This window comes from Shinella zoogloeoides, assembly GCF_030733845.1.
GTDB classification, from domain to species: Bacteria; Pseudomonadota; Alphaproteobacteria; order Rhizobiales; family Rhizobiaceae; genus Shinella; species Shinella zoogloeoides_C.
On sequence record NZ_CP132311.1, the window covers coordinates 3,504,284 to 3,561,400 of the forward strand.

Sequence of the window (57,117 nt, forward strand, 5' to 3'; positions counted from 1 at the left end):
TGAGCGTTCCGGTCGCGCGGGCGTTTTCGGATCGGATCATGTCAGTCTCCTTCATGCGTTTGTCATGCGGGCCAAACGCGGCGCCATAATGGCATCGGCCCCAGACGCGAGACGTGTCGGTCGAAACGCCGCAGAAGGCGCGGCGTTCCGGGTCATCGTCCCGAAATTTCGTCTTCCGTCGGCACGAGGATCTCGCGCTTTCCGGCGTGGTTGGCGGGGCCGATCAGGCCTTCCTTTTCCATGCGTTCGATCAGCGAGGCGGCGCGGTTGTAGCCGATGCCGAGGCGGCGCTGGATGTAGGAGGTGGATGCCTTGCCGTCACGCAGCACCACGGCCACCGCCTGGTCGTAGGGATCGTCGGAATCGTCGAGATTGGCCGTGCCGGCCGGGCCGCCGCCGCCCTCGCCGTCCTCGTCGTCGTCCTCGGTGATCGCCTCGAGATATTGCGGCGAGCCTTGCGTCTTGAGGTGCGCGACCACGGCCTCGACCTCGCCGTCCGAGACGAACGGCCCGTGCACGCGCTGGATGCGCCCGCCGCCGGCCATGTAGAGCATGTCGCCCATGCCGAGAAGCTGTTCGGCGCCCTGCTCGCCAAGGATCGTGCGGCTGTCGATCTTCGACGTGACCTGGAAGGAGATGCGCGTCGGGAAGTTGGCCTTGATCGTGCCGGTGATGACGTCGACCGAAGGGCGCTGCGTCGCCATGATGACGTGGATGCCCGCCGCGCGCGCCATCTGCGCAAGCCGCTGCACGGCGCCCTCGATGTCCTTGCCGGCGACCATCATCAGGTCGGCCATCTCGTCGATGATCACGACGATATAGGGCATCGGCTGCAGGTCGAATTCTTCCGTCTCATAGATCGCCTCGCCCGTCTGGCGGTCGAAGCCGGTCTGCACGGTGCGGGCGATGGTCTCGCCCTTGGCGAGCGCCTGCTCGACGCGGCTGTTGAAGCCGTCGATATTGCGCACGCCGATCTTCGACATCTTCTTGTAGCGCTCCTCCATCTCGCGCACCGTCCATTTGAGGGCGACGACGGCCTTCTTCGGATCGGTGACGACGGGGGAGAGGAGGTGCGGGATGCCGTCATAGACGGAGAGTTCCAGCATCTTCGGGTCGATCATGATCAGGCGGCACTGCTCCGGCTTCAGGCGGTAGAGCAGCGACAGGATCATGGTGTTGATGGCGACGGACTTGCCCGAGCCAGTGGTGCCGGCGACGAGCAGGTGCGGCATCTTGGCGATGTCGGAAATCACCGGCTCGCCGCCGATCGTCTTGCCGAGCGCCATGGCGAGGCGGGCCTTCGAGGTCTCGAAGTCGCGGCTGGCGATGAGCTCGCGCAGATAGACGGTCTCGCGGCTCTGGTTGGGCAGCTCGATGCCGATGGCGTTGCGGCCGGGCACGACGGCGACGCGGGCGGCGATGGCGCTCATCGAGCGGGCGATGTCATCGGCAAGGCCGATGACGCGGGACGACTTGATGCCGGGCGCCGGCTCCAGCTCGTAGAGCGTGACGACCGGGCCGGGGCGCACATGGATGATCTCGCCCTTGACGCCGAAGTCCTCCAGCACGCCTTCCAGCATGCGGGCATTCTGCTCGAGCGCGTCGGCCGACAGCGTCGTGTCCCGTACCTTGCCCTTCGGCTCGGCGAGAAGATGGATGGGCGGCAACTGGAAACCGTCCGGCCCGACGAAGGAGGTCTGCGCCTCCCGCTCGACGCGCTGGCCGGGCTTCGGCCGTGCGGCCGGGGGCACGACGCGGGCTCCGGCGGCAGGCAGCGGCTGGCGAGCCGGGGCGCGGCGCGGCGCCCAGTCCGCGGCGATGTCGTCCGCGTCGTCATCCGGCAGGATGCCGCTCGGACGGGCCATCGGCTCGCCGTCCATGTCGAAGGGAACGTCGTCGTCGTCGAGCGCGATCGGCGGCACGGAGACCGCGCGGCGGCCCTCCATCGACGGCTCGACGCGCTCGGCCGAGCGCGTGGCGGCGCGGGCGCGCACCGGCTCGTTCAGCGTGCCGAACTCGTCCTCGTTGAAGTCGTAGGGCTGCTCGATGCCGCGCGCCCTGCGGCGCTGGCCGGTGAGGCCGAAGATGCGGCGCACGCGTGCCTGGCCGGTATACCACGCATGGGTCATGGCGCCGGCAAGCACGGTGAGCGGGCCTTCGCGCTCCTCGTCCTCGTCGTCCTCCTCGGCGGCCGCGCGGGCGCGGCTTGCCGCCGGCACCGGCGCATAGTCCTCCTCGTCGTCGATCGCCACGGTGCCGATCAGGCCGGCGGCGAAGACCATCAGCCAGGCGGCCGGCACGGCAAGGATGCAGCCGACGACGGTGGCGAACATGCCGGTCGGGTAGGCGCCGGTGAAGAGCGCCGGAAAGCGCAGGATCATGTCGCCGAAGACGCCGCCGAGCCCCGTCGGCAGCGGCCAGGTGACGGGGCCGGGAATGCAGGCGAGCGCGGCGGAGGCGAGGATCGCGCCGCCGAGCCAGGCGGCCGCGCGCTGCGGTACGCGGTTGAACCGCCGGCCGCTGATCATCGCGATGCCCCAGGCGACCACCGGCAGCAGCGCGATCACGCTGGCAAGGCCGAGGAACTGCATGAAGAGGTCGGCGAAGACGGCGCCGGTATAGCCGAGGATGTTCTTCGGCTCGCCGCCGGAAGCGTAGGAGAGGCTGGGGTCGGAGACATTCCAGGTGGAGAGCGCCGCCACGGCGAGCGCAAGGCTGACGAAGATGCAGAGCCCGGCGAGGATCTGCAGCTGCCGCCAGACGAATGCCGACAGAACGAAGCGGTCGTGACGGTTTTCCAGTCCTGCCGAAATGCTTCTGCTCATGATTACAGCCTACCGTCCACTCAAGGAAAATCGCGACGTCCCGCCCGATTCGCGGAATGTGCCTGACTGTGAACCCTACGAAGGAAGCCTTAATGGCATGTTAACCATGCGGGGGCCGCGCCATAGTTTCTGCGCGGTGGACGAAAAGGGCCCGAACCGAAGTCCGGGCCAAGGGCGGCATGGCGTGCCATGACCGCGACGGGATGCCGGCGACGGCCGGTCCGGCCGCCGCGCGCCGATCAGGAATGATAGGCCGCTTCGCCGTGGGACGAGAGGTCGAGGCCCTCGCGCTCGGCTTCGACGGAGACCCGCAGCCCGACGACGAGGTCGACGACCTTGTAGAGGATCGCCGAGACGACGCCGCACCAGACAATCGTGATGGCGACGGCGGTGAGCTGCGTCATGAACTGCGAGGCGATGGAGAAGTCCTCCCCGCCCGTGCCGCCGAGCGACGGGGCGGTGAGGATGCCGGTGCCGAGCGCGCCGATGAGGCCGCCGACACCATGGACGCCGAAGACGTCGGCCGTGTCGTCATAGCCGAACTTGTTCTTCACGACGGCGACGAAGAAGTAGCAGACCGGCGAGACGATGAGGCCGAGCACGATGGCGCCGAACGGGCCGACCGAGCCGGCGGCCGGGGTGACGGCGACGAGGCCGGCGATCATGCCCGAGGCGGCGCCGAGCAGCGAGGCCTTGCCGCGGGTGAAGGTCTCGACGACCGACCAGGCGAGGATCGCGGCCGCCGTCGCGACGAAGGTGTTGACGGTGGCGAGGACCGCGCCGCCGGACGCTTCGAGGTTGGAGCCGGCATTGAAGCCGAACCAGCCGAACCACAGCATGGCGGCACCGACGAGGGTGAGCGTCATGGAGTGGGGCGCCATCATGTCCTTGCCGAAGCCGGTGCGCTTGCCGACCATGATCGCACCGATGAGGCCGGCGACGCCGGCATTGATGTGCACGACGGTGCCGCCTGCAAAATCGAGCGCGCCCATGTTGAAGATCAGGCCGTTGGCGTCCCACACCATGTGGGCGATCGGGAAATAGACGAAGGTCGCCCAGAGGACCGTGAAGATGAGCACTGCCGAGAATTTGACGCGTTCGGCGAAGGCACCGACGATGAGCGCGGGTGTCAGCGCCGCGAAGGTCATCTGGAACAGCATGAAGATGTATTCCGGGATGACGACGCCGTCGGTGAAAGTCGCGGCCGTGCTATCGACGGTCACGCCGGACAGGAACATCTTGGCGAAGCCGCCGAAATAGGGGCTCGTGGAGCCGCCGAAGGCGAACGAATAGCCGTAGGTGACCCAGACGATCATCATCATGGCGCCGATGACGGTGCACTGCATGAGGACCGACAGCATGTTCTTGGTGCGCACCAGGCCGCCGTAGAAGAGGGCGAGGCCGGGGATCAGCATGAAGAAGACGAGGAGTGTGGCGAGAAACATGAAGGCGGTGTCCGCCTTGTCCGGCACGGGCGCGGCGGCGGCCGCCTCCGTGGCGGCCGGTGCGGTTTCCTGCGCGAAGGCGACGACCGGCGCGAGCAGGGCCGTCGAGGCCGCGGCCAGGCGGGAGAGGCTATTGGTAAGCGTGAATGAAGACATGTTGAAAAGGCTCCCTGATAGGCCGTTTGCTTAGAGCGCTTCGGAATCGGTTTCGCCGGTGCGGATGCGCACGGCATGGTCGATGGCGTAGACGAAGATCTTGCCGTCGCCGATCTGGCCGGTCTTGGCGGCCGCAGCGATCGCCTCGACCGCGGTATCGACGATGTCGCCCGACACGGCGATCTCGATCTTCAGTTTCGGCAGGAAGCTGACGGCATATTCGGTGCCGCGGTAGATTTCCGTATGCCCCTTCTGGCGACCGTAACCCTTCACCTCGGTCACGGTCAGGCCCTGGATGCCGACGGCGGTGAGGGCCTCGCGCACCTCATCGAGTTTGAACGGCTTGATAATGGCCATTACGATTTTCATCTGGTTTCCCATCCTTCGTGCTTGTCCCCAGCCGGGGCCATCTCTCTGGCCGTTGGCAACGTCCTGTTCACAACGACTGAGAGCTACACATTCAAGGGGCGTGCCAGATTCGAACGACTTGTCTAAGGCGTTGAAATCAAACCGACAAAAATGAAAGTCATGCTGCGGCGCAAAAAATCGTCACCGCAGATGAACAAAAATTAGGCGTCAATAGTATTATGAATAAAATTTAGTCAGTTGCCTTTTTCCGAATCAGCCCTTCCTGGGCGACGGAGGCAATGAGCGTTCCCGAACGGGTGAAAATCGCGCCGCGCGTCATGCCGCGCCCGCCGAAGGCGGAGGGGCTGTCCTGGCTGTAGAGCAACCAGTCGTCGAGCACGGGCGGGCGATGGAACCACATGGCATGATCAAGGCTCGCCACTTGCAGCGAGCGGTCGAGCACGGAGGTCCCGTGCGCGAAGAGCGAGGTGTCGAGCAGCGTCATGTCCGAGAGATAGGCAAGCACCGCCGCCTGCAGGTGGCGCTCGGCCGGCACCGGCCCGGTGGTGCGCACCCAGATGTTCTGGTGCGGCTCCAGCTTCTCCGTCGAAAGGTAATGCGTCAGCGAGACGGGACGCAGCTCGATCGGCCGCGGACGCTCCCAATAGGCGCGTATATGCGACGGGGCGGCGGCCATGAACTGTTCCTTCAGCTCCGCCTCCCCGAGCAGCTTTTCCGGCGGCGGCACGTCCGGCATCGGCGACTGGTGGTCGAAGCCGTCCTCGTCGTCCTGGAAAGATACGGTCATGAAGTAGATCGGCTTGCCGTGCTGGATGGCGACGACCCGGCGCGTGGCGAAGGACCCGCCGTCGCGGATGTTCTCCACGTCGTAGAGGATCGGCACGGACGGATCGCCCGGCCGCACGAAATAGGCGTGCAGCGAATGCACGTAGCGGCCCTCCTCCTCCACCGTGCGCGTCGCCGCGACCAGCGCCTGGCCGATCACCTGCCCGCCGAACACCCGCTGCCAGCCGACCTGCGGGCTCTTGCCGCGAAACAGCCGCGTCTCCAGCCGTTCGAGGTCGAGCGTCTCCAGGAGGATGTCCATGGCGGGGTTCTTGGCATTCTGGCGCGACATTTGGACGTGGCTCCCGAGCTGGGCCGAGGTAGGAAAGCGGTTCCTCCTCCTCTATATAGGGGGAAGGAAGACCTCAAGCGGTCAGGAGAATACGATGTCGCAAGCCACCAAGCACGATGGGCCCATGCTGGACGTTCTTGTCGCCGGCGGCGGCTATGTCGGCCTGTCGCTGGCCGTTGCCGTCAAGAAGGCGGCGCCGCATCTCGCCGTCGAGGTGGTGGATGGCGCGCCGGGCCATTGGCAGAAGGACGAGCGCGCCTCGGCGATCGTCGCCGCCGCCCGCAACCTGTTCGACGTGCTCGGCGTCTGGGACGAGATCGCCCCCGAGGCGGAGCCGATCCGCCGCATGGTCATCACCGATTCGCGCACGGCCGATCCCGTCCGCCCCGTCTTCCTCACCTTCGAGGGCGCCGGCTCCGGTGACGACGGCCAGCCCTTCGCCCATATGGTGCCGAACCGCGCCATGACCGGCAGCCTGCTGTGCCAGGCCGAAATCCTCGGCATTCCCGTCCGCTGGTCCACGTCGGCGGACGGCTTTACGACGGGCCAGCATGCGACGGCCGTGCGCCTTTCCGACGGCACGGAGCGCCGGACCCGCCTCCTCGTCGCCTGCGACGGCGTGCGCTCCAGGCTGCGCGACATGGCCGGCATCAAGACCGTGCATTTCGACTACGGCCAGTCCGGCATCGTCACCACCGTGGAGCACGAGCGCCCGCACGAGGGCACGGCGGAAGAGCATTTCCTGCCCGCCGGCCCCTTCGCCACGCTGCCGCTCACCGGCAGCCGCTCCTCGCTGGTCTGGACAGAGCGCAACGAGGACGCCCGCCGCCTCGTCGAGAGCGACGATCTGGTCTTCGAAGAGGAGCTGGAGCGCCGCTTCGGCCACAAGCTGGGAACGCTGAAGGTCGTCGGCGGCCGCCGCGCCTTCCCGCTCGGCCTGACGCTTGCCCGCGCCTTCGTCGCCCCGCGCTTTGCGCTCGCCGGCGATGCAGCGCACGGCATCCACCCGATTTCCGGCCAGGGCCTCAATCTCGGCTTCAAGGATGTGGCGGCGCTCGCCGAGACCATCGTCGAAGCCGACCGCCTCGGCCTCGATATCGGCGCGATGTCGGTGCTGGAGCGCTACGAGACCTGGCGGCGCTTCGACACGGTGCGCATGGGCATCACCACGGACGTGCTGAACCGCCTGTTCTCCAACGACGTGACGCCGCTGCGCGTGCTGCGCGACGTCGGCCTCGGCGTCGTCGACCGCCTGCCGGGCCTCAAATCCTTCTTCATCCGCCAGGCGGAAGGCACGGACGGCGCCGGCCACCCCCGCATGCTGGTGGGACAGCGGATTTGACCAAGGACCGTCATTCGGCCGTGCCCGCCGCTTACGCCCTTGCCCCTTCCATCCACTGTTGTCATCCTCGGCCTTGAACCGAGGATCCGGGCCACAAGCGAGGCCGTGCCGTGAGGGTGGATGGTCGGGTCAAACTCCACCATGACGAACAAGAGGTTGCCGTGTCTTCACAGGCGATCCGCACCTCAATCCTTGATCTCGCGCGCCTCGGAAATCAGCATGATCGGGATACCGTCGCGGATCGGATAGGCGAGCCTCGCCTTTTCCGAAACGAGTTCGCCAGCCTTCGCGTCATAGGTCAGCCGCCCCTTGGTCAGCGGGCAGACGAGAAGCTCGAGCAGCTTGGGATCGACCCGGCTGGTGATGGCGTCCATCGCTTTCGTCCTACTGCAGCATCGTGTCGACGTCGCCATAGCTTCGCGCCAGCACGATCTCGGTGATGGCGATCAGCGTTTCGGCGCGGGTCTTGAGATCGGGCGCCTCCAGCAGCGCCTGCTTTTCCGCCGGCCCGTAGGGCGACATCATGGCCATGGAGTTGACCAGCGTCGTGTTGCTGGCGCGCTCCACGCTCTCCCAGTCCGCCTCCAGCTTGTTGGCGTCGAGATAGGCCTTGAAGGCGGCGAGCAGCGCCTCGCGGTCGACGCTCCGCTCGTCGTCGCTTGCCGTGAGGTCCGCGATGAAGGGAGCGATGCGGAAGTTGCGGTAGGATTTCCCGCTTCTCACTTCTTCCAGCAGCCGGTAGCGGCACACGCCGGTCAGCGAGACGATGTAGCGTCCGTCTCCGGTCTCGGCGAAGGAGGTGATGCGGCCGATGCAGCCGACCTGGCAGAGCGCGGGCGTGTCCGTCGCCGGCTCCTCCGCCCGCTCGTTGCCGAACACCGGCTGCACCATGCCGACCAGCCGGTGCGTGGTGAGCGCATCGTCGATGAGGGAAAGATAACGCGGCTCGAAGATGTTCAGCGGCAGCTGCCCGCTGGGCAGGAGCAGGGCGCCCGTCAGCGGAAACACGGGGATCGCCTCCGGCAGGTCTTCCCGCTTCAGATAACGTGCATTTCCCACATGCATGGCATTGCCTTCCCATTCCGCGGCGCCGCGAAACGTTTCCCGCTCTTCGTCGGCACCTTCCCCGAATGTGGGGTAGGCGCGCGGTTTCTCAAGGGAGGCCGCGGCCCCGCCCGGAAAAAAGCCTCAGGAGAACAGGATCGACGACAGCTTGCGGCGGGCGGCGATCGTCGCCGGATCCTTGGGGCCCCAGACCTCGAAGAACTGCAGCAGCTCGCGGCGCGCGCCGTCGTCCTCAAAGGCGCGGTCGCGCTTCATGATGAGGAGCAGGTGATCGGCCGCCGCCTGGCGGTCGCCCTCGACATTGCGGATCTTCGCGAGCTTCAGCCGCGCGGCATGGTCGTCGGGATCCTGCGCCAGCGTGTGTTCCAGCGCCGCGGGATCGCCGAGCTTGCGCGCCTCTTCGATCTGGTCGAGCTTCTTGACGATAGCCGCGACGGCGGGATCGGCAGCGACCTCCGGCGAGACGCCCGCGAGGAGCTGACGCGCGTTCTCCGGTTGCCCGGCCGCGATCATGCAATCGGCGATGCCGGCCAGCGCCGCCGGGTTTTCCGGATCGGCCTGAAGCAGCGCGCCGTAGAGATCGGCCGCGCCGGCAAGGTCGCCCGCCTCGAACAGGCTTTTCGCCTCGGCAAGCAGCGCCTCCATCTCGGCCTTCTCGTCGGCGCCCGCCGGGCCGGCGATCTTGTCGATGAAGGCACGGATCTGGCTCTCGGGCACCGCGCCCATGAAACCGTCCACCGGCCGGCCGCCGACGAAGGCGACGACGGCAGGAATCGACTGGATGCCGAGCTGGCCGGGAATGGAGGGATGGTCGTCGATGTTCAGCTTGACGAGCTTCACCCGGCCGGCACTCTCGCCCACGACCTTCTCGATGAGCGGCTGGAGCTGCTTGCAGGGGCCGCACCAGGGCGCCCAGAAATCGACGAGGACGGGCTGCTGGCGCGAAGCCTCCAGCACGTCACGCGTGAAATTCGCCGTCGTCGTGTCCTTGATCAGGTCATCCGCCGGTGCCGCGCCGCCATAGCTCGCCGAAACGTTCATCTGCCCGCCATAGGACGATGCATAGGGGTTGTCGCCTGCACTCATGGGTCTCTCCTGTGGCGCAATGCGCCTTCACTGTCGCGTCTGGCCAGAAATCGTATGTCAGGCCGTGACTTTCAAGACAAGCGGCTCATGTCCCGTCGCCTCGATGAAGCGCAGCAGGTCCTTCGAGCCGATCGAGGTCGTCGCGTCGTTGCGCAGCGGATGGCAGTTGATCGTGTCGAACGCCATCAGGTCCGCGTCGACGATGATCTTCACCTTGCCCGCGCTGTCGTTGATGACGCCGAAGGCCGTCACGGCGCCCGGAATGACGCCGAGATATTCCATCAGCTTCTCCGGCCTGCCGAAGGAGACGCGGCTTGCGGCGCCGATCACCGTATGCACCGTCTTCAGGTCGACCGAGGCATGCTCCTCGACGGTCATCAGGAAGTAGTTGTCCTTCTTGTCCTTCACGAAAAGGTTCTTCGTGTGGCCGCCCGGGATCTCGTCGCGCAGCGCCACCGATTCGGCGACGGTGAAGACCGGCGCATGTTCCTTCGTGCTGTGGGCAATGCCGAGTCCATCTAGAAACTGGAAGAGATCCTTGTCCGTCTTCGGCTGCGCATCGCTCATTCTGGTCTTCCTGGCGTCAATTGCATTTCACCGCTGATAGGACGTCGGCCGCCCGCGCGCAACCGCCCCGAAATCCGGCGCTTCGAAAGCCGCCATGATTTTTTCTGCCAAATCCGACATTTCCCTGTTGCATTTGAAAAAGGCTTGGGCCATATACCGCCCGTCGCCGCAACGCAGCGACCTTCGGCCACGCACTACCCCCGGCCGTCGACGATGAGCGGGTGTAGCTCAGGGGTAGAGCACAACCTTGCCAAGGTTGGGGTCGGGCGTTCGAATCGCCTCACCCGCTCCATTCTTCCAAGACGTCGCAAGCCTCGGTTCGCCGGGGCTTTTGTGCGTTTTGGCGCGGTTGAAATCGTGCCCGCTTAAACGGCTCACAGACGCATGCGCCGAATCTTTTGACCACCACGACCGACACCAACGATATCCAAAGGCGGGTCGCTTCTCGGCGCAATTCCCGGGTCGGCGATCAGCGCAAATCAACAGGCCGAGACGTTCTGGCGAGAGGGCAATGCGGGCGGTGTATCCAGCATCAGGCAGGCCGCATTGTCATCAGTGTTCTTTCAGGCGATTGACCCGCGTCTGAAATGTCGCAAGACCGCGGCGGGGTTTCGCGAGCTTCGACGGAGCTTCGAGACCTGGCGTGGAATGCCGCTTTTCGTAGCCCGGATTGAGCGCGGGATCCTCGAACGTATCCGTGCTGTGAATCCGCCGCAAGTTGTCCTTCTCGCGCTCGAAACGCCGCTTGCGCTCGCCGACGAGGTCGGAGCCGCGGGAGGCGGATTCGTGGTGGAAGAGGCAGGCGAACGGCGTCCAGACGATGCGGAATCCGGCCTTGTGGGCCCTGACGCAATAGTCGACGTCGTTATAGGCGACCGCAAAATTCTCCTCGTCCCAAGCACCAACCGCGCGGGCGCAATCGCCGGAGATCAGCATCGCCGCGCCGGTGACGCATGTCATGGAATTGCGCAGGTGCAGGCGGCTCATCGGACCGCCGTAGCTCGCCGGCTTGTTCAGGTACCAATGGCCGGCAAGGCCGCCAAAGCCGACGATGACGCCGGCATGCTGGATCTTCTTGTTGGGATAGAGAAGCTTTGCGCCGACGATGCCTGTCGCGGCGAATTTCAGGCAGGACACCATTTCCTTGAGCCAGCCGGCGTCGGTAATCTCTATGTCGTTGTTGAGCACGAGGAAGTGCTCGCCCGTCGCCCGCTCAATGCCGCGATTGACCGCACGAGCGAAGTTGAACGGCTCCTCATGGATCAGCGCCGAAAAGCCGGCATGGGCTTCTCCGTACTGCCGGTAAAGATCGAGGACGCGGTCGTCGCTGGTGCCGTTGTCGATGACGACGACTTCGAGGTTGGGATAGTCGGTTTCCTCCAGCAGGCCCTTGAGAACCGTACTGACGAGATCGTAGCTGTCCCGGCTGGGTAGAATGACCGAAATCTTCGGCCAGCCGGGCTCTCCCGGATCGGCAAATTCGACCCGGTGCAGCGTATTGGTCAAGGCAGGTTGCACCATGACGGCTTCACCTTCGCGTGCAAAACGCTCAACGAGCGCGTCACGCGCCGCCGTGGTCGCCTTGTCGATAAAGCGGCGCGAATAGGTCTGCCCGGTCCGGCGCCAGCAATAGGCGAGGTAGGGAATGTGTAGGACGCGATGTTCGGGGACGCCCTCCAGATAGCGCAGCAGCAGGTCGTAGTCCTGCGACCCATCGAACCCTGTCCGCAGATAGCCGATCTCGCGCAGCCGGTCGTGCCGGTAGATGGAGAAATGGTTGATATAGTTCACGCCCGCCAGCAAGACAGGATCGTAGGCCGGCTTCAGCATCAGGGCGTCTGGCGCCAGACGCTCGTTGACCACCAGTTCGTCCGTATAGAGGAACGCGGCATCGGGATGATCGACGATCGCCTCGGCAATGACTTTCAGCGCATGGGGCGCGATGACGTCGTCGTGGTCGAGCAGGGTGATCCAGGTGCCCGAGGCTTCCGCCAGACCGGCATTCGTCGCGTTTGCGATGCCGCCATTGACGGCATTGCGGACGATCCTGACATGCTTGCGGTTCGCGGACGACTTGTACCAGCGCAGGGTCTCGGCAGAGGTCGAAGCGTCATCGCTGAGGATCAGTTCCACGCCTTCGATCTCCTGCACCTCGAAGGACTTGACGAGATCGTCGAGATATTGCTTCGGGGCATTGTAGACGGGGACGACAATGCTGAGCCAGGGAGAATCTTCCGATCCGGGGCGAATTGCCGGCAATTCCGCCGCGAGCGCGCGCTGCATGCGGACGAATTTCGATAGCTCGAACTTCTTGCTGCGCAGGCGCAACGGCGGCAACCCGACGCGAAAGCGAGGCAGGCGCCCGATATCCCACAGCTTCGCATCTGCCATATCGCTCTCGCGGCGCGACCGGACCGCCCGTTGTGCACTCTCCTTGTCCGCAAAGGCTTGAACCGAAAAAGTGAACTCGCCGGGACCGCTGGCCGGATCGACCCGTAAGGAGCGGATCAGGCCCGACCGTCCGACATCGGCAACCAGGATGAAGCCGAGACCGGGTTCGTGCGCTATGGCATCCTTTTCCCGGTAGCCGCCACCGCGGTTGACATAGACCTTCGGCTCGATCGCCTCGCCGTCAACCGACTTGAGAAAGGCGACGAGAACGGGATCGCGCAGGGAGCCGAACCGGAGGTCGAAGAACGGATCATCACCACTGCTGCACCAAAGATCGCCGTCCGCCGACGGCAGCGATTCCAGGTCATTGCTGACGACGATTTTCAATGCCATGCCGGCTTACCCTTCCTTCATCTTCATCCGCAGCAACCGCTCGAGGAGAAGACCGGCGCAAAGGGATATCGCGCCATAGCTGATGAGGTAGGTTTTATCGAGCCATTTGTCGCTATAGCCAGGGTAATAGGCAAGGCGCATCCATTCCACAGCATGGAAGACGGGGTTCCAGGACAGGGCGTAAGCGACGGGCTCGGGAAGCGACGCGGTAACGAACAGCGTGCCGGATGCTATATAGACGACGATCATCATCAGCGCGAACACTGTTGCGAATAACGGCACGAACATGACAATCACACCAGCCAGGAACCCAGTGCCGATCGCCAGCAACAGGGTTGCCAGATAGGCGTAAACCGCCTCGAAAGGATCGGCTGGAAGCGGGTTGTCTCCGGCGGCCAATAGAATGACGAACATGAAAAACAGTGTGAGCGCCGCCGCGATGATTTCCAGAAAGGCGCGCGCCATGAGGATATCGACCACCGTGACGACCGGAAAGGACAGCATGGCACGGTTCATCACCAGTGATATGGACATGAAGCGCGCAACATAGCTATAGGCCAGCGTCGGAATCAGGCCGGTCGCGATGAAGATATTCAAACTGTCGCCGTAAGCGGCCTTACGACCGGCGACGGTATAGATTCCGATCAGGATGAGCATGTGCGCCAGAGGCCAGAGAGATACCACGAGAAAGCCGAGGCCGTGGTTGAAAAAACGGCTCCTCATATCCCGGAGGATCACGGCGGTCATGACGTGCTTCTTCTCGACGAGCGCGTCGACGACAGTCATCCGGTAGGCAGGTTTGCCGGCTGTCATGTCAGGATCTCATCCTTTGAATTGTCCGAGGTCATTGGAAGACGGGCCGTCGTGTTCGTCAGAAGCATCCTGACGGCGTTCACAGTCGCACCCCTTGTGCGTCGCCGCAGATCACCGTCCTCGGCGAGCCGACAAATCGTCCCGACCCACGTTCGAATATCGTTCTCGATCAGAATTTCGTCGGGGTCGGCGTCACGTTCATAGGCCGGGCACAGGGAAAAAACAGCGGCGGCGCCCATTCTCGCGACATCGCAACGCTTCGTGCTTGATCTGACGTCATTCACCTTGCTCCGCAGTAGAGGGACGAGCAGTATATCGGTACGCTGGCGCGCAGTTTCAGCAAGATATAAGTTCCAATCCCGCTTCGGGCTGAGCGTGAATCGCCCCGCCGGCAACCCGGCTTCGGTCCACAATCGTGCAGGCCGGCCTTCGGCCACGACCTCGAAATGCAGCTTGCCGCACCGTTCCAGAGCCTCGCGGACGATTGGCACGAGAAACGCATGCTCGCCGTCGTGGCTGCCGGTAGCGTGAAATGCCATGACAAGGCGGTCCTCATCGGCGTGGTCCGGCGCGAGCGGCGTGAACGCTTCCGCCGGTGGGAAGGGCGGCAACACGACCTTGGCGCTCGATCCACTTGCGGAAAGGGCTGAGGCAAGCGCCGGCGTCGAGACCCAGACCTCCGTCAAAATCCGGTTGAGTATGGGCAAGGGCGCAATACCGATAGCCGCAAGGTAGAGCTTGTAGAGACCGCTTCCCTGCTTCGCCGTGACGGTCGCCGCGACATCGTCGTCGATGAGTAGGCTGGCTGCAGCCAGCCGTTTGCGATTGCGGTAAAGCCAGAGCAGTTGCAAAGGCCGGACATAGCGGCAAAGGATGACGGCAAGTCCGTCCGGATCGATATCGTCGAGCCGCGCTGTGAGGCTGCGCACGTCAACCTTCAATGCAGAGCGCGCGAGCCTCTCTTCCAGATAGTAGGTGAACGTTGGATTGCGGTCATTGGTCAGCACGAGCAGCCGCGTCACCTGCCGCCCTGCATCTGCCAACCGGTTGCGCGCAAACGGCTTCGGCAGCAATAAGTAAACCAGATCACGCAATTTCAAAGCCGTATCCTTCTGAGGCTCAATGCGCGAGCCGGCTACGCGCCAGGAAGAGCAGGCTCAGCAGGATCGCCCAGGTGATCAGGCTTGCAAGCAACGTCACGCCGATCCACAGCCCGCGCCGCGGATAGAGCGCTTCGTCCGGAACGCGCGGCGCGAGAAAGCTGTCGAGGTAGAGCAGTTGCTGGCGGCTGATGAAGCGGACCTGCTCCATCGTCCGGACGCTGGAAGCGAACTGCTGCTCGGCGAGGGTTTGCGCCAGTTCGAGCTGCGACAGATCCTGCGACACGTCGGCAAGGTTACGATCCTTGCCGGTTCCGGCGAGCTGGCCGTTGAGCTCGGCGATCTGGCGTTCCTTGCTGCTGATTTCCCGTTGCAGGACACGCATTTGCGGCGAGTTCGCGGAAACGACCGCGATCTGCGCGTCATACTGCTGCTGCAGTTTCAGCCGCTCGGTTTCGATGGTGGTGATGAGCGTGGAGATGATCTGGGAACTGCTGCCAACATCGAGGACGCCCTCGCGATTGCGCGCCGTCGCCACTGTCTCGCGCGCCGCGGCAAGCTGCTGCTTCGCATTGTCGAGATTGGCCTCGGCCGTCGCGATCACGTCCTTCCATATGCGGTCGTTGACCTGGTTGACGACGACCTCTGAAGCCTTCACGATCTCTTGGACCAGCATCGCCGCGTCCTCCGCCGTGAAGGCCCGCACCTTGAGCCCGACGATACCGCTGGAAGGGCTGACGGAGGTGGTCACCATCGATTCCCAATATTCCAGCAGCTCCTCGGAGGTGGCATCTGCGGGCAGGCGCGCCCAGGCATCGGTCGTCTCGCTGCCGAAAATCCGCTTCAGGTCGACGTTGCGCTGGCGCAGCACGTCCAGCATTTCACGGCTCTTGATGAAGTTCAGGACGATCTGCGTGTCCTGGACGATCTTCGCGGCAGGAATGCCTGTCACCTTGGCAAGCTGGTCCTTGCCGAGCGCAGGCGTCGAGGAGCGGACCGTGAAACGCGTTTCGGATTCGTACTGATCGGAGGCGAAGTAGCCGTAATAGGCTATTGAAATCAAGCTCGGCAGGGCGAGCGTGAAAAGAGTCAACAACACGACTGCGGTGGTAAAAAGCCGATCGGTCAAGCGCGGGCGAAGGCCCACCGCCTTGTAAAGACTGCTGCGCGACGACGTGGAAAACCGCAGCTTGCGCGCGGATGAAGCAAGCCGTTCGGAAACCTTGCGGCTAGCCTCGAGGCCAACCAGAGAGCCGCCGCTGCTGTCTTCATGATGCTGTGCCAAAGTTTCCATCCACGCTTTGCAGCTTGAGGCGGCCGGCCGGCGGTCCCGTACCGTTGCCATACTTCCAATGTCACCGGTTCAGTCGATAATAGGCCTCAATGGCCTGCTCCACATCTTCATAGTACATCATGCGGCCATCCACGAGCAAAAAGCCCTTCTCGCAGTAGGCCTTGATCGTATCCATACCGTGAGAAATCATTATAATGTCGGCGCTCTTACGCCTGCTATCGAAGGCATCCTTGCAACGCTGCTGAAAACGGGCATCGCCGACCGCCGTTACCTCGTCGACGAGATAGCACTCGAACTCGACCGCCATGGAAAGGCCGAAAGCGAGGCGCGCGGCCATACCGGAGGAATAGGTGCGCACGGGGGCGTTGATATAGTCCCCGAGTTCGGCGAATTCCTCGACGAAGCGGGATACGCGCCGGACATCCTCCCCGTAGGCTCTCGCAACGAAGTTCAGGTTTTCCTTGCCTGTCATCTCATTGTTGAAGCCGCCGGAGAAGCCGAGCGGCCAGGAGACCCTGACATCCTTTGTGATACGGCCTGAATTCGGGAGGATCGTTCCTGCGATCATGCGCATCGTGGTTGATTTGCCGGCGCCGTTGACCCCGAGGATGCCGTAGGAATAGCCGCGCTGGAACTCGATATTGGCCCGATCGAGGATGATCTTCTTGTGGCTCTTCGTCTTGAAATGCTTCGAGACATTGCTGAAACGGATCATGTCGGGACCTATAGCCGGTGATCCTCGACCGACGCCCAGACAAGCGCCAGCGTGGCCCAGGTGACCAGGAAGCCGAGGAAGATCAAAACCGGTGAGAGCAGGCGCTTCGGATAAAGGGCCTCCTCCGGCAGCGCCGGACGCACGAAGACCGTGAGGTAGAGGGCCTGCCGCACCGCCGCGGCAAAAGCCTGATCGTAGTTGCGCCGTGCCGCCTCGTAGAGTTTTTCGGCGACCAGCCGGTCCGTCTCCACCGCCGAGAAGCCGGTGATCATGCTGGCCAGCGACGCATCGGCGTCACCCGTCAATTGCGCCCCCATCTTGTCGATTTGATCGTCGAGGCTTTGCTGGGTGAGGAGCAGCTGCCGGTAGCGGGGCGAATCCGTCTTGTTCGCCTGGCGCGCCACGAAGAGCTGGCTTTCGATCTCGAGCTTGCTGGCCAGGAGGCCGGTCATCAACACGCCCTTCTGCTTCGCCTGCTCTTCCGGGCTCAGCAGGCCGGATTTCTGCTGGAATTGTTTGAGCTTGGCGAGTGCCTCCTGATAGAGGCGATCGGTTCTTTCGACTTCCTTGCGGAAGCTCGCCATCATGTCTTCCCGGGCGCGGACCGTCAGCTCGTTCACCAGCTTCTCGCTCTCGTCGAGGATGGCCTGGGCGAGCTTGACCGAATCGTCCGGCTGAAAAGTCTGAACCTTCAGCGTGACGATGCCCGACGGGCCATCGATATAGGCCGAGACATGCTTCACCCAATACTTGAGGAAGGCTTCCGCCGAATTGCCCTCATCGAACCTGGCCAGGAAATCCGCGTCTGGATGCTGGAAGATGGCGCGATAGTCGATCTTGCCGTCCAGCCGCTTCAGGATTTCCGACGAATGGATGAAACTCGTGACGACGAACGCGTCCTGGGTGGCGGACTGCATGTTCATGATACCCGCGTCGACTTTCTCTTCCGACCCGTCTTCTGCCATGGAGCGCACAGCAAAACGCGCCTCGGCCGTATACTGGTCCGATGCAATGAAGGCGAAATAGACCAGGGCGGCCACGAACGGAACGATGACCATCAGCAGGAAGGACAGGAACATCCACGGCGGGCCGTCCCCCGCCTTCGTTTGCACGTCCTCGGCAGGCTCATGCTCGATCTCGGATTCGCCGCGCCGCAAGAGATGCCGCTTGCCGGCGTCGTACAGACGCATCCACCCGCCCCGGCGGTTGTCCTCGCGGATTTCACCGTAGAGAATTTCCGCGTCTGCGGGCGTCTCGATGGTTTTCGTCTCGATCGTGTTCGTCATTGTTGCGGCGCACCCCTTGGCGCTGCGCGGGGCGCAAAGGCTTGGCGCACGTAATGATCGAAGATCAGGTCTTCTTCCAGCATCAGTTCGGCGATCGGCATCTCGCGCAACCGCTCAGCAAGCTCTTCGAGAACCGAGTGTCGTGGTATGATCGGAATGTCCATGGGTGGCAGCGACAACAATTCCCCGACAGCTTCCTGGAAATGCGCATGATAGCCGCCGTGGCCGACGACCACGAAGCGCGACAGGGTGCTAATCGCCGGCGCCACGTCCCGCCGCGTTACCCGTTGCTCCGGATAGGTGCAGACGAACTGGCGCGTGATGGGCGATATCAGCACGCTTTTCACCTTGTCAGGCGCCTTTTTTAAGGCACGCTTGATCGCTTTCTCGTCTTCGAGGTTGATCTCAGCAAAATGCTCTGCTGCCGGCGTCAGGATAAGCCGGTCGCGATCCCCGAGAAATGTCACCGGCCCCTTCGCGAGGCGCTTCAGGATGAAGAGCCGGCATGCCATTTCATAGTATGGATCCGGTATGTCGGCGATGACCTTGAAGCCCTTGTCGAGGAAGTCCTCGTAATTGCGCAACAGCAGCCGTCCGCTGATATAGACCGACGTTTCCGCGTTGAGATGGAAGGCCTGCAAGGTCGTCTCGTGCCCGAAACGCTCGACCGCCGAGATCGCATACTGGAATTGCCGACCGCAATAGGCGTCGAATTTCAGCATCGGCACGATGTTCAGTTCCAGGCGAAGGAGCTTGAGCGGCACCGGCTTGTCCACCGGCGGCCGGCGATAGATGAGCAAGCCCGTCTTGGCGTCCTGAATGACCAGCCGGCGTTGTGAGGCTAGGTCCGGCATCCGGCTCTCGTCGATCCGAAAGCCCACCATGCCGGTCGCGTGACGTCTAGATTCCACGACAGCCGGACGCGGCTGCTCGCACGGAAACACGATAGCCGTTCCATCGTCGCGGGTAACGAGGATGCTTGCTTCCTCGGAAAAGCCATCGGGGATCAGATACCCTTCGATGACGGATTCATGATCATGTTCGACGTTAAACAGCAACCGACTGAGTCCGTTAAAGCATTCCCCAAATCCGGGAGAGCCAGTTTTTACTCATTTTCTGGCGAAAACGGAGAAACAGGGTCCGCCCGCATGGTCGTTTTCGAGCGCTTGAACCACAATCTCGTTATAGCCAAGCCGTTCGAGAAAAGACAGGATTTCGTTTTTTTCAAGCCAGAAATGACGGTCTTTCATACCGCCGCAGAACGATGCGTCCTGGTCCGCATGCTGGTAGCTCCGCTCATGGTAGCGGAGGTCCATGCCCGCCACTGACCGGACTTCGACGCGGCCGCTGAAAGGATACCGGCGGACATCGGAAGGCGGCATGGCGGCTTCATCGTAAAAATGCGTCCAGATGAACAAGGCCCTTGCCCGGCTTGAAAGCAGGCGAAGGAACTCGGCCGGGTCAGGCATGTGATAGAGAACCCCTGATGCAAGGGCGAAGTCGTATTGCTTGTCGGTCTTCTCCAGCCATTTCTGTATGTCGCCGAGATAGAAAGACGCCCTGTCGATCTTCAGGATCTCCTTGGTGACGAGACAACGCAGAAAGCAGGATTGATTGGCCTCTATCGCGTCGATATTGGCAGGGCGGTGCTGATTGAGAATATGCGTATGCATTCCCTCCAGCGGGCCGATCTCCAGAATCTGTTGGCCTTCTATCGAACCGTAAGCGCGCAAGGCTTCCATGACGCGGGTATCGTGGAAAAGCGGGATGGTGCCGGCCTTCAACCCGAGTTCGACGGGGAACGAGGAACTCCAGCCTTCGAGCGCGTCAATCGCGTTTTGATGAGCGGGAAGCCGCATTTCATATTGCATGAACGTTTCGGCGCTGCTTTCCGCTGTGCGTCGAGCAAGGAAGGCTCTTTTAACAGAGGAAATTGCTTCAAACAGAACAGTCTTTTTTCCTCTGGAACCGACATTCATTTCCGCATCATCCATTCATGTTTTCGAGGTATTACGCCGAAAGATCAAATGCATCAACGCTGAGTAGATCGGCATTTCGTGATTTTCGTGGTTCCGAGAAATTCTTTAGATCGAAAGTTCCGCCTGTTCGACAGCTTGCCAGATCGCAAAACATTCTACACAGCGACGCAAAGGCATCACCAGATGCCAGTTGGGCCGTCGGTCTTTTTCATAAGAATGTGCCCTAAAATTGGGTGGAAACTACAATAAAAGCAGTTTGGTTTCCATAGAAGCACGGCTGAAACAAATGTTGTAAAATCAACAGCTTGTTGATTTTCGTGCGATTTTTGTCCGCTACTTGCGGCGTAAAAACAGAATCGGCCGGCGCAGCAGCGCCCGCATCTCGCCGGGACAAGGAACAGTGGTGTAGCGGGCCGGATTGCGCTCGGACGGACTACCGTCGACGAAATGAGGCCGGCATCGCTGTCATGAGCGAGGGCAAGCCAGGCCGGCTCGCCGCATGGGAAACCGGAGCGCAGTCAGGCTTTGCCTGATCGCGCTCCGGCATATCGGGATGGATCATGCCGCCCGGCGCTGCGGCGCGGCGTGGCCGCGGCCCGTGTCGATATGGAATTGCGAGAGCGCCGTCTGGAGCTGGGCGGCCTCGGCGGCGAGGACCTGGCTGGCGGCGGTGGTTTCTTCCACCATCGCGGCGTTCTGCTGGGTCATCTGGTCCATCTGGTTGACGGCGGTGTTGATCTCGCCGAGCGCGGCGGACTGTTCCTGGGCGGCCCGGGTGATCGAGACGACGTGGTCGTTGACGCGGTTCACCAGGTTCTTGATCTCCGAGAGCACGTCGCCGGTCGAGAGTACCAGCGAGACGCCGCCCTTCACCTCCCCGGCCGAGGCATTGATCAAGGTCTTGATCTCCTTGGCGGCGTTGGCCGAGCGCTGGGCAAGCTCGCGCACTTCCTGGGCGACGACGGCAAAGCCGCGGCCCGCCTCGCCCGCCCGCGCCGCCTCGACGCCGGCATTGAGCGCCAAGAGATTGGTCTGGAAGGCGATCTCGTCGATGACGGAGATGATCTGGCTGATCTTCTGCGAGGACTGCTCGATGCGGCCCATGGCGTCGATCGCGCTCTGCACGATCTCACCGGATTTTTCCGCGCTCTCCTTCGTCTCACGCACGATTTCCGAGGCCTCGATGGCGCGGGACGTGGAGGTCTTCACCGTGGTGGTGATCTCTTCCAACGCGGCGGCGGTTTCCTCCAGCGAGGCGGCCTGCTGCTCGGTGCGGTGAGCGAGTTGGTCGGCGGCGGCGGAAAGCTCGCGGGAATTGCCGGTGATCGTGCCGGCGGTAGAGAGGATGCCGGTCATCGTGCTGCGCAGCGTCAGCATCGCGCCGTTGACGTTGGCCTGGAGCTCGGCGAAATCGCCCTGGAAGTGCCCGGCCATCTCCTGCGTGAGGTCGGCGTGGGAAAGCGAGGCGATCACGCGGCGCACCTCGCTGACGCCCCGGTCGACATTCTCGACGAGGTCGTTGACGCCGGTGACGAAGCGGCTGAGGTCCTCGTCCTCGTAGGCCTTGGTGATGCGGCGGGAGAAATCGCCCGCCGCGGCGGCCGCGACGATGGTGCTGATGTTCGACTGCAGGTCCTTGCTCTGCGCCTGGAGGGCGGCTTCCTGCGCCTCCATCTCGCGCATCTGCATCTCGTTGGCGCGGAAGACGTCGAGCGTGCGCGCCATGGCGCCGATCTCGTCCTTGCGATCGGTGCAGGGAATGGCGTCGTCGAGCTTGCCGCCGGCAAGGTTCGACATCACGCCGGTGAGCTGCTGGATCGGACGCACGATGCCGTTGCGGGCAAAGACCATAGCGAGCAGCATGCCCGCGACGATGCAGACGAAGGCCGTGGCCAGCAGCAGGACCTGCGTCGTCGTCGAGCGGGAGATCGCCACGGCGCGCGATGCTGAGAGCGTGTCGGCCGAATAGGTCGAATATTCCTTGATCGCGGCGGTCACGGCCTTCTGGCCGGCGAGCGCCTTGTCGAGCGCGGCAAGGAGCGCGGCGCGGTCCTGTCCCTTGTCGGAGCCCGCAACGGCGACCATGGCGCGGATGTCCTCGAAATAGGGCGTCAGCGCGGCCCGGATCGCTTCGAGCTGCTTCTGCTCGGTCGCATCCGCCGTCGAGGCGATCTTGGGCAGGCGGTCCAGCATTTCCGCAGCGCGCTTTTCCGTCTCGGCGGAAAAATCGGCCGCCTTTTCCGGCGCCATGGCGAGCTGGTAGGTCATGCGGCTGATCGCGATGACATCGACGCGCAGGTCCATGGCCTCGCGCGCCACTTCCTCACGCGCACCTGTGTCCTGAAGAGCGGCGCCGAGCGAGGTGAGGCCTCGGCTGCCGACGGCGGCGATGGTGCCGGCGGCAATGCCCATCAACAGCACGAGAAGGCCGATTTTCCGGGAAATGGAGAGATCCGAGAGTTTCATGGACAGGTCCCTAGAGGGCGACCGGCGCTGTCCTGGCGCGTTCAATCCCACACAACCCGGGATCATTCCGGGTCCATATGGATCGCTTGTCCGCTACAAAAGTTTCGATTTTCTTGCGTTTGCGCAACTCGAACCGGAAGGCGGCGCTTCAGGCCTTGCGGAAGACGTAGTCGGTTTCCTGCCGCAGCGTCTCGCCGGGCCGCAGCACCGCCGAGGGGAAACCGGCATGGTTGACGGCATCCGGCCAGACCTGTGTTTCCAGGCAGAAGCCGGCGAACGGGCCGTAGCGGCGACCGCCGAGCCCGGCAACGGGCACGTTCACATAGGCCCCGGTATAAAGCTGGACGCCCGGCTCGGTGGTCAGCACGTCCAAAGAGACACCCGAAAGCGGGCTGCGCACCTCGCCCACCAGCCGCTTGGCCCGCCGCTCGGTCGACAGGCAGAAATTATGGTCGAAGGCGACACCCCCGGCCTCCGTCTGCCGGCGCAGGGAGGTCCAGCCGGTGAGGTCAAAGGGCGCGCCGGCGACCGGGCGGATGTCGCCGGTCGGGATCAGCGCCTCGTCGACCGGCAGGTAATGATCGGCCACTAGGCGGATCTCGTGGTCGAGGGCGTCGGGACCGCCGTCGAGGTTGAAATAGCTGTGCTGGCAGAGGTTGACGGGGGTCGGCGCATCGGTCGTTGCCGTATAGACGACCGAAAGCACGCCGTCGCCGGACAGGCGGTAGGTGCAGGTGATGACGCAATTGCCGGGATAGCCGGCACGGCCGGCCGGGTCGGTCAGCGTCAGCGTGACGAAGTCGGCCCCCTGGTCCGCGACGCGCCAGTTCCGCTGACCGATGCCGTCGCTGCCGCCGTGCAGATGCGTGACGCCGCGCTCGTTGCGCTCGAGCTGGTAGGCGGTGCCGTCGAGGGTGAACCGGCCGCCGGCGATGCGGTTGGCGCAGCGCCCCGGCGTCGCGCCGAAATAGGGAGAGTGGTCGAGATAGGACGGAAGATCCTCGAAACCGAGCACGAGCGGGGCGTCATGGCCTTCTAGCCGCAGGTCCTGGATGACCGTGCCCCAGGTCAGCACATGGGCCGTCAGCCCGCCGCCGGCGATCGCGATGCGCTCGACGGCCTCGCCGGAGGGAAGGTGCCCGAAGATTTCATTGCCTGCACCCACGCCCGCGTCTCCTGCACCATTCCCGTCGTGAGCCGCAACCTGCTGCGATTCCCGCCCATCCGCAACCTGAAAAATCATACTTTTTAGGAAACCGCGTCAGAGGTTCTTCTGGTAGACGATGAAGGGCGTCTTCTCCGCGATGCGGTCGTAGAGCGTCCGGGCGGTGGCGTTGAACTCCTGCGTCATCCAGTAGACCTCCGGCGCACCGGCTTCCTTCGCCTTGGCATAAACGCCCTCGATCAGCGCCCGGCCGATGCCGGTGCCGCGCACGTCGGGGTCGGCATAGAGATCCTGCAGGTAGCAGATGCTGTTTATCGTCCAGCAGGAGCGGTGGAAGAGATAGTGCGCAAGGCCGACGGGCTTGCCGTCGAGCGTGGCGAGGAGACCGCGATATTCGCCCTCGGTCGCTTCGCCCGCCAGCCGGGCGAAGGTGCTCGCAAAGATCTCTTCCGGCAGGACCGTCTCGTAGAAGGCGAGATAGGCCGTCCACAGGCGCCGCCACTCGCCTTCATCATCCTTGTGCAGGGGGCGAACGACGACACGGCTCATGATCAGGCTCCCGTTCCGATTTTTTCGAGGTCATAGGGCGTGGTCTGGTAGATCTCGTTGATCCAGTTGCCGAAGAGCAGATGCGCATGGCCGCGCCAGCGGTTCTGCGGCGGCAGCGAGGGATCGTTGTGCGGGAAATAGTTCTTCGGCAGCTTGATCGGCACGCCGGCCGAGACGTCGCGGAAATATTCATCGGCGAGCGACGTCGAATCGTATTCCACATGGTTGAAGATATAGAGCCGGCTTCTGGACTTGTCCTGCACCAGGCAGACCCCCGTTTCATCCGATTCCAGCAGTATATCAAGCTCCGGCACGGCGCGGATATCCTCCGTGCGGATTTCCGTCCAGCGCGAGACGGGAACCTCGAAATTGTCGGAGAAACCGTTGAGGAAGACGGAGGAGGGCTTGCGGTTGTGGTGGCGATAGACGCCGAACGCCTTTTCCTCCAGCGTGTGCTTCGGCACGCCGTGGAAATGGTAGATCGCCGCCATGGCGCCCCAGCAGACATTCAGCGTCGAATGCACGTTGGTCTCGGTCCAGTCGAGGATCTGCTTCATCTCGTCCCAATAGGTGACGTCCTCGTAGTCGAGGGTTTCCACCGGCGCGCCGGTGATGATGAAGCCGTCGAACTTGCGGTGCCGCACCTCTTCCCAGGTGTCGTAGAAGGCCAGCAGATGCTCTGCCGACGTGTTCTTGGCGCGGTGGCCGCCGACGCGCACCAGCGACAGCTCGACCTGCAGCGGCGATGCGCCGACGAGGCGCGCCATCTGTACTTCCGTCTTGATCTTGTTCGGCATGAGATTGAGCAGCCCGATCTGCAGCGGGCGGATATCCTGCCGGATCGCCACCGTCTCGGTCATCACCCGCACGCCCTCGTGAACGAGGGTTTCGAAGGCGGGGAGCGTATCGGGAATCTTGATGGGCATGTCACACTCGATCGAAAACAAAAACCGGCCGCAACGACGTCGCAACCGGTCCACGTAAGGTTTTCCTCGCGCGGCCCTTTAGCGACTTGTTTAACGTGGCTGCAAGCCGGCCGGCCAAATCACCACGAGCAGTCTAAATAGCGTTCCTGCGAGCGCGAATCAATCCACCCCGAAAGCGACAGGACCCGGATGCGGCGGGCATCCGGGTCCTGCTGTTTTTGCGAAGCGGCGCGGCTCAGTAGTAGTTGTAGTGCTTCTTCTTGAAGAAGATCTTCACGCCGTAATGGCCGCCATAGTGCTTCTTGAAATGCTTTTTGTAGCCGTAGTGCTTGTAAACGTGGCTCTTGTGGCCATAGCCGTAGGACTTGTGGCCGTAGCCGTAGTGGCCGGCCTGGGAAGGAGCGGCGAAGGAAACGGCGGCGACGACGGCAACGACGGCGGAAATGATGAACTTGCGCATGGGACTCTCCTGATCTCTTTCGGTTGCAGGATGAGTTCCTCTCATCCAGTGACCCGACTTTCCCATGATGCCGCGGCCGGCGCTGTTCCGGGGGGAACAGGCCCCTTCAGCCCTCCAGTTCCTCCCGCAGCATTTCCAGCTCCAGCCATTCCTCTTCCATCTTCGTCAGGCTGTCGCGCAGCTTCTCCATTTCGGCGGCGAGCCTGTTGAAGGTCGCGGGGTCCTTGGTGAAGAGGGCGGGATCGGCCATCTTCGCCTCGCGGGCGGCGATCTCCTTCTCCGCCTTGTCCATCTCCTTCGGCAGGTTTTCGAGCGCAAACTTCTGCTTGAAGGAGAGCTTTGCCTTGCCCTTGCCTTCCGCGGGCGCAGCGGCGGCGGGGCCGGCCGTCTTCGCCTTTTCGGCCTTCTCCGCCTTGCGCTTTTCCTCGATGGCGCCGCGGCGCTGGGCCATCATGTCGGTATAGCCGCCGGCATATTCGATCCAGCGGCCATCCGGGTTTTCCGGATCGGCCGGCGCGATGGTCGAGGTGACGGTACGGTCGAGGAAGTCGCGGTCGTGGCTGACGAGCAGGACGGTGCCGGCAAAGCCTGCGACGATCTCCTGGAGGAGATCCAGCGTCTCGATGTCGAGGTCGTTGGTCGGCTCGTCGAGGATCAGCAGGTTCGTCGGGCGCGACAGGATACGCGCCAGCATCAGCCGGGCGCGCTCGCCGCCCGAGAGGTTGCGGATCGGCGTGCGGGCCTGCTCCGGCTGGAAGAGGAATTCCTTCATGTAGCCGGTGACGTGGCGCTGCTCGCCGTTGACGAGCAGCGTCTCGCCGCGCCCGTCGGTGAGGTAGTGGGCGAGCGTGTCGTCGAGGTTCAGGTCCTCGCGGCGCTGGTCGAGCGTGGCGATTTCCAGATTGGTGCCGAGCTTCACCGTGCCGCTGTCGGGCTCGAGCTGGCCGGTCAGCATCTTCAGGAGCGTCGTCTTGCCGGCGCCGTTCGGGCCGACGAGGCCGATGCAGTCGCCGCGATGCACGCGGATCGAGAACGGCGCGACGATGGTGCGCTCGCCGTAGCTCTTGACGATCTTCTCCGCCTCGATGACCAGCTTGCCGGATTCCTGCGCGTCGGAAGCGCTGGCCTGCACCGAGCCCTGCGGCCCCTTGTGGCCGCGATAGCGCGCGCGCAGGTCGTGCAGCGCGCCCAGACGGCGCATGTTGCGCTTGCGCCGGGCCGTCACGCCGTAACGCAGCCAGTGCTCCTCGCGCTCGATGGCCTTGCCGAGCTTGTGCTGCTCCAGTTCCTCGGCTTCCAGCACTTCGTCGCGCCAGGCTTCGAAATGGGCAAAGCCCCGGTTGAGGCGGCGCGACTGGCCGCGATCGAGCCAGACGGTGGCGTTGGAGACCTTTTCGAGGAAGCGGCGGTCGTGCGAGATGACGACGAGGGCCGAACGGGTCGATTGCAGCTCGCCTTCCAGCCATTCGATGGTGGGAAGGTCGAGATGGTTGGTGGGCTCGTCGAGCAGCAGGATATCCGGCTCCGGCGCCATGACGCGGGCGAGCGCCGCCCGGCGCGCCTCGCCGCCCGAGAGCGACTTGGGATCTTCCGCGCCAGAAAGGCCGAGATGTTCCAGCAGGTAGGTGACGCGGTAGGGATCGTCGGACGGGCCGAGACCGGCCTCCGCATAGGCGGCGACCGTGTCGTAGCCGTCGAAATCCGGCGCCTGGTGCAGGTATCGGACGGTGGCGGACGGATGGCGGAAGACCTCGCCGGACTGCGCCTCGGCAAGGCCGGCGGCGATCTTCATCAGCGTCGACTTGCCCGAGCCGTTGCGGCCGACGAGACAGATACGGTCGCCGGGCTCGACCTGCAGGCTGGCGCCGGCGAGGAGCGGCGTGCCGCCGAAGCTCAAGAAGATGTCGTCGAGTTTGAGGATGGGCGGTGCCAAGGGTCAGGCTCCTGAAAGGTCATAGGGCCGGGCGATGAGGATCGCGCGGCCGGAAGCGAGCGAAAGGCGGATCGGGCCTTCCGCGACATTGGAGATGGTGCGCGAGGCGCCGAAGGGCAACGGGAAATCGGCGAGTGGATAGCGCACGTTGCCGATGAAGAGTCCCGAAAGCGCGGTGAAGCCGAGCACGGAGAACAGGCTGTTTGCCGGCAGGTCGATCTCGCGCGTGCCCGGCAGCAGCGGCCAGGCCTCCTCCTCGCCGGAGGTGAGCTTTACCTGAAGGCCCTGCTCCTCCAGCGAAACGGCATGGAGGAGGTGCATGAGCGCATGGTCGCTGCGCTCGCCGCCGAGCGCGCCGGCCAGCAGAATCCTTCGCGCGCCGCGCTCGATGGCGACGGAGACGGCGATGGCGCCATCCGTCTCGTTCTTGGCGGCGGGATAAGGCTGGCGCTCGACGTCGGGCCAGGCATCGAGCAGCGCGGGCGGCGTGGAATCGAAGTCGCCGACCCAGATCTCCGGCGTAAGGCCAAGGGCGGCCGCATGCCGCATGCCGCCATCGGCCGCCACGACGCGCGCACCGGCAATGTCCGCCGCAAGGCGCGGCGTTGCGGTGAGCGCGCCCCCAAGGAGGACGACGAAGTCTTCATCTGTCGGTGCCGGCATGGTCATGGCTGATGCCCTTAGCGCATGTTTCCGGGAAAGGGAAAGATTTTGCGGCCGGCACGCCAAAGGCAGCGGCAACAGCTTCATCCACGCGGCGGGTTTCGCCCGTAGGTTTGGGAGAGAGCATCGGTGCGCTACGAGATGGGATAATTTCAGGTATGGGTTGGCCGGAACGAAAAGGCCGGCGTCACCGCCGGCCTCTTGTGGATCAACCCATGCGCTCGGAGGCGTAGGAGCCCGGCGACGGCGGGAAGACGATGGTCTTGTTGCCGTTCATGAAGACGCGGTGGTGGATATGGGCGTGCACGGCGCGGGCGAGCACCTGGCTCTCCACGTCGCGGCCGATGGAGACATAATCCTCGGCCGACTGCGCATGGGTGATGCGCGCGACGTCCTGCTCGATGATCGGACCCTCGTCGAGATCCTCGGTGACGTAGTGCGCCGTCGCGCCGATCAGCTTCACGCCGCGCTCGAAGGCCTGCTTGTAGGGGTTGGCGCCCTTGAAGGACGGCAGGAAGGAATGGTGGATGTTGATGATGCGGCCCGACATCTTCTTGCAGACGGCATCCGACAGGACCTGCATGTAGCGGGCGAGAACGATGAGTTCGGCGCCGGACTGCTCGACCACTTCCATCAGGCGCGCTTCGGCCTGCGGCTTGTTCTCCTTCGTCACCTTGATGTGGTGGAAGGGGATGTCGTGGTTGACGATGACCTTCTGGTAGTCGAAGTGGTTGGAGACGACGCCGACGATATCGATCGGCAGCGCGCCGATCTTCCAGCGGTAGAGCAGGTCGTTGAGGCAATGGCCGAAGCGCGAGACCATGAGCAGCACCTTCATGCGCTCGTCGCTGTCGTTGAAGCGGTATGTCATGCCGAAGGGCTTGGCGACGGGTGCGAAGCCCGACCTGATGTCGTCTTCCGACACGCCTTCCTGGGACAGGAACGTCAGGCGCATGAAGAACAGGCCCGTTTCGAGATCGTCGAACTGGGACGAATCGGAGATGTAACACCCCTTCTCGGCGAGGTAGCCGGTGATCGCAGCGACGATGCCGCGGGTCGATTGGCAGGATACGGTCAGGACGTGGCTTTTCATCGGTTTCAATCTCGCGTTCGGCCGAGGCTGCGGGCAAGCGTCGGCGATCCCCTTTTCATGCGGCCGCGCTTGCGGCTCGGCGCATATTTCAGGCTGCTTGCGGCTGCGCAAGTCCCTGCAATGGCGAGAAGCTACGCCGCCTCTTGCAAGGAATCCCTCCGGTTCGCGACATCCAATGCGTCGAAAATGCCAACGGGCCCGTCCGGAGGCGATCCGGACCGTCGATGAGGCCGGCGCGTGATCCCGCCTGAAGGGTGCGGCCTGTCGATTCTGTCAGCGATGCAAGCCCGCCCGCGGCAGGCCGAAAATCCGGCTGGACACTATTATGGACACATGTTCTACAAAGCGGACAAACGTGACGGGAGCACGCATGCATCTTTCCATGTGGACCTATCCCTGGGACATCCAGGACCAGGGGCTTGAGACGCTTTCCGCCGACCTTGCCGGCCGCGCGGGGCTCAACACGGTCAGCATGGCGACCTCCTACCATGCCGGCCGCTTCCTGCAGCCGCGCAGCCCGGCGCAGAAGGCCTATTTCCCGGAAGACGGCACGGTTTATTTCCGGCCGGACGAGACGCTTTGGCAGGGCAAGGCGATCCGCCCGCTGATGGCGCAGAGCGTCGCCGAGCGCGGCGACATGCTGGCGGCGCTGACCGGGGCGCGCGCGGCGACCGGCCTCAAGGTTTCCTGCTGGACGGTGTGCCTGCACAATACCCGCCTCGGCATGCTGCATCCCGGTGACGTCACCCGCAACGCCTTCGGCAATGCCAACCATTACAGCCTCTGCCCCTCCAGCCCGGCGGCGCGCGACTATGTCGTGACCCTCGTTCAGGACATCACGCGCAATCACCGGCCCGACATGCTGGAGCTGGAAAGCCCCGGCTTCATGGGCTTCGCGCATGGATACCACCACGAGAAGGACGGTGTCGGCCTCAACGAGGAGGACGATTTCCTGCTCTCGCTGTGCTTCTGCGGCCATTGCGCCGCGCGGGCGGGCAAGGCCGGCGTGCCGGTGGAGGGCGCAAGGCGCACAGTCGCCCGCTTCATCGCCGAATTCTGCGAACGGGCCGTGCCGGAAAGGCGGTTTCCCGACTTTCCGCAGGCCGGCATCGACGCCTTCCGCGACCACCACGACCTTCACGCCTACCTTGCCTGGCGCAGCGAGCCGGTGACGAGCCTGATCGGCGCGATCAGGGCCGCCGCCGACCCGGCGACGCGCATCGTGCTGATCGACCACAAGGACGCCTGGCTTGGCGGCGTCGATCTCTCCGCGGCCGGCAGGCTCTGCGACGGGGCGATCCTCTGCTGCTATGACATGACGCCCGAGGCGATTGCCGACGTCGTGCGCCTGGGCCGGGCGATGCTCGGCCCGGAAAAATTCCTCGGGCTTGGCCTCCGCGTCTTCTACCCGGAGGTCGACGGCCCGACGATCCTCGCCGCGCGCGTGAAGAGCGCGGCCGATGCCGGCGTCGACGGCGTGAATTTCTACAACTACGGGCTCATTCCGGCAAAGCGCCTCGACTGGGTGGGCGAGGCGGTCTCGGGGATCGGCCGGCGATATTGACAGACGGCGCGGCCGGCGTGAGAAGCTTGGCCGACGACAGGCAGGGACAACGCCAATGGATGCTATTGCCGACGAAGCCGGTGGGAAGCGCGCCCGCGGGCTCGACCGCGCCTTCGAGATCCTCGATTTCCTGCGCCAGAAGCGGCAGGCGCTGAAGCCGAACGAGATCGCCGCGCAGATCGGCGCGCCGCGCTCCTCCGTCTACGAGCTGGTGAACCTCCTGCTGCGCAACGGCATCCTGGAGTTTTCCGGCGGCGACGGCCGCGTCTATCTCGGCCGCAAGCTCTATTTCCTCGGTGCGGCCTACGAGCACCATTTCGACTTCACCCGCGAATGCGAGGCGGCGCTGGAACGACTGGCGGACGAGACGCGCGAGACGGCGCAGTTCTGCATGCTCGACGGCAACAAATATACCGTCGTGCGCATGCGCGAGGGCGCCCGGCCCTTCCGCATCTCGACGGATATCGGCCAGTCCGTGCCGATCCCGTGGACGGCCTCCGGCCGCCTGCTCGTCACGCATATGAGCGACGCGGAAATCCTGGACTTCATCCCGAAGGAGGATTTCCGCCTGCCGGACGGCGAATGGCTGGACCCGCAGGCGTTCCTCGCCGAGGTGCGGCAGGCCGAGGCCGACGGCTTCTTTACCTTCAACAGCATCGTCGACAGTTTCACCCATTGCTTCGCCGTGCCCGTCATGGACGAGGGCCAGGCGGCCGCGACGCTCTGCCTCGTCACGCCCAAGGCCGACGGGCTGGCCAATCGTGACCGCTATATCGATTGCCTGAAAGCGGCCGCGTCCGGCCTCAGCCATGCGCCGAAGCGAGGCTGAGCCAGTCCGTCAGGCCTGATCGCATAGCCAGCTATGGATGCCTTCGGCGGCGGCGCGGCCGGTGGCGAAGCAGGCGGTGAGCAGGTAGCCGCCGGTCGGCGCCTCCCAGTCCAGCATCTCGCCGGCGACGAAGGTGCCGGGCAGGGCCTTCAGCATGTAGGTGTCGTCGATCGCATCGAAGCGCACACCGCCGGCCGCGGAAATCGCCTCGGTGATCGGCCTTGGGCGGACGGGACGGAGCGGCAGGTTTTTGATCGCTGCAGCCAACGCCTCCGGAGCGAGGCTTGCCACATCGGGCACGCATTCGCGCAGCAGCGCCGCCTTGGCCCCGTCGAGCCCCGCCGCCTTGCGCAGGCGGGTGGAAAGGCTGGCCTTGCCGCCCTGCCGGGCAAGATCGCCGGCGAGCCGTTCGGCGGTCCGCCCCGGCGCGAGGTCGAGCAGGAGGGTCGCTGCACCGTTTTCCGCCAGCGCATCGCGCAGCGCCGCCGCATGGGCATAGATCAGGCTGCCCTCGATGCCGGTTTTCGATATGACGAACTCGCCGGGGATTTCGCCGGCGGCGGACCGGGCGGTGACGCCCTTGACCGGCGCGCCGGCGAATTTGTCGGTGAAGAAGGCCGACCAGTCCATGTCGAAGCCGCAGTTCGCCGGGCGAAAGGGGGTGATGCCGACGCCCCTACCCACCAGTCCGTCAACCCAGGCCGCATCCGAGCCCAGCCGCGGCCAACTCGCCCCGCCGAGCGCGAGCAGAACCGCATCGAAGGTCATCGTCGCCTCGCCCTCCGGCGTTTCGACCAGAAGGCCATCAGGCGCAAACCCCGTCCAGCGGTGGCGAACGCGAATCTCCACGCCCTGCCCTTCCAGCCGCGCCCGCCAGGCGCGCAGCAGGGGCGAGGCCTTCATGACGGTCGGGAAGACCCGGCCGGACGTGCCGACGAAGGTTTGCGTGCCGAGGCCGAGCGCCCAGGCGCGCAGGTCCTCCGGCGTGAAAGCATCGAGCGCGGCGCGCAGCCGATCGTTCGCCGCGCCGAAACGGCTGGAGAAGCGCGCATAGGGCTCGGAATGGGTGAGATTAAGGCCCGACTTGCCGGCGAGCAGGAATTTTCGGCCGATGGTCGGCATCGCCTCCAGCACCGTGACGGCATGGCCGCGCGCCGACAGCGCCTCCGCCGCCATCAGCCCGGCCGGCCCGCCGCCGACGATCCCGATCCGCCTTGTCATCCGCTTCCGCCTTGAAAACCCTTTCCGTCCTCATAAATCGTCTGCGACGGCTTCGCCAGCCGGTGTAAGGTCGCCGGAGAATTCAAGGAGACGGACATGGACATCAAGCGCAACGGCACCAGCCCCTCGACGCCGGGCCCGGCGGACTATTTCACCGGAAAGGTCCGCCTGGACACGCCCTTCAAGGCCGAGGCCCCGGGGCGGACGGGCGGCGCCATCGTCACCTTCGAGCCCGGCGCGCGCACCGCCTGGCACACCCATCCGCTCGGCCAGACCGTCATCGTGACCGCCGGCCTCGGCTGGGCTCAGCGCGAGGGCGGGCCGAGGGAGGAAATCCGCCCCGGCGACGTCGTCTGGTTCCCGCCCGGTGAAAAACACTGGCACGGAGCCACCGACAGCACGGCCATGACCCATGTGGCGATCGCCGAATCGGAGAACGGTTCACCAGTGACCTGGCTGGAACAGGTCTCCGACGACCAGTATCTCGCAAAGAAAGGCTGAGCGTCAGCCGGGCACGCCCGGCGCCTCATGGCCGGTCTGGGCGACATATTCGGTATAGCCGCCCGGATATTGATGCACGTCGTCGCCGTTGATTTCGAGCACGCGGTTCGACAGCGCGCCGAGGAAGTGGCGGTCGTGTGAGACGAAAAGCATGGTGCCCTCGTAATCGGCGAGCGCCTTGATCAGCATTTCCTTGGTGTCGAGGTCGAGATGGTTCGTCGGTTCGTCGAGGATCAGGAAATTCGGCGGATCGAACAGCATGGCCGCCATGACGAGCCGCGCCTTCTCGCCGCCCGAGAGAACCCGGCACTTCTTCTCGACATCGTCGCCGGAAAAGCCGAAGCAGCCGGCGAGCGTGCGCAGCGGCCCCTGCCCCGCGCGCGGGAACTCCTGCTCCAGCCATTCGAAGACCGTGAGGTCCCCGTCGAGCAAATCCATCGCATGCTGTGCGAAATAGCCGACCTTGACGCTCGCCCCGATCGTCACGCTGCCCTCATCCGGGCTGGCGGCACCGGCGATGAGCTTCAGCAGGGTCGACTTTCCGGCGCCGTTGACGCCCATCACGCACCAGCGCTCCTTCCGGCGGATCAGGAAGCTGAAATCCCTGTAGATCGCGCGGCTGCCATAGGCCTTGTCGATGTTTTTGAGATTGGCTACGTCCTCGCCCGAACGCGGCGCCGGCTGGAACTCGAACATCACCGTCTGGCGCCGGCGCGGCGGCTCGACGCGCTCGATCTTGTCGAGCTTCTTCACGCGGCTCTGCACCTGCGCGGCATGGGAGGCGCGCGCCTTGAAGCGCTCGATGAACTTGATCTCCTTGGCGAGCATCGCCTGCTGGCGCTCGAACTGCGCCTGCTGCTGCTTCTCGTTCTGGGCGCGCTGCTGCTCGTAGAAGCCGTAGTCGCCGGAATAGGTGGTGAGTGACCCGGCATCGATCTCGATGATCTTGTTGACGATGCGGTTCATGAACTCGCGGTCGTGCGAGGTCATCAGGAGCGCGCCGTCATAGCCCTTCAGGAACTGCTCCAGCCAGATCAGGCTTTCGAGATCGAGGTGGTTGCTCGGCTCGTCGAGCAGCATGACATCCGGCCGCATCAGGAGGATGCGGGCGAGCGCCACGCGCATCTTCCAGCCGCCCGACAGCTTGCCGACATCGCCGTCCATCATCTCCTGGCTGAAGCTGAGGCCGGCCAGCACCTCGCGCGCCCGGCTCTCCAGCCCGTAGCCGTCCAGCTCCTCGTAGCGCGCCTGCACCTCGCCGTAGCGCTCGATGATCGCGTCCATCTCGCCCGCCCGGTCGGGATCGACCATGGCCGCTTCCAGGTCGCGCAGCTCGGCCGCGACGGAACTGACCGGTCCCGCCCCGTCCATCACCTCGGTGACGGCGCTGCGGCCCTCCATCTCGCCGACATCCTGGCTGAAATAGCCGATGGAGACGTTCTTCTCGACCGAGACCTGGCCCTCGTCCGGCTGCTCCTGCCCGGTGATCATGCGGAAGAGCGTCGTCTTGCCGGCGCCGTTCGGCCCGACGAGGCCGATCTTCTCGCCGCGGTTCAGCGCAGCGGCGGCCTCGATGAAGAGGATGCGGTGGCTGTTGGACTTGCTGATATTGTCGATGCGGATCATGGAAAAGAAGCCTCGCGTGTTGCGCGCCCTATGCCATGGCGCGCCGCAACAGTCCATGCGAGGCGGCTCTTTCAGCGCGGCCGGCGGCGCCGGGTTGCAGATGCGCCACGGAAAATGGTAGGCGAACGCGCAAGAGCGGACGGCTTTCGCCCCGCGACGACGCCGGCCGCGCGGCCTGCCTGTCAGCAACCATGGTGGGGCAATGAGCATCAGCATCTATGCGATCAATCTCGACCGCTCGGCCGATCGCTGGCGCGCGCTCGCGGAAAGCGCCGAAAGGCTGCATCTGCCCCTCGTGCGCGTGCCGGGCATCGACGGCACGAAGACGCCGGTCGAGGAGCGCATCGACTGCGACGCAAGCGCCTTCGCGCGAAACAACGGCCGCACCATCCTGCCCGGCGAATACGGCTGCTACCGCAGCCACCTGAAGGCGCTTTCCGCCTTCCTCGAAACGGGCGAGCCTGCCGCCGTGATCGTCGAGGACGATATCGAGCTGACGGCAGATCTCGTCAGCCGCGCTGAGGCCGCCGTGGATGCGCTGCCGGACGCGGACGCGATAAAGCTGTTCAACCACCGCATCGTCGGCTTCCGTCCTAGTGCGAGCTCCAGTGCCGGCGACGAGATCGGCCGCACGACGCATGGCCCCCAGGGCTCGGCCGCCTGCTACGCCGTGACGCGCGCCGGCGCGGCAAGGCTGATCGACGGGCTAAAGGTCATGCAATATCCCTGGGACATCGCGCTCGAGCGCGGCTGGGCCTTCGGCGGACGCATCTACACGACGCGCAGGGATGTCGCGGCTCCCAAGCGCGACAGCACCACAATTGCGACACGGTCGGCGTACAGAGCCGCGAAATTCCCCTGGTGGAGACGTCTGAGGACCCATGGCATCCGTATCATCGAAACCCTGCGCAGGATCGCCTATGCCTTTGGCCGCTGACCTCGGGGGACGGGCCGGCGCGCGCTCGCTCCTCCCCGCGGCGCTCTGGGCGCTGCTCGCCTCCGCCATGTTGGTCGAGAGCGACATCTACCGCTACATCACCCTCGCCTTCGCCATCTTCGCCCTGGTCCGGCACAAGCTTGAAGTGCGCCAGGTCTCGCGCGACTGGCTCGCCCTCCTCTGCTACGCCTGGGCGGTCTATGCGCTCGTCCGCTTCGTGCTCGGCATCGTCCTCTACGATCAGAAGGGAACGTCGGAATGGCTTTATGCCTTCCCGGCACTGTTCCCGCTCGTCGGCGTCGCGCTCTACGCCACGCGGCGCTCGCTTTTTGCGGCGGGCACCCTGCTTCTCGCCTGCGGCCTCGCCGGGCTCCTCGCCACGCTGGATTTCGGCACGATCTTCGCGGGGGAGCGCGCCGCGCCGCTGTTCCACCACAACCCTATCCATGCCGGCGTCGGCGGTTCCATGCTGTTCCTGACGTCCGTGTTCTGGCTGCTCCATGCCGCAGAGACCGGACGCCTCGCCGGGCGGCTGAAATGGCCCATGCTGGCGCTCGGCCTCGCAACGGCCGCGCTCAGCCTGATCGGCGTGCTCGGCGCGCAGTCGAAGGGCGCCTGGCTGGCGCTGGCCGCGACGATGGGCTTCATGGCCCTCCTGTCGCTCTATCATCTTGCCGGCCGCTGGCGGCTCCACCTGCTCGGCGGGCTTATCGTGCTGGCGGTCGCCGTCGCGGCCGCCGCCGCGCCCTATGTGGTCAAGGTCGCCGGCTCTACCGCCGACGCCGTCCTCACCATGCTGGACACCGCGCTCACGACGAAGGACCCGGTGGGCGCCATGCAGGCGACGATCGCGGACGAGACCGTGCCCTCCGCCATGCGCGAACGCCTGATGCTCTGGTCGAACGCGCTGGAGCTGATCGGGCAGTCGCCGCTCGTCGGCTGGGGCAATGCCTGGCTCGGCGAATGGAAGCGGACCACCTATGCCGATGTCGGCTACACGCTGCTGCATAACGGATATCTCGAAATCCTCGTGCGCCACGGCCTGTTCGGGCTCGCCGTCCTCTCGGTCTTCGTCCTCGCCGCGGCAGGCCGCGTTAACGCGGCCCATCGCGAGGGCCGCATCGGCGCCAGCACGGCCGCCTACCTCTACAGCATGAGCTTCTTCTTCTTCGCCACGATCACCACCAATTCCAACAACCGCCTGGCGCTCGGCGAGAGCTTCTTCCTGCTTGCCGGCGGCGCGGTTTTCGCGATCCTGCTTGCAAGACGCCCGCAATCCTCGTGAACGCGCACTAGAAGATGGCGGCAAACTGCCCTATGGAAGCCGGAAACCGCAGATATCCCGCCAGCAGGAACCCTGGACCAAACACCCAATGTCGTTGAAGCGTGCATTCGATGTCACCGTTGCAAGCGTGGCCCTCCTCGTCTTCGCCGTGCCGATGGCCATCGTCGCGCTGGCGGTGCGCCTGACGTCGCCGGGGCCGGCGCTCTACTGGTCGGACCGGGTGGGGCGCGACAACCACCTGTTCTCCATGCCGAAGTTCCGCACCATGCGCACCGACGCCCCGGTGGTCGCCACGCATCTCCTGACGGATGCGAACCGCCACCTGACGCCGATCGGCGGCTTCCTGCGCAAGACGAGCCTCGACGAACTGCCGCAGCTCTGGTGCATCGTGAAGGGCGAGATGAGCCTCGTCGGCCCGCGGCCCGCGCTGTTCAACCAGGACGACCTGGTCGCGGCGCGCACGGCGCTCGGCGTGCACCGGCTGGCACCGGGCCTTACCGGCTGGGCGCAGGTGAACGGGCGGGACGAACTGACCGTGACCGAGAAGGTGGCGCTGGACGCGGAATACCGCGCAAGGCAAAGCTTTTCTTTCGATTTGCGCATCCTGCTGATGACCGCCATAAAAGTGACGGGTGCAGCAGGCGTGTCGCACTGATCCACGGACGATGCGTGGAGTTCAGCAATTTGGAGCGTGCGTAAGACGATGACAGGCACCACCCTAACCGATCACCGCCTGGTCCGGGACATCCGCGAGCGCCTGGTCGAGATTCCGCGCCTGTGGAAGCGCCTCCTGATGATCGGCATCGACATCGCCGCGCTGATGATCGCGCTCTGGGCGAGCTACGCCATCCGGCTTGCCCAGTGGATGCCGGCGCTGACGACGGAGCGGCTGGTCCTTGCCATCTGTGCCGCCGCGGTGGCGATACCCTTCTTCATCAAGCTCGGGCTCTATCGCTCCGTCATCCGCTACCTGCCGGACGCCGCCATCTGGACGATCCTGCGTGCCATGCTGATGGCCACGATGAGCTGGGTGATCATCATCTTCCTGATGGAGATGGCGGGACAGGGCATCGTGCCGCGCTCCGTGCCGTTCCTCTATTTCGTGCTCGGCACGCTTCTCATCGGCGGCATCCGCTTCGCCGCCAAGTGGATCCTCAACCAGGGCACCGGCCTTCGCCGCGACGAGGACCCGATCTTCATCTACGGCACCGGCCCCACCGCCGCGCAGCTCGCCCGCGCCCTCAAGGGCCACGGCAACCGCTTCGTCATGGGGCTCATCGACGACGACCCGGCCAACCACGGCCGCGACATCGCCGGCTATCGGGTGTTTCCGTCCAGCGACCTGCCGGGCCTGATCGACCGCTACGGCATCAAGGAGATCGTGCTCAGCATGTCCGCCATCCCGGCCGAGACCCGGCAGGCGGTGATCGCGCGGGTCACCGGGCTCGGCGTGCGCGTGCGCACCCTTCCCGACATTTCCGACATCGTGGACGGCAAGTACATCGTCAACCAGATCCGCGAGATTGAGCTCGACGAACTGCTCGGCCGCTCCTTCATCCCCGCCGACAAGGAGCTCCTAAACCAGGCGCTGACCGGCAAGATCGTCATGGTCACCGGGGCGGGCGGCTCGATCGGCTCGGAATTGTGTCGCCTGATCATCCGCTGGAAGCCGAAGAAGCTCGTGCTGCTGGAGGCGAGCGAATTCGCGCTCTACAAGATCGAGCAGGAGCTGCTTGCCGCCGGCGACCATGCCGTCGTGCCGGTGCTGGGCTCGGTGACGGATGAAAGCCTGATGCGGCGCGCCATCCGCTCGCACGGCGTGCAGGTGCTCTACCACGCGGCTGCCCACAAGCATGTGCCGCTGGTCGAGGCCAACGTGCTGGAAGGCATCCACAACAACGTCTTCGGCACGCTGACCGTGGCGCGCACGGCGGCGGAAGAGAAGATCGAGAGCTTCGTGCTGATCTCCTCCGACAAGGCGGTGCGCCCGACCAACGTCATGGGTGCGACGAAGCGCTGGGCCGAACTGATCGTGCGGCAGATGGCGATCGAGGCGCAGGCGCGCGGCGACAGGCAGACCTTCTGCGCCGTGCGCTTCGGCAACGTGATCGGCTCGAACGGCTCCGTCGTGCCGCTGTTCAAGCAGCAGATCGCCAAGGGCGGCCCCGTCACCATCACCGACCTCGACATGACGCGCTACTTCATGTCGATCCCGGAGGCGGCCGAGCTCATCGTGCAGGCCGGCGCGCTCTCGGCCGGCGGCGACGTGTTCCTGCTCGACATGGGCGAGCCTGTGCGCATCGGCGACCTTGCGGAAAACATGATCCGCCTCGCCGGCTTCCAGGTGCGCAACGCCAAGAACCCGGACAGCGGCATCGCCATCGAGGTGATCGGCATCCGGCCGGGCGAGAAGCTCTACGAGGAACTGTTCTACGATCGCGACAACGCGCAGCCAACCCGCCACCCCAAGATCCTGCGCGCCGATTCGGCCGCCATCGCGCGCTACGACATGGAGGCATCGCTGCGCAATCTGGCGGCCGCGATCGCGGCGGAAGACGAGGCAGAGGCGAAGAAGCTGCTGTTCGCCCTGATCAGCGGCGAAAACGCGCCGGAGCAGGCAACCTCCTTCGGCTGACGAGACGATGCCCGGAAACGAGAGCGGCGGCGCATGTCCCGGACCTGCGCCGCCGCTTTTTTCGTTTGGGAACGATCAGCGCAAGAGCGATTTCAGCGTGGAAATGACGCGGTCGAGCTGTTCCTCGGACATATTGGAGCCCGAGGGCAGGCAGATGCCGCGCTCGAAGAGATCGTCCGAGACGGAGCTGTTGCCGGCCGTGAAATAGCGCGTGCCGGCAAAGACGGGCTGGAGGTGCATCGGCTTCCAGACCGGGCGGGCCTCGATCATCTCGCCGGCGAGCCGCTTGATGATGCCGGCGCTGTCATGGGCGGCGGAGGGCGAGACGGTCGCCGTGGTCAGCCAGCGGTTGGAAAAGCTCCAGTCCGGTTCGGGCATCCACTCGAGGAGGCCGGCATCGGCAAGACCGTCGCGGTAGCGCTCGAAGACCCCGCGCCGCGCGGCGACGCGCTCTTCGAGGACACGCAGCTGGCCGCGGCCGACCCCCGCCAGGATGTTGCTCATGCGGTAGTTGTAGCCGATCTCGCTGTGCTCGTAGTGCGGCGCCGGATCGCGCGCCTGCGTGGCGAGGAAGCGGGCCCGCGCGACGATCTCCTTGTCGTCGGAGACCAGCATGCCGCCGCCCGACGTGGTGATGATCTTGTTGCCGTTGAAGGAGAAGACGCCGACCTTGCCGAAGGTGCCGCTCTGGCGTCCCTTGTAGGTGGCGCCCAGCGATTCGGCGGCATCCTCCAGCACCGGCACGCCATAGGACGTGCACAGGTCGAGAATGGGATCCATGTCGGCACTCTGGCCGTAGAGATTGACGACGATGACCGCCTTCGGCCGCCAGCCTTCCGCGGCCGCCGTGGCAAGGGCGCGCTCGAGCGCCTTCGGGCACATGTTCCAGCTCGTCTCTTCCGAATCGATGAAGACCGGCTCGGCGCCCTGGTAGACGATGGGATTGGCGCTCGCCGCGAAAGTCAGCGTGGAGCAGAACACCTTGTCGCCCGGGCCGACGCCGAGGAGGCGAAGGCCGAGATGGATGGCCGCCGTGCCGGAAGAGACGGCCGCGCCATGGGCGGAGCCGACGAAGGCGCAAAGCTCCGTTTCGAAGGCATCGACATTGGGGCCGAGCGGCGCGATCCAGTTGGTCAGGAACGCCTGTTCGACGAAATCCCGCTCGCTGTCGCCGATATGCGGCGTCGACAGGAGAACCTGCTCGTCGATGTCGCGCCGCATCAGCAGCTTGACGGCCCTACCCTCGCCGTCAACGAGCGGCAGGTGGCTGATCCCGTGGTGGTTCATCAGTTCGAGCGCGGCGCGGCGCGTGACGCCGAGCGGCGCGGTAATGCACCTGGCCGCCGGCAGCACCTCGATCGTCTCGTCGAGGCCGTGGCCCGCAAGAATGAGGCGGCGAAGATCACCGTCCGTTATCGCCCGGTCCAGCACGCCCTCGTCAGAGACCAGAAGGAGGATGCCGAGACCCGCCTGCTCCAGGCGGCTCATCGCGTCCCGAAGGGTCGCCTTTCGCGGAACGATCAGTTCTTTGACCTCTGTCACCTTAGCCTCTGCTCATTTCCCGCGCGGGCGTGCCAATGAAGGTGCCGGCGTTCTCTATCGATCTTGTTACCACGGCACCCGCTCCGACCACCACATCGCTGGCGAGCGTCAGGCCCGGCAGGATCACCGCCCCGGCGCCGATGAGCACCCGGTCTCCGGCCGTGACCCCGCCTCCCAGCACCGCGCCCGGCGCGATATGGCAGAACGCGCCCAGGACGCAGTCGTGATCGACGATGGCGCCATGGTTGACGATGGTTCCCGCCCCGACGCTTGCGTCCGGCCCGACGACGGCCGATGCGGCGACAAATGCCCCCTCTTCCACCCGCGCCGAGGATGCGATCGCGCTTTTGGGATGGACGACGGTCAACGGCCGGGCGCCGCCTGCGGCGATCTCCGCGGATCGGCGGCTTCGCACGGCATTCGTTCCGATCGCCACATGGAAAAAGCCCTCCGCAAGGTCTGCGACGGGTTCGACCACGATCCCTGCAACGCCAGCGCCGACCCGGGCAGGATTGTCGTCGAAAAGCCGCACAGCGATCTCGTCACCGAGAAGCGCTCGCAGCGCGTCGATCACGACCTTCGCATGTCCCCCGGCCCCGAAAACGTGAACCTTCTCAATAGGCATTAAATTTTCTCAAGGCCTGGGGGTCGAGTGGTATCGATGCCAGAAGCGCCGCGATGCGCGGTGCGCTCGCCCCGTCGCCATAGACGTTGCACGGTTCCAGTCGCCCGCGCGCCAGGACTTCACGGATGCTCCTGGAAAGCCCTTCGTCCGCCTGCGCCACGTCCGTCACGTTGCGGTTACGCTCGCGAAGGTTCTGCCGCGAGCCGATATTGACGACGGGCGTGCCGAAGCTGCCGGCCTCGATTATACCGGCGCTGGAATTGCCGATCATCAGGTCGGCAGCGGCCATCCAGGAAATGAAGTCCCCGCGCGGGAAATGCGTGACGAGGCGAAGATCGGGATGAGATGCCGCCGCCTGCAGGGCCGCGCGAACATGCTCTCCGCCGGCGTCCGAATTCGGCATCAGCGCCACGACCTGGCAGCCGGCCGCAAACAGGCCGGCAAGGATCGCTTCGGTTTCCCGCGCCATCGAGCCCGCATCCTGCACCACGGGATGATGAACGAGGAGGGCGACGGGCGGGGAAGGATCGAGCCGGAGGGAGGCGAAAAGCTCTGCACGCGGCACCGCGGCGCCGTCGCGAAGGCCGTCAAGGCCGGGCGCGCCCACCGCCCAGACCCGGTCGTCGCGCTCTCCCATCCGGATGAGGCGCTGGCGCGCGTCTTCCGTCGAAGTGAAATGGAAGTGCGCCAGCTTGGAAATTGCGTGCCGGATCGGCTCGTCGACCGTTCCCGACCGTTCGCCGCCATGGATATGCACGATTGCGATATTCTCATGGGTCGCCGCGATGGCAGCCGCCAGCATCTCGCCCCTGTCCCCCAGAAGCAGCACGATATCAGGCCGCTCCCGCTCGATGACGTCGGTGAAGCCGATGAGCATGGTGCCGAGATTGCGCGCCATGGCAGTGCCGGTGTTGACGTCGAGATCGACCGGCACCTCGGCGGCGATCCTGAAGCCCGCGGCCTTGATCTCGTTCACCGTGGATCCGTAGACCGGGGAGAGGTGCATGCCGGTGACCAGGATCGAAAGCGCGAAGCCCTCGTCCGCGTCGATGGCCTTCAACGTGCGCGCCATCAGGCCGAAATCCGCCCGCGTCCCCGTGACATAGAGGATCCGGCGCTTCGTCAAACGAGGTCCTCCCAGGTAAGGAGGATACGCGGCTCGAGGTCCCGCGCCGCCGTCATGCCGAGGATCTTCTCCGCATGGGCGGGCGCGATGCCGGTGCCCGGCCGCAGGAAGATGAGGTTATCGCTCGTGATCGTCTCGCCGGCGGCGACCGGCCGGCGCAGGCTGGCGCTCTTGCGCACCACGTCGCGCACCGGCAGTTCGGAGGCGTTCGGCTGCTTGACGCCGTCGCCGAGCGCGCCCTCGACGATGCGGATCTGCCGCACCATGTCGGACAATTCCTGCGGCTCCAGCGACGCCTTGTGGTCCGGTCCCGGCAGGTCGCGATCGACGGTGAAATGCTTTTCGACGACCGACGCGCCAAGGGCGACCGCCGCGACCGAGACGGTGAGGCCCTCGGTATGATCGGAATAGCCGATGGCCGTGTTCACGGCCTTGGCGATCGTCGCCATGGCCCGCAGGTTCGACTCTTCGGTCTTCGCCGGATAGTTGGACGTGCAGTGCAGCACCGTCAGGTCGCCGGGGCGCTCCTGGTGGCCGGCAGCGGCCCATTCCTTGCGCACGCAGGCGGCCGCATCGACCACCTCTTCCAGCGTCGCCATGCCGGTCGACAGGATGAGCGGCAGCGCCTTGCGTGCGCAAGCGCGCAGGAACGGCAGGTTGGTGATCTCGCCCGAGGGCACCTTGATACGCTTTATGTCGAGGCTGGACAGGTATTCCAGCGCTTCCTCGTCGAAGGGCGTCGACATGAATTCGATGCCGAACTTGGCGCAATGCGCGATCGCCAGATGGTGCATTTCATCGCTCAGTTCCAGCTTGCGCAGCATGCTGTGCTGGTCGCCCTCGCCGGTCTGGCGCTTCTGGTAGGCGGCGGTATCGGCACCGGGCATGGCGAGGCGGTCGGCGTTGAAGGTCTGGAACTTGACCGCATCGGCCCCGGCCTCGGCCGCGATCTCGACGAGCTTCTTCAGAAGCTCCGGGTCGCCGTTGTGGTTCACGCCGGCTTCGGCGATGATGAAAACCTTGTCCTGCATCGTCATTTTCCGTCTTTCCTCACCAGGTCGTCCAACCGCCGTCCACCATCAGGTTCTGGCCCGTGACCCAGCCGGACAGGTCGCTCGCGAAATAGCAGACCGCGCCGATGAAATCCTCTTCCTGTCCCATGCGCTTCAGCGGCGTGCGGGCCTCGTAACGCTTCACGAAGGCCTCCGGCTGGCCGCGCGCGACACCGCCGGGGCTGATGCAGTTGACGCGCACCTCGGGCGCCATGACCGTCGAGAGCCAGCGCGTCATCTGCACGACGCCGCCCTTGCTCACCGCGTAGGCGGCCGGATTGCCCATGGCCGTGCCGTCATAGAGCGACATGTCCGGTCCGACATTACCATAGATCGAAGAGACGTTGACGATCGCGCCGTGGCCGGAGGCGCGCAGCAGCCCGCCCAGCGACTGGCTGAGATGGAAGGCCGCCGTGAGGTTCACTTCGATCGCCCGGCGCCAGGTCTCGATGGACTGCCGTTCGAATTCCGTCACCCAGCCGGTCAGGTTGCTGTCGCCGACGAAGCCGGCATTGTTGACGAGAATGTCGAGCCCGCCGAAGCGCTCCGTCAACGGAGCGGCGACGAGGTTGCGCTCCGCCTCGTTCTCAAGGTCGATGCGCATCCCCTCGATCCGGGCACCCGCCACGCGTGCGCGCAGCTCGTCGGCCGCCTTGGCCAGCGCCTCGTCCGAACGGTCAAGCAGGCAGACCGTCGCGCCGAGTTCGGCAAGGCCCGCCGCGATGGCGCGGCCGATATGGCCTGCCCCGCCGGTAACGGCCGCCACCCGCCCTTCGAGCGACATCAGTTGCTTGAACGATCTCATGGCGTTTCCTTCCGGTCTTCTCGTCGCATGGCGGCAATCGCTTCGGCAAGGCGAAAGTCGAATTCGGTGTCGATATCGGCGGCGCGCTCGACGGGCACGAGAACCGCGCTGACCGTGCCGGCGAACAGGCGCTCGGCGGTGAGGATGAAGCGCGGCCGGACAGCATAGGCGACCGTGGTGATGTCGTAGACCGGCGGCACATCCTGCCGGCGCGAGATGCCCGCACCCGACGATAGAACGATTTCCGCATGCTGTTCGCCGTCGAGCCGCACCATGTTGAAATAGGGGCTGCGGCTCGCCTCGGTGACGGTGATCACCGCATCTGTCGCCGGGTCCTGCCGGATCCTCTCGATGCAGGCGGTCACGTCCTCGACCGCTCGGAAGGGCGAGGTCGCGGGCAGACTGACGAAGCAGTCGAACGGGCCGCGCTCCTGTTCGAACCAGGTGACGGCGTGCCGCCAGGCGAGCCATTCCGGCGAATTGTCCTGCGCCAGCTCGGCCGGGCGCAGGAACGGGACCTCCGCACCATGGGCGCGGGCAACCTCGGCGATCTCCGCATCGTCGGTCGAGACGACGACCGTTTCGACACCGGGTGTCGCAAGCCCCACCTCGATGGAATGGGCGATCAGCGGCTTGCCGTCGAGAAGGCGGATGTTCTTGCGGGGGACCCCCTTGGAGCCGCCGCGGGCGAAAATGAAGGCGACGCTGCGCATGTCAGACATAATCGATCTCCACTTCCCTTCGCCCGGCCATGGATTGCCGCGCAGCCTCGACAAGGCAGATGACATCCGTGCCCTGCCGCGCGCTCGCCAGCAACGGCGACTTACTACCGGCAATGGCCGAGAAGAACGCCGCGACCTCATCGAGATAGGGCTGGTTGGCGTCCGCCAGCCGGCAGGTTTCGCGCGTCCAGTTGCCGTCTGCGGCACGATAGAGGTCGAGCTCGCCCGTCATGAGGTTGCCGGAAAGCGTCCCCTCCGTTCCGACGATGCGGAGCTGGCGCGTCACGGCGCGCTGGAGGAAATCGAGGTTGACGTTGACGATCGGGGCGCCGTCGCCGAAGCGCAGCGTCAGGGCGACGGCATCCTCGACTTCGATGCCGAGGTCGCCGATCTGCCCGCCGGCGGCATAGAGCCGCTGCGGACGGCCGAAGAGCCAGTAGATATAGTCGAGCTCGTGGCTGAGTTCGAGCAGGGCCCCGCCGCCAAGCTCGCGCCGGGCCGAGACGCCCTCGCGATAGGGCTGGCCGGGGCGCCAATCGGGAAGGTACTGCCCCACCTCGGCCCGCGCGGTGAGCACGCGGCCAACGGCGTTGTCGGTGAGGAGGGCGCGCACCCTCTGCATCATGGGGTGAAAACGAAGATTATAGGCGACGAAGAGCGGGACGCTCTTCGCCTCGGCCTCGCTCACCAGCCCTGCAAGCCCGTCGATCCGGTCGGCGAAGGGTTTTTCCACCAGGACCGGTATGGCCTGCCCGACGAGTGCGCGCGCCACGGCAAGGTGCTCGGTGGCGGGCGAGGCGACGATCGCCGCATCCGGCCGGAAGGCGAGCGCGGACGGAAGGTCCTGGAAGACATGGGTCGCGCCCTCGGCCGTGGCCGGGCTGCCGGGCCGGCGCAGCACGGCGAGTTCCGCTTCCGGCAGGAGGCTGCGCAGGTTGCGCAGGTGCCGGCGGCCGATGCTGCCGAGACTGACGACGAGGACCCTTTCCAACGGCTTCTCCATCGCCGTCACAGGCTCAGGAAGCGGCGGATGACGGAAAGGCCGATTTCACCGCTGCGCTCGGGATGGAACTGCGTCGCGCAGATATTGTCGCGCTGCACCGCAGCGCAGATGCGATGGCCGCCATAGAGGCAATCGGCCAGCATGTCACCTTCATCCGCCGGGCGGGCGGCGAAGGAATGCACGAAATAGACGCTCGATGCGCCCGGCTGGTGGTCGGCGAGAAGCGTGCCTTCCCAGGAACGCTCCGCTTGCGCCGGCACGAGCGCGCTCCAGCCGATATGCGGCACGGGCTGCGGTTCACCGGCCGTATCGACGGATGGAACCCTGGCGACCCGGCCGGGCAGGATGCCGAGCCCCTGATGCTCGCCGAACTCCTCGCTCGCCTCGAACAGCATCTGCATGCCGACGCACACGCCGAGGAACGGCCGGCCCGTCTCGACATGGCGGCGGATGAACTCGTCGAAGCCCTTCTCGCGCACGGCGCGGATGCTCTTCTCGAAGGCGCCGACGCCGGGCACGACGAGCCTTTCGGCAGGCCCCGCCTCCGCCGCGCTTTCGACGACGCGGATCTCGGCGCCGCAATGCCGGAAGGCGCGGGCGACGTTCAGCATGTTGGCCATGCCGTAGTCGACCAGTGTGATTTCCGCCGCCTTCGTCATGCCACCCTCGTCGCCATGCCCGCCGCGCGGACCGTGTTCTTGATGTCGGAAAGCGACAGGCGCTTGTAGTGCAGCACGTCGGCCATCGAGACGGCCGCGCAGCGCGGCAGGGCAAGGGCGGCGCCGAGATGCGCCAGGGTGCCGAGCCCGCCGCTGGCGATGACGGGCACCGGAACGGCCTCCGTCACTTGGGCGATCAGGTCGAGATCGTAGCCCTTGCGGGTGCCTTCCTTGTCGACGGAGGTCAGCAGCACTTCGCCCGCGCCGAGCTCGACGGCCCGCTTCGTCCAGTCGATGACGTCGAGGCCGGTACGCTCGCGCCCGTTGTCCGTATAGGCTTCCCAGCGGCCGGGCCCGACCTCTTTCGCCTCGATCGACAGCACGGTCGCCTGCGAGCCGAATTCGCGCGAGATCTCGCCGATCACCTCGGGGCGCTGCACGGCGGCGGTATTGATGGCAACCTTGTCCGCCCCCGAACGCAGGATGTGCCGCGCATCGTCGACCGAGCGTATGCCGCCGCCCACCGTGATCGGTATGAAGACGCGGTCAGCCGCCCGTTCGATGATGCCGCTCAGATTGTTGCGCCCATAGAGGCTCGCGACGATGTCCATGAAGACCAGCTCGTCCGCGCCTTCCTCGTAGTAGCGCAATGCAAAGGCATGCGGATCGCCGACCACGCGCAGACCTTCGAGGTGAATCCCCTTGATGAGGTTCGGCCCCTTGATGTCGAGACGCGGAATGATCCGGACGTTCTTCACAGAGCAGCCTCGGCGTCGGCGGCCTCTTGCCAGACCGCATGGCGCAGCTGCCAGCGGTTGCCCTCCCACTTCCAGAGGTGGGGGCTGCGGAACGTATCGGCAAGCGTATCGAAATAGTCTCGCGTCAGAATGGGCTCCTCGAACATTCGGCTGGCTTCCGGGAATTCTTCCGGCGGAATGCTGAGATAGCGGAAGATCTCTTCGGCGAAGCGTTCCGGCCATTCATGGTCGAAACGCTTGACCAGCGCCACGCCTTCTTCGCGCGTGATGTCGCCGGAGCGGATTTCCTGCGCCGCATCGTAGCTCGCCCGCCCGAGGCCGAATTTGATGCCGGTCGTGTAGTAGTGGAAGTCGTCGATCCGGTCGTCGATGCTGTTGTACTTGCTGTAGGTGCCGGGCGTCCTTTCCGGCGAGGCCTGGAAGCCGCCATGCTCGACGGCGTAGTAGTAGCAGCTCTGCGGGTGCCATTTGAGATAGTAGCCGAGATAGTGGACCTCGACGCCCTGGGCCTCGATCTCCGACGGATTGGCCGGCAGGTAGGGCAGGAGATCCTGCTGCTCGACGCCGAAATGCGCCTTGAGATCGGGGATGGGCACGCCGCCGAGGCTCACCTTCGACTGGTCGTCGGAGGTGAAGTAGGACCAGTCGCGCTTGGCCGTTTCGGTATCGCCGATAGGGTTGCCGTATTCGGCCTCGTTCTCGCCGAAGAAGACGAGCGGGATCTTGTGCAGCAGCGCCATTTTCGGCGCCAGCGCCTTCTGGCCGAACATGAAGGCCTGGAAGGGGTGGAAAAGGTTGTCGACTGCAAGGCGCGTCAGGAGCCGGTGCACGCGGCCGTTCGGCGTCGAAAGCAGATTGTCGTGGCCGGCATGGATCCAGCTCTGGAAATTCCGCCAGCCCCATTCCGTGTAGACATGCGGCGCCCAGGTCACGGTCAGCGGATGCATGCCGTATTTGGTCTTCAGGATATGGGAGGCATAGAAGCTGTCCTTGCCGCCCGAACCCGGCACGATGCAGTCATAGTTGCCGTTGCGGCTGCGGAACGTATCGCACAGGGCGACGAGCCGCCGTTCGCGCTCTTCCCAGTCGATCCCGGCCTGCTTCTTCTCGGCGAAGCGGCAGGCGTCGCATACGCCCTCTTCGTCGAAGGCGATCGTCGCCTTCTTGCTTTCCTTGGTGTGCTTGTACTCCACCGCAGAATTGGGGCGCTGGTTCGAGATCACGCAGCGAACGCAGAACTTGACCTTCGAGGGCAGACCGTACTTGGTTTCGTGCGCGTGTGCGTCGCCCGAAAAGAGAGACTTGTCGATACGGGCCGGGGCCGGAATTCGATTCATGACCGTGTCTTTTCTATTCTTGAGAGCGCCCCGGATTCGACCATCGGCCACAGAGCGGCAGTCGTCTTAACCTAAAACTTCCTGTATTTCCACCAAGCGTGCCACGCATAGCCGGCAAAAGCGGCGGCGGCCGGAACGAGGCCCAGCCCCTCGATCTCGCGGTATGTCTTCCATACCATCTGCATCGAGCGCCATTTGTTGCGCGATACCGACTGGCCGAGCACACGGTAGCGCATCAGGTCCTCGTTGAAGCCGTGCGCGACCTGGCCGCGCTTCAAGAGCCCCAGCCAGAGGACGAAATCATCATAGTAGGTCTTCGTCATCTGGAAAGGACCCGTCCTCTCACGGTCGATCAGCACCGTCGAGGTCGCGATCGCCGTATTGCCGAGGAGCCTGCGATACGTCATCTCGGCCGGAACCTCGATCAAGCGGCCCGGCGTGCCGCCCTCGGCGGCGATGCGGCGGAAGGCCGTGAAACTGAAGGCCGAGGACTTTTCGCGCATGAAGGCAAGCTGGCGTTCGAGCTTTTCGGGAAGCCAGAGATCGTCGCTGTCGAGAAAGGCGATATACCGGCCGGATGCATGATCGAGGGCTTTCTGGCGCGCCATGGCCGGGCCGGCATTGGCCTGCCGGATGAGTTTCACACGCGGATCGGCTGCCGCGTGTTCGGCGACCACTTTCCACGTATCGTCAGGGGAGCCGTCCTCGACGATCAGCATCTCCCAGTTCCCGTAGCTTTGCGCCTGCACGGAACGGATGGTCTCGGCGACATAGGGCGCAGCCTTGTAGGCCGGGGTCACGATGGAAACGAGGTCGCGGGTCATTTGCATTCGAGCTCAGCGATGTAGCTGTCCTGATAAACATGGTGGACGGGGAAGTTCCGGTCGAGGTTCGTGACCAGTGTCGAGGGCAGCGGCCCATGGACGGGAAAATAGCGAAGCTCCTCCGGGTCACCCAGCCAGTCCACCGTCGTCCGGTCGATAATGATGAGAAACTGCTGCCCAATAGCAACCTTCAGCGCCGTCGCCAACTGGGCATCGTAGGACGGCACCAGGCGATTGTCGTAGCCGAAAGCGTCGAGCACAGCCTTGCCGCTTTCTCGTGGCACCCAGCGGCGAGCGACGGCGTAGCTGTAGATGCCCGATTCCCCTGCTTCCAGCATCGCCATCAGCTTCCCGCAAACCTGCGGATCCGGCCTGTCCGACACCATGGCGCCCAGGAGCCCCGCAAGCTTTTCACGGGCCGAGACGTCGATCGTGTCGAGATTGGAGCTGACCAGGAAGGGCGAGAGCCCCGTGCGGGCGCGCAGGAACGTCATGGTCTTCGGCGAGGAGACCAGGACCTCGGTGCCGTCGGCATGATCGGCCACGAATCTCGCCAGCGCGAGGTCACTCTCATCGAAGGAGGCAAGCGCGCCGCGGGATGGCGGTGTCTGGCGCTGGAAGGCATAGGACTTGAAATAGGCGTTCGACGTGGCGACCTCGGCGGTCACTGCGAGCACGAGGACGACGGCGGTTCGCCACCCACCTTGGGCGGGGCTTCCCCAGCGCAGGAACGGCAAGGCCGCCAGAAGCACGCCGAGCGCCGCGAAGACGGGAAGCGCACGTCCAAGATAGGGCTGCACGCCGTCAGGTGCGCCGAGATGGACCACGATGACCACGGCAACGGCGTAGAAGGCAAGAAGAAGCGCGAACGGGCGGGAGCCATCGGCCCCGAGCCGCGTCGAAAGGAAGATATTGGCAAGCGCGGCGCTGGCAAGCAGCGTCACGAGGAAGCCGGCGCGGTGGATGAAGGGAAAGCCCGTCAGTACAAGAATCACGAGGCCGAAGACGACCAGCATCTGGGCGAGGGTATGCCGCTCGGCGTCCTTGTCCAGGAAACCCCACCGGCGCCGGAACGCGGGAAGCGAAAGGAGGACCATATAGGCGGTCGCCGCCCCTACGATCAGCGGCGAAGCCATGCGGGCAAGCTCGAACAGCGCGACGCGCGAACCCGCGCCGGGCGCAAGGTCGCCATTGACGGCGACCACCGAAAGGCTCTTGCCCGCGAGCGGCACCAGAATGAGATCGAACAACTGCCACAGGCCGAAGGCGTCTGCCTGGCTTTCCGGCAGGAGAAGGATACGCGCGCCCATGGCAACGGCGATCGCCACGACCACCAGGAACAGGCCACGCAGAAGCCGGCGGACTTTCTTACCCCCGACCTCCTGGAGATAGAGGAGACACCAGTAGGCGCCGACCGACGCGCCGCCAAGCACGACATAGAGCAGGGCGCCCCGGTGGAGGGACAGCGCCACGGCGGCAAGGAGGACGATGGCGGCGAGCAGGCCATGGCGACAGCCCGATATCAGAATGCCGCCGAGGAGCACCACCACCACCGCAGAAAGGCCCACCCACTCAAGCGGCATCTTCAGCAAGGCAAGACCCATGACGATACCCACCGCAAGGGCGGGCAGGCGCAGGAGGGCGGCTTTTCCAGCGCCGCCGGCGCACGGATCACCGGTCAGCAGCAGCGAAAGGAGCGTAATCGTGGCAAGCTCGGCGATCCCACCGTTCGTCGGATTGGAGAAGGCGGATTGCGCGAGAACGAGCGCAAAGGCGACGATCGCCGCCCGACTTTGCGGCAGGATGCGGGAGAAGAAGGCATAGAGCACGCCAGCCTGCAACGGCGCCATGGCGAGCGGCCAGACCCATTCCGCATCGAGGGGATCGGCCCCGGTCAGGCGCAGGACGAGGCCGAGTTCGAGCTGCTGGAACGGGATGTAGGACGAGGCGACGAACGGGTTGAGGGTGAGCGTGCGCGCGAACTCGAAGGCCCCGCCATGAAACTGGATGCGCTGGAAGAGGTCCATTACCGGATAATCGGAATAGATCGAAATGGCGGATCCGTAGCGCAGGGCAACGAGCAGGCCGGCAATGGCGACGACAAGCAGCAGCGGCGGGACCGCTTCGCGCGGAACGGCGAAGAGCGCGCGCATGCGCAGCCAGCCGGCAAGGGCGGCAAGCCACAGTCCCGCCATCAGCACGCCCGGCCGCGGCGGATCGGCCAGAAAACGCTCGCACGCGACGAAAAGCAGGATGAACAGGAAGAGGCCGGCGAAATAGGCAAGGAGAAGCGCCTGAAGCGCGGTCAGGTCCGCCGGCCGGCGGCCGGTCAGGCCGTAGAGCGCGGCAAGGCCGAGCCCGGTCGGCAGCAGGAGGAGGCTCGGCGCTGTCAGGAGCGTCGCCACCAACGACGGCATCGGCCAGACGACCGGCAGGACGCCGGCTAGGAGCAGAAGCGCGATGATGGCGAGCGGGCGGTTCACCCTGTTGCGTTCCTCACGTTTTGGGCGTCAAGCACGCCGAGCAGCGAAGCGGCGAATTCGGCGACGTTTTCTTCCCGCACGTCGTAGAGCTCGCCGGGCACGCTCGCCGACCAGACATCCTGAAGGAAACGGTTCACATCCTCTTCCACGGGCAATGCGGCGCCGGCAAGGCGGGTTGGAAGCTCCCGCAGGGCATCGACCACCGTCACGAGCCCGCTGTCGCGATAGAAGGAATCGCCGAGCGCCAGCACCGGCCGGCGATAGAGCAGTGCTTCCGCGCCCGCCTTGGAATTGACCGTGACGACGGCTTCCGCCTGGCGCAGCACCGCGTGGTTATTGATGCCGGGCGAGAGCAGGACGAGATTGTCGTGGCGGCGCATCAGCTCGGCCATACGGCCGGCCGGCAGCGCGCCGATCAGCGCGGGATGCTCCTTGATGACCACCTTGCGGCCGACCGGCGCCACCCGGCAGAGGAAATCGATGAGCGAGAGCTGGTCGAGATATTCGGGCGAGCGGATGGTCAGGGCGAAATCGGCGGGAACGTGCAGGGGATAGTAGAGGAACGGGCTTTCGGCCGGGATCTGCGCATAGAACTTGCGCAGCTTCGCGGCGTTCATCGTCATGCGCACATGCCGGCGGACATGGCCGCCGATATGCTGGAACTCCTCCTGCTGCTTCAGCACATATTTCTGGACCAGCTTTTCCACCAGCCGCCGCCAGTTCTTGGGGTCGGTGAGCTTGCGCATGGCGCCGCGGTAGTGCAGCGCGTCCTTGACCGGGATGACAACGGTCTGGCTGTCGCGGATGCGGTTGAGCACCGCCAGCACCTCGGCGCCCGCGCCTTCCGCGCCGCGCCCGATGCGCGGGGCGGAAAAGCTGTCGCGCGTCAGGAAGAAGCGTCCCTTGAAGAACGACGGCTCGATGAAATAGTTGGAAACGCCGTGGCGCTGCGCGGCGAAATAGGCGGCAAGGACCGAGGTGAAGCCGCCGAGCTCCTGCACCACGACGATCCTGCGTCCCTCACCGGCCAGCGTCTCGAACACCTTCTCCATCGCGGCGAGATGCCGGCGGAACTTCGAAAGCAGCGCCTGCGTGTCGCGGATCTCGTAGGCGGCCTTCTCGTGGGCGATCAGCAGCGCCGGGTTGTCGACGCCATAGGCCTCGAACGACGGCAGCTCGCCCCCGTCGGAAAGCTCGAAGGGATTGAACACCCGGTGCCCGGCCTTCCGGAGCTCGTTCGCCGAGCCCTCGTGGAAGCAGACATGCACCACGTCCCTGCCGGCCGCGCGGACGAGCGGCTCGAGGGCGGCGAAGAATGCGGACTGATTGCCGGCAAGGCTGACGAAGACGACCGTATCGCTCATGCGGGAAGAATCTCGATTGTGCTGAGCGCCATGCCGGTCAGCCTGTTGCGCGCCGGCCGGGCGCGATAGCGGGGACCGTCAGAGGCCCGTGCGTAGAAATCGAGCAGGGATTGCACATCCTCCGGCTGGATGTCCTTTCCCTTGCGCGAGGCCGCGAACCTGCCCCGCAGCGCGCCGACAAGGCGGCTGCCGAACGCGACGGACGCCACTCCCTGTAAAGCCTGCCCGGCGGAAGGGGACGCCCGCCCCCCGCGTATCGCATGGGAGAGGCTGGCGCGCGGCGCGCCGGCGGCAAGCGCCGCCAGCGTGGATGCGACCCGCTCCGCCGCCGCCCCGTCCGCACGATGGAACCACGGCTCGATCTCGGCGAAGGCCGCGTCGTGGTCGAACGTCGTCCTGCCCTCGACGAGCCCCTGCACCGTCTCCACCAGCTCCTGGCGCGAGCGGGGCTTGAGGCTGAGACGCGAGGGCAGCGGCGTGTGGTCGAGAAGCAGGTCCGTGTTGAGATATTCCAGCGAGACCGGCACTTTCCTCTGCAGGAGCGCGTCGACGGACGTGCCGCAATTGAGATGGACGACGCATTTCGCCTCGTGGATCATGTTGAGCACGTCGCCGCTTCCGTCCACCTCGATATTGGCGATGCCGGCGAACCGGCGCTGGTAGCGCTCCAGGTTCTCGAAGGGGTGGGGACGCACGATGAGGGGCTGCTGCGGCATGGCCCGCGCCATGGCCTCGATCTCGTCCAGGTAGCGCGGAAAGACGTCCTCAAGCTCCCGGAACCACTGCGAGATATAGGCGTCCGGCCAGCCGAGCGACCGGAAGATCTGCTTTTCCGCTTCGCTGGAGCGCGTGAAGGCGGGATTTATGGCGGAGAAGTTCGTGTTCACCAGCACGAAGCCCGAGCGCCGGTAGGCAAGGGCGGCATTCCACGGCGGCGCGCACAGGTCGTAGCGCGGACATCCCGTGAGATGGAGCTGTTCTGGGCGAAATCCGCCGTTTTCCAGAAAGGCCTTTCGGACGGCATCGCCCCAGAAGAAATAATGGTCGACCAGAGCGGAAAGACCCGCGTCGCGCAGCGAGGCCGCCCAGGTGTTCGGCTCGCGCAGCCCCTTGCGCGAGAGGATGCCGCCTTCCGTATCCATCACCGCGACGCGGATACCGAGATCCCGGTAGGACCGCGCAAGCTCCTCGTTGCTCTGGCGGATATAGTTCAGCAGCACGAAATCCGGCGCGAGCAGCGGAATGTCGTATCCCTGGGCATACATCGGGACGACGCTCGCGCGGCAGCCCTTGCGGGCAAGCTGGTAGGCGGTCAGGACGACGCCGCGCAGGTCTCGCTTCGGATTGTCGACGACCAGCGCGACGCTATTGGGCTGCGGCATGGTTCTTTCCAATCGCGTTCAGCACATAGCGCTCGACCTCCTTCGAGCACGAGCGGTCGGCCGGTATATGGAAGATGCCGCGGATGACGGCATATCGCTCTTCCACGGACGCGGTCGTCTCCAAGTCGCCCCGCGCCGCCTCGTCGAGGAGCGCGTCGAACGCCTCCGGCCCGCGCGGGAAATCGATGACCTTCGCCGCGACCGGATCGGCCGGATCGAACATGAGTTCCTCGGAAGGCCGCATGGCATCGCCCCAATAGGGCACTGCCGTCCGTCCCTTGCAGAACTGCGCCTCCAGCACGGAAAGCGAGTTGAACCCGACGACAAGGCGCGCGCGCGGCAGGAGAGACGTCAGCGGAACCTGGTGGTCGACCTCCACGAAGCGCTCCAGCGGCCCGGCCGCGCCGCGGATCTCGTCGCTGTCGGCAATGTTCTTGGCCTTGACGACGAACCGCACGCCGGAGCCGGCATGACGCTGCGCCGCCTCGAGGAACAGACGCAGGACCTCCTTGAAGGAGTTCGGCGCACGATAATCGGGGTCGCGGTAGCTGAGCAGGACGATCGTGTCGCGCTTGACGCTCTCGACGTCGATATCGCGCCAGATATCGAGCCGCGGTGGCCCCGTGACGACGATCTGGTCTTCCGTGCAAGCGCCGCTTTCGATGAAGATCTGGCGCGTCGCGTCGCCGAAGAGCGCGATGGAGTCGCCCTCGTAGCGGAAGCCCGTATAGTATTCGCGCACCGTGCGCTGCTCGATCGGAAGGCACATGTGCTCGCGGCAGAGACCGAGGAAAGGGATGCCGTGGCGCTTCGCGCCGAGCCGTGCGCCTTCCGCCTGCCAGTAGTCGATATGCGACGTCATGAACGCATCGACGGGCGTGCGGGCGCGAAGCGCCTGGACGAGTTCATCGCCGAAGGCATCGAGCCGGCTCCAGGCACGCGCGTAGCGGTCGCCGCGGAACTTCTGGTACTTGGTCTGGAAGCGCATTTCGGGCGGGCACCAGGCGCTTTGCACATGGCCGAGAAACTCGTTGTTGATATAGACCCAGTTCAGGTCCGTTCTCTTCCTGAGTTCGATGAGATCCTTGCTGAAGAGGGGCCGCGTCAGCGCCACGACCGTGGGCCGGCCCGGCACATAGTCGCCGAAATCCGCGCGCCCGACGATGAACCGCGCGGCAAAGCGCGGACCCGCCAGGCGGCAGGCGGTCGAAAGGGCGGTGATCTTCAGCTTCTCGACGAACCGACGCACGCGGGCGTCCCAAGGCAGTTCCTGCATGCGTCTTTCCCGATTCAAGGGCCTGTCAGCGTTTCACGACCGCAGCCGGCCAAGGCTTCGTTTCAAAAACTCTTCGTTCGTCCGGCGCAAATCTGGGGGGACGGCGAGAAAATAGACGCCCGCTCCGATGAGAAGCGCGACGAATGCAGCCTGTGCGACGAGCACAAGCAACCCATCGACCGGAGCGATAGACCGAATCCCCAGGCTCAACAAGAATGCAAATACCGCAACGAGCAGGAATCTGGCCGCAAATCCGCCCCAGACCACGAGGTTCACCTCGTATTCCCGCGCCTGAAGACGCCAGTAGGCGGATATGGTCAAAGCCTGCGAGACGACGAGCGCGAGGACGAAGGCGCGCCAGTT

The 57,117-nt window shown here is 65.0% G+C and carries 51 protein-coding genes, 1 tRNA gene and 1 riboswitch (2 of these 53 only partly in view); of the genes, 9 read left to right on the forward strand and 43 right to left on the reverse strand.

All coding sequences use genetic code 11. The features are described from left to right. The 5 genes from Q9316_RS18225 to tesB all read right to left on the reverse strand — a co-directional run. Positions 1–55, reverse strand: partial view of an outer membrane lipoprotein carrier protein LolA gene (locus Q9316_RS18225; protein ID WP_306032975.1) — the 5' portion only. Its footprint begins 620 nt before the window's first position; the window shows 55 of its 675 coding nt (coding positions 1–55); the start codon lies at positions 53–55; its stop codon lies beyond the left edge, outside the window. 97 nt (positions 56–152) lie between these two features. Beyond that, positions 153–2,825, reverse strand: a complete 2,673-nt coding sequence (locus Q9316_RS18230) for a DNA translocase FtsK (RefSeq protein ID WP_306032976.1) — start codon at positions 2,823–2,825, stop codon at positions 153–155. A gap of 239 nt (positions 2,826–3,064) precedes the next feature. After that, a complete protein-coding gene (locus tag Q9316_RS18235) occupies positions 3,065–4,426 on the reverse strand; it encodes an ammonium transporter (RefSeq protein ID WP_306032977.1) in 1,362 nt (453 codons plus the stop codon). Between the two features lie 30 nt (positions 4,427–4,456). Then, positions 4,457–4,807 (reverse strand): P-II family nitrogen regulator, encoded by a 351-nt coding sequence (locus Q9316_RS18240; protein WP_306032978.1) that lies wholly within the window; start codon positions 4,805–4,807, stop codon positions 4,457–4,459. Positions 4,808–5,024: 217 nt separating this feature from the next. Beyond that, positions 5,025–5,912 carry an acyl-CoA thioesterase II gene (gene tesB / locus Q9316_RS18245; RefSeq protein ID WP_306032979.1) on the reverse strand — a complete coding sequence of 296 codons (888 nt, stop codon included), beginning with the start codon at positions 5,910–5,912 and terminating at the stop codon, positions 5,025–5,027. Between the two features lie 124 nt (positions 5,913–6,036). Between tesB and Q9316_RS18250 the strand changes: the two genes are divergently transcribed. Beyond that, positions 6,037–7,254, forward strand: a complete 1,218-nt coding sequence (locus tag Q9316_RS18250; RefSeq protein WP_306035354.1) for a ubiquinone biosynthesis hydroxylase — start codon at positions 6,037–6,039, stop codon at positions 7,252–7,254. Positions 7,255–7,439: 185 nt separating this feature from the next. Here the strand turns inward: Q9316_RS18250 and Q9316_RS18255 are convergent, their stop codons facing one another. The 4 genes from Q9316_RS18255 to Q9316_RS18270 all read right to left on the reverse strand — a co-directional run bounded on the left by Q9316_RS18255 (position 7,440) and on the right by Q9316_RS18270 (position 9,972). Next, positions 7,440–7,628 carry a Trm112 family protein gene (locus tag Q9316_RS18255; RefSeq protein WP_306032980.1) on the reverse strand — a complete coding sequence of 63 codons (189 nt, stop codon included), beginning with the start codon at positions 7,626–7,628 and terminating at the stop codon, positions 7,440–7,442. 10 nt (positions 7,629–7,638) lie between these two features. Beyond that, the gene (locus tag Q9316_RS18260; RefSeq protein WP_306032981.1) at positions 7,639–8,319 is read right to left on the reverse strand and encodes an LON peptidase substrate-binding domain-containing protein; all 681 of its coding nucleotides are present in this window, start codon (positions 8,317–8,319) and stop codon (positions 7,639–7,641) included. A 123-nt stretch (positions 8,320–8,442) separates the two neighbouring features. After that, positions 8,443–9,405 (reverse strand): thioredoxin family protein, encoded by a 963-nt coding sequence (locus tag Q9316_RS18265; protein ID WP_306032982.1) that lies wholly within the window; start codon positions 9,403–9,405, stop codon positions 8,443–8,445. 57 nt (positions 9,406–9,462) lie between these two features. Continuing rightward, complete coding sequence (locus Q9316_RS18270; RefSeq protein ID WP_306032983.1) at positions 9,463–9,972, reverse strand: prolyl-tRNA synthetase associated domain-containing protein; 510 nt, start codon at positions 9,970–9,972, stop codon at positions 9,463–9,465. Positions 9,973–10,189: 217 nt separating this feature from the next. On the opposite strand from Q9316_RS18270, the gene Q9316_RS18275 reads away from it, so the two are divergent. After that, positions 10,190–10,264: transfer RNA gene (locus Q9316_RS18275), tRNA-Gly, on the forward strand. Between the two features lie 260 nt (positions 10,265–10,524). Here Q9316_RS18275 and Q9316_RS18280 read toward each other — a convergent pair. The 16 genes from Q9316_RS18280 to purU form a co-directional block, all read right to left on the reverse strand. Then, on the reverse strand, positions 10,525–12,756 hold the full coding sequence (locus tag Q9316_RS18280; RefSeq protein WP_306032984.1) for a glycosyltransferase family 2 protein: 2,232 nt from the start codon (positions 12,754–12,756) through the stop codon (positions 10,525–10,527). A 6-nt stretch (positions 12,757–12,762) separates the two neighbouring features. Continuing rightward, the gene (locus Q9316_RS18285; RefSeq protein WP_306032985.1) at positions 12,763–13,569 is read right to left on the reverse strand and encodes an ABC transporter permease; all 807 of its coding nucleotides are present in this window, start codon (positions 13,567–13,569) and stop codon (positions 12,763–12,765) included. Then, positions 13,566–14,669 carry a hypothetical protein gene (locus Q9316_RS18290; protein ID WP_306032986.1) on the reverse strand — a complete coding sequence of 368 codons (1,104 nt, stop codon included), beginning with the start codon at positions 14,667–14,669 and terminating at the stop codon, positions 13,566–13,568. The genes Q9316_RS18285 and Q9316_RS18290 overlap by 4 nt, the downstream gene beginning before the upstream one ends. Positions 14,670–14,688: 19 nt before the next feature. Continuing rightward, a complete protein-coding gene (locus tag Q9316_RS18295; protein ID WP_306032987.1) occupies positions 14,689–15,768 on the reverse strand; it encodes a capsule biosynthesis protein in 1,080 nt (359 codons plus the stop codon). 256 nt (positions 15,769–16,024) lie between these two features. Next, positions 16,025–16,678: an ABC transporter ATP-binding protein gene (locus Q9316_RS18300; RefSeq protein WP_306032988.1), complete on the reverse strand. Its 654-nt coding sequence runs from the start codon at positions 16,676–16,678 to the stop codon at positions 16,025–16,027. 8 nt (positions 16,679–16,686) lie between these two features. Beyond that, a complete protein-coding gene (locus Q9316_RS18305) occupies positions 16,687–17,964 on the reverse strand; it encodes a capsule biosynthesis protein (RefSeq protein ID WP_306032989.1) in 1,278 nt (425 codons plus the stop codon). Next, on the reverse strand, positions 17,961–19,022 hold the full coding sequence (locus tag Q9316_RS18310) for a hypothetical protein (protein ID WP_306032990.1): 1,062 nt from the start codon (positions 19,020–19,022) through the stop codon (positions 17,961–17,963). Before Q9316_RS18310 ends, Q9316_RS18305 begins: the two co-directional genes overlap by 4 nt. Before the next feature lie 51 nt (positions 19,023–19,073). Continuing rightward, positions 19,074–19,958, reverse strand: coding sequence for a class I SAM-dependent methyltransferase (locus tag Q9316_RS18315; protein WP_306032991.1), 885 nt, complete (start codon positions 19,956–19,958; stop codon positions 19,074–19,076). A 543-nt stretch (positions 19,959–20,501) separates the two neighbouring features. After that, a complete protein-coding gene (locus Q9316_RS18320) occupies positions 20,502–22,409 on the reverse strand; it encodes a methyl-accepting chemotaxis protein (protein ID WP_306032992.1) in 1,908 nt (635 codons plus the stop codon). A 148-nt stretch (positions 22,410–22,557) separates the two neighbouring features. After that, positions 22,558–23,574, reverse strand: a complete 1,017-nt coding sequence (locus Q9316_RS18325; protein ID WP_306032993.1) for an aldose epimerase family protein — start codon at positions 23,572–23,574, stop codon at positions 22,558–22,560. A gap of 96 nt (positions 23,575–23,670) precedes the next feature. Beyond that, complete coding sequence (locus Q9316_RS18330) at positions 23,671–24,123, reverse strand: GNAT family N-acetyltransferase (RefSeq protein WP_306032994.1); 453 nt, start codon at positions 24,121–24,123, stop codon at positions 23,671–23,673. Positions 24,124–24,125: 2 nt separating this feature from the next. After that, positions 24,126–25,049 (reverse strand): homoserine O-acetyltransferase MetA, encoded by a 924-nt coding sequence (gene metA / locus Q9316_RS18335; protein ID WP_306032995.1) that lies wholly within the window; start codon positions 25,047–25,049, stop codon positions 24,126–24,128. Between the two features lie 58 nt (positions 25,050–25,107). Further along, positions 25,108–25,185: riboswitch (SAM riboswitch) on the reverse strand. Between the two features lie 99 nt (positions 25,186–25,284). Continuing rightward, positions 25,285–25,509 (reverse strand): hypothetical protein, encoded by a 225-nt coding sequence (locus Q9316_RS18340; RefSeq protein WP_306032996.1) that lies wholly within the window; start codon positions 25,507–25,509, stop codon positions 25,285–25,287. 106 nt (positions 25,510–25,615) lie between these two features. After that, positions 25,616–27,442, reverse strand: a complete 1,827-nt coding sequence (locus Q9316_RS18345; RefSeq protein ID WP_306032997.1) for an ABC-F family ATP-binding cassette domain-containing protein — start codon at positions 27,440–27,442, stop codon at positions 25,616–25,618. A gap of 3 nt (positions 27,443–27,445) precedes the next feature. After that, positions 27,446–28,105, reverse strand: coding sequence for a thiamine diphosphokinase (locus Q9316_RS18350; RefSeq protein WP_306035355.1), 660 nt, complete (start codon positions 28,103–28,105; stop codon positions 27,446–27,448). A 208-nt stretch (positions 28,106–28,313) separates the two neighbouring features. Then, positions 28,314–29,198: a formyltetrahydrofolate deformylase gene (gene purU, locus Q9316_RS18355; RefSeq protein ID WP_306032998.1), complete on the reverse strand. Its 885-nt coding sequence runs from the start codon at positions 29,196–29,198 to the stop codon at positions 28,314–28,316. A gap of 370 nt (positions 29,199–29,568) precedes the next feature. Between purU and Q9316_RS18360 the strand changes: the two genes are divergently transcribed. Together Q9316_RS18360 and Q9316_RS18365 are read left to right on the forward strand one after the other, a co-directional pair. Further along, positions 29,569–30,762, forward strand: coding sequence for a hypothetical protein (locus tag Q9316_RS18360; protein WP_306032999.1), 1,194 nt, complete (start codon positions 29,569–29,571; stop codon positions 30,760–30,762). 55 nt (positions 30,763–30,817) lie between these two features. Beyond that, the gene (locus Q9316_RS18365) at positions 30,818–31,591 is read left to right on the forward strand and encodes an IclR family transcriptional regulator (protein ID WP_306033000.1); all 774 of its coding nucleotides are present in this window, start codon (positions 30,818–30,820) and stop codon (positions 31,589–31,591) included. Positions 31,592–31,600: 9 nt separating this feature from the next. Here the strand turns inward: Q9316_RS18365 and Q9316_RS18370 are convergent, their stop codons facing one another. Next, a complete protein-coding gene (locus Q9316_RS18370) occupies positions 31,601–32,812 on the reverse strand; it encodes a TIGR03862 family flavoprotein (RefSeq protein ID WP_306033001.1) in 1,212 nt (403 codons plus the stop codon). Positions 32,813–32,908: 96 nt separating this feature from the next. On the opposite strand from Q9316_RS18370, the gene Q9316_RS18375 reads away from it, so the two are divergent. Next, positions 32,909–33,313 (forward strand): (R)-mandelonitrile lyase, encoded by a 405-nt coding sequence (locus Q9316_RS18375; protein ID WP_306033002.1) that lies wholly within the window; start codon positions 32,909–32,911, stop codon positions 33,311–33,313. A 3-nt stretch (positions 33,314–33,316) separates the two neighbouring features. Here Q9316_RS18375 and Q9316_RS18380 read toward each other — a convergent pair whose 3' ends face one another. Then, positions 33,317–34,939 carry an ABC-F family ATP-binding cassette domain-containing protein gene (locus Q9316_RS18380; RefSeq protein WP_306033003.1) on the reverse strand — a complete coding sequence of 541 codons (1,623 nt, stop codon included), beginning with the start codon at positions 34,937–34,939 and terminating at the stop codon, positions 33,317–33,319. Positions 34,940–35,141: 202 nt separating this feature from the next. Here Q9316_RS18380 and Q9316_RS18385 point away from each other — a divergent pair, with 202 nt between their 5' ends. The 4 genes from Q9316_RS18385 to Q9316_RS18400 all read left to right on the forward strand — a co-directional run bounded on the left by Q9316_RS18385 (position 35,142) and on the right by Q9316_RS18400 (position 39,796). Then, positions 35,142–35,876: a glycosyltransferase family 25 protein gene (locus Q9316_RS18385; RefSeq protein WP_306033004.1), complete on the forward strand. Its 735-nt coding sequence runs from the start codon at positions 35,142–35,144 to the stop codon at positions 35,874–35,876. Further along, a complete protein-coding gene (locus tag Q9316_RS18390) occupies positions 35,860–37,161 on the forward strand; it encodes an O-antigen ligase family protein (RefSeq protein WP_306033005.1) in 1,302 nt (433 codons plus the stop codon). The genes Q9316_RS18385 and Q9316_RS18390 overlap by 17 nt, the downstream gene beginning before the upstream one ends. Positions 37,162–37,249: 88 nt before the next feature. Beyond that, positions 37,250–37,816 (forward strand): sugar transferase, encoded by a 567-nt coding sequence (locus tag Q9316_RS18395; protein WP_306033006.1) that lies wholly within the window; start codon positions 37,250–37,252, stop codon positions 37,814–37,816. A 48-nt stretch (positions 37,817–37,864) separates the two neighbouring features. Beyond that, positions 37,865–39,796, forward strand: coding sequence for a polysaccharide biosynthesis protein (locus tag Q9316_RS18400; RefSeq protein WP_306033007.1), 1,932 nt, complete (start codon positions 37,865–37,867; stop codon positions 39,794–39,796). 75 nt (positions 39,797–39,871) lie between these two features. Here the strand turns inward: Q9316_RS18400 and Q9316_RS18405 are convergent, their stop codons facing one another. From Q9316_RS18405 to Q9316_RS18480, 16 genes are all read right to left on the reverse strand, one after another. After that, positions 39,872–41,338, reverse strand: coding sequence for an aminotransferase class I/II-fold pyridoxal phosphate-dependent enzyme (locus Q9316_RS18405; protein WP_306033008.1), 1,467 nt, complete (start codon positions 41,336–41,338; stop codon positions 39,872–39,874). 1 nt (position 41,339) lies between these two features. Continuing rightward, positions 41,340–41,963, reverse strand: coding sequence for an acetyltransferase (locus tag Q9316_RS18410; protein ID WP_306033009.1), 624 nt, complete (start codon positions 41,961–41,963; stop codon positions 41,340–41,342). Next, positions 41,953–43,089 carry a UDP-N-acetylglucosamine 2-epimerase gene (gene neuC, locus Q9316_RS18415; RefSeq protein ID WP_306033010.1) on the reverse strand — a complete coding sequence of 379 codons (1,137 nt, stop codon included), beginning with the start codon at positions 43,087–43,089 and terminating at the stop codon, positions 41,953–41,955. Before neuC ends, Q9316_RS18410 begins: the two co-directional genes overlap by 11 nt. After that, positions 43,086–44,126 (reverse strand): N-acetylneuraminate synthase, encoded by a 1,041-nt coding sequence (neuB, locus tag Q9316_RS18420; RefSeq protein ID WP_306033011.1) that lies wholly within the window; start codon positions 44,124–44,126, stop codon positions 43,086–43,088. The genes neuC and neuB overlap by 4 nt, the downstream gene beginning before the upstream one ends. 13 nt (positions 44,127–44,139) lie before the next feature. Next, on the reverse strand, positions 44,140–44,946 hold the full coding sequence (locus tag Q9316_RS18425) for an SDR family oxidoreductase (RefSeq protein ID WP_306033012.1): 807 nt from the start codon (positions 44,944–44,946) through the stop codon (positions 44,140–44,142). Next, positions 44,943–45,668, reverse strand: a complete 726-nt coding sequence (locus Q9316_RS18430; protein ID WP_306033013.1) for an acylneuraminate cytidylyltransferase family protein — start codon at positions 45,666–45,668, stop codon at positions 44,943–44,945. The genes Q9316_RS18425 and Q9316_RS18430 overlap by 4 nt, the downstream gene beginning before the upstream one ends. Then, on the reverse strand, positions 45,661–46,659 hold the full coding sequence (locus Q9316_RS18435) for a Gfo/Idh/MocA family protein (protein WP_306033014.1): 999 nt from the start codon (positions 46,657–46,659) through the stop codon (positions 45,661–45,663). Before Q9316_RS18435 ends, Q9316_RS18430 begins: the two co-directional genes overlap by 8 nt. A gap of 17 nt (positions 46,660–46,676) precedes the next feature. Then, on the reverse strand, positions 46,677–47,330 hold the full coding sequence (hisH, locus tag Q9316_RS18440) for an imidazole glycerol phosphate synthase subunit HisH (RefSeq protein WP_306033015.1): 654 nt from the start codon (positions 47,328–47,330) through the stop codon (positions 46,677–46,679). Further along, positions 47,327–48,088, reverse strand: a complete 762-nt coding sequence (hisF, locus tag Q9316_RS18445; protein WP_306033016.1) for an imidazole glycerol phosphate synthase subunit HisF — start codon at positions 48,086–48,088, stop codon at positions 47,327–47,329. Before hisF ends, hisH begins: the two co-directional genes overlap by 4 nt. Beyond that, positions 48,085–49,425, reverse strand: coding sequence for an N-acetyl sugar amidotransferase (locus tag Q9316_RS18450; protein ID WP_306033017.1), 1,341 nt, complete (start codon positions 49,423–49,425; stop codon positions 48,085–48,087). The genes hisF and Q9316_RS18450 overlap by 4 nt, the downstream gene beginning before the upstream one ends. Positions 49,426–49,496: 71 nt before the next feature. Then, on the reverse strand, positions 49,497–50,249 hold the full coding sequence (locus Q9316_RS18455) for a glycosyltransferase family 2 protein (protein WP_306033018.1): 753 nt from the start codon (positions 50,247–50,249) through the stop codon (positions 49,497–49,499). After that, entirely contained in the window at positions 50,246–52,732 is a 2,487-nt protein-coding gene (locus Q9316_RS18460; RefSeq protein ID WP_306033019.1) for a hypothetical protein, read from the reverse strand. Before Q9316_RS18460 ends, Q9316_RS18455 begins: the two co-directional genes overlap by 4 nt. After that, on the reverse strand, positions 52,729–54,096 hold the full coding sequence (locus tag Q9316_RS18465) for a capsular polysaccharide export protein, LipB/KpsS family (protein ID WP_306033020.1): 1,368 nt from the start codon (positions 54,094–54,096) through the stop codon (positions 52,729–52,731). Before Q9316_RS18465 ends, Q9316_RS18460 begins: the two co-directional genes overlap by 4 nt. Then, entirely contained in the window at positions 54,093–55,478 is a 1,386-nt protein-coding gene (locus Q9316_RS18470; RefSeq protein ID WP_306033021.1) for a surface carbohydrate biosynthesis protein, read from the reverse strand. Before Q9316_RS18470 ends, Q9316_RS18465 begins: the two co-directional genes overlap by 4 nt. After that, complete coding sequence (locus Q9316_RS18475) at positions 55,462–56,754, reverse strand: hypothetical protein (RefSeq protein ID WP_306033022.1); 1,293 nt, start codon at positions 56,752–56,754, stop codon at positions 55,462–55,464. The genes Q9316_RS18470 and Q9316_RS18475 overlap by 17 nt, the downstream gene beginning before the upstream one ends. Before the next feature lie 33 nt (positions 56,755–56,787). Next, positions 56,788–57,117: the end of a lipopolysaccharide biosynthesis protein gene (locus Q9316_RS18480; protein WP_306033023.1), read on the reverse strand. Its footprint extends 1,194 nt past the window's final position; only the last 330 of its 1,524 coding nucleotides appear in the window; its start codon lies beyond the right edge, outside the window; its stop codon occupies positions 56,788–56,790.

What these genes read in the sequence shown, in the direction of transcription:
- Q9316_RS18230 (WP_306032976.1), bottom strand. Translation starts at nt 2,825, where the DNA reads ATGAGCAGAAGCATTTCGGCAGGACTGGAAAACCGTCACGACCGCTTC.
- Q9316_RS18235 (WP_306032977.1), bottom strand. Translation starts at nt 4,426, where the DNA reads ATGTCTTCATTCACGCTTACCAATAGCCTCTCCCGCCTGGCCGCGGCC.
- Q9316_RS18240 (WP_306032978.1), bottom strand. Translation starts at nt 4,807, where the DNA reads ATGGGAAACCAGATGAAAATCGTAATGGCCATTATCAAGCCGTTCAAA.
- tesB (WP_306032979.1), bottom strand. Translation starts at nt 5,912, where the DNA reads ATGTCGCGCCAGAATGCCAAGAACCCCGCCATGGACATCCTCCTGGAG.
- Q9316_RS18250 (WP_306035354.1), top strand. Translation starts at nt 6,037, where the DNA reads ATGCTGGACGTTCTTGTCGCCGGCGGCGGCTATGTCGGCCTGTCGCTG.
- Q9316_RS18255 (WP_306032980.1), bottom strand. Translation starts at nt 7,628, where the DNA reads ATGGACGCCATCACCAGCCGGGTCGATCCCAAGCTGCTCGAGCTTCTC.
- Q9316_RS18260 (WP_306032981.1), bottom strand. Translation starts at nt 8,319, where the DNA reads ATGCATGTGGGAAATGCACGTTATCTGAAGCGGGAAGACCTGCCGGAG.
- Q9316_RS18265 (WP_306032982.1), bottom strand. Translation starts at nt 9,405, where the DNA reads ATGAGTGCAGGCGACAACCCCTATGCATCGTCCTATGGCGGGCAGATG.
- Q9316_RS18270 (WP_306032983.1), bottom strand. Translation starts at nt 9,972, where the DNA reads ATGAGCGATGCGCAGCCGAAGACGGACAAGGATCTCTTCCAGTTTCTA.
- Q9316_RS18280 (WP_306032984.1), bottom strand. Translation starts at nt 12,756, where the DNA reads ATGGCATTGAAAATCGTCGTCAGCAATGACCTGGAATCGCTGCCGTCG.
- Q9316_RS18285 (WP_306032985.1), bottom strand. Translation starts at nt 13,569, where the DNA reads ATGACAGCCGGCAAACCTGCCTACCGGATGACTGTCGTCGACGCGCTC.
- Q9316_RS18300 (WP_306032988.1), bottom strand. Translation starts at nt 16,678, where the DNA reads ATGATCCGTTTCAGCAATGTCTCGAAGCATTTCAAGACGAAGAGCCAC.
- Q9316_RS18305 (WP_306032989.1), bottom strand. Translation starts at nt 17,964, where the DNA reads ATGACGAACACGATCGAGACGAAAACCATCGAGACGCCCGCAGACGCG.
- Q9316_RS18315 (WP_306032991.1), bottom strand. Translation starts at nt 19,958, where the DNA reads ATGGATGATGCGGAAATGAATGTCGGTTCCAGAGGAAAAAAGACTGTT.
- Q9316_RS18320 (WP_306032992.1), bottom strand. Translation starts at nt 22,409, where the DNA reads ATGAAACTCTCGGATCTCTCCATTTCCCGGAAAATCGGCCTTCTCGTG.
- Q9316_RS18330 (WP_306032994.1), bottom strand. Translation starts at nt 24,123, where the DNA reads ATGAGCCGTGTCGTCGTTCGCCCCCTGCACAAGGATGATGAAGGCGAG.
- metA (WP_306032995.1), bottom strand. Translation starts at nt 25,049, where the DNA reads ATGCCCATCAAGATTCCCGATACGCTCCCCGCCTTCGAAACCCTCGTT.
- Q9316_RS18340 (WP_306032996.1), bottom strand. Translation starts at nt 25,509, where the DNA reads ATGCGCAAGTTCATCATTTCCGCCGTCGTTGCCGTCGTCGCCGCCGTT.
- Q9316_RS18350 (WP_306035355.1), bottom strand. Translation starts at nt 28,105, where the DNA reads ATGCCGGCACCGACAGATGAAGACTTCGTCGTCCTCCTTGGGGGCGCG.
- purU (WP_306032998.1), bottom strand. Translation starts at nt 29,198, where the DNA reads ATGAAAAGCCACGTCCTGACCGTATCCTGCCAATCGACCCGCGGCATC.
- Q9316_RS18360 (WP_306032999.1), top strand. Translation starts at nt 29,569, where the DNA reads ATGCATCTTTCCATGTGGACCTATCCCTGGGACATCCAGGACCAGGGG.
- Q9316_RS18365 (WP_306033000.1), top strand. Translation starts at nt 30,818, where the DNA reads ATGGATGCTATTGCCGACGAAGCCGGTGGGAAGCGCGCCCGCGGGCTC.
- Q9316_RS18370 (WP_306033001.1), bottom strand. Translation starts at nt 32,812, where the DNA reads ATGACAAGGCGGATCGGGATCGTCGGCGGCGGGCCGGCCGGGCTGATG.
- Q9316_RS18375 (WP_306033002.1), top strand. Translation starts at nt 32,909, where the DNA reads ATGGACATCAAGCGCAACGGCACCAGCCCCTCGACGCCGGGCCCGGCG.
- Q9316_RS18380 (WP_306033003.1), bottom strand. Translation starts at nt 34,939, where the DNA reads ATGATCCGCATCGACAATATCAGCAAGTCCAACAGCCACCGCATCCTC.
- Q9316_RS18385 (WP_306033004.1), top strand. Translation starts at nt 35,142, where the DNA reads ATGAGCATCAGCATCTATGCGATCAATCTCGACCGCTCGGCCGATCGC.
- Q9316_RS18390 (WP_306033005.1), top strand. Translation starts at nt 35,860, where the DNA reads ATGCCTTTGGCCGCTGACCTCGGGGGACGGGCCGGCGCGCGCTCGCTC.
- Q9316_RS18395 (WP_306033006.1), top strand. Translation starts at nt 37,250, where the DNA reads ATGTCGTTGAAGCGTGCATTCGATGTCACCGTTGCAAGCGTGGCCCTC.
- Q9316_RS18400 (WP_306033007.1), top strand. Translation starts at nt 37,865, where the DNA reads ATGACAGGCACCACCCTAACCGATCACCGCCTGGTCCGGGACATCCGC.
- Q9316_RS18410 (WP_306033009.1), bottom strand. Translation starts at nt 41,963, where the DNA reads ATGCCTATTGAGAAGGTTCACGTTTTCGGGGCCGGGGGACATGCGAAG.
- neuB (WP_306033011.1), bottom strand. Translation starts at nt 44,126, where the DNA reads ATGACGATGCAGGACAAGGTTTTCATCATCGCCGAAGCCGGCGTGAAC.
- Q9316_RS18425 (WP_306033012.1), bottom strand. Translation starts at nt 44,946, where the DNA reads ATGAGATCGTTCAAGCAACTGATGTCGCTCGAAGGGCGGGTGGCGGCC.
- Q9316_RS18430 (WP_306033013.1), bottom strand. Translation starts at nt 45,668, where the DNA reads ATGTCTGACATGCGCAGCGTCGCCTTCATTTTCGCCCGCGGCGGCTCC.
- hisH (WP_306033015.1), bottom strand. Translation starts at nt 47,330, where the DNA reads ATGACGAAGGCGGCGGAAATCACACTGGTCGACTACGGCATGGCCAAC.
- Q9316_RS18450 (WP_306033017.1), bottom strand. Translation starts at nt 49,425, where the DNA reads ATGAATCGAATTCCGGCCCCGGCCCGTATCGACAAGTCTCTCTTTTCG.
- Q9316_RS18455 (WP_306033018.1), bottom strand. Translation starts at nt 50,249, where the DNA reads ATGACCCGCGACCTCGTTTCCATCGTGACCCCGGCCTACAAGGCTGCG.
- Q9316_RS18465 (WP_306033020.1), bottom strand. Translation starts at nt 54,096, where the DNA reads ATGAGCGATACGGTCGTCTTCGTCAGCCTTGCCGGCAATCAGTCCGCA.
- Q9316_RS18470 (WP_306033021.1), bottom strand. Translation starts at nt 55,478, where the DNA reads ATGCCGCAGCCCAATAGCGTCGCGCTGGTCGTCGACAATCCGAAGCGA.
- Q9316_RS18475 (WP_306033022.1), bottom strand. Translation starts at nt 56,754, where the DNA reads ATGCAGGAACTGCCTTGGGACGCCCGCGTGCGTCGGTTCGTCGAGAAG.